This window comes from Levilactobacillus mulengensis (assembly GCF_003946045.1).
Taxonomy (GTDB): Bacteria; Bacillota; Bacilli; order Lactobacillales; family Lactobacillaceae; genus Levilactobacillus; species Levilactobacillus mulengensis.
In genome coordinates this window covers 1-57,671 of record NZ_RHNW01000008.1, presented here as the reverse complement: position 1 = coordinate 57,671, position 57,671 = coordinate 1, and the positions used below count along the sequence as shown (strand labels likewise).

53 protein-coding genes and 1 riboswitch (1 of these 54 running past the window's edge) are annotated in these 57,671 nt (G+C 52.1%); of the genes, 35 read left to right on the top strand and 18 right to left on the bottom strand.

The window, feature by feature from the left end:
* The 6 genes from EKM84_RS08705 to EKM84_RS08680 all read left to right on the top strand — a co-directional run.
* On the top strand, positions 1-342 hold the end of the coding sequence (locus EKM84_RS08705; protein ID WP_125765378.1) for an Nramp family divalent metal transporter. It extends 1,251 nt beyond the left edge of the window; only the last 342 of its 1,593 coding nucleotides appear in the window; its start codon lies beyond the left edge, outside the window; it ends in the stop codon at positions 340-342.
* 3 nt (positions 343-345) lie between these two features.
* Positions 346-777 (top strand): universal stress protein, encoded by a 432-nt coding sequence (locus EKM84_RS08700; protein WP_125765377.1) that lies wholly within the window; start codon positions 346-348, stop codon positions 775-777.
* Between the two features lie 462 nt (positions 778-1,239).
* Positions 1,240-2,802, top strand: a complete 1,563-nt coding sequence (locus tag EKM84_RS08695; RefSeq protein WP_125765376.1) for an Nramp family divalent metal transporter — start codon at positions 1,240-1,242, stop codon at positions 2,800-2,802.
* 12 nt (positions 2,803-2,814) lie between these two features.
* On the top strand, positions 2,815-3,246 hold the full coding sequence (locus EKM84_RS08690; protein ID WP_125765375.1) for a universal stress protein: 432 nt from the start codon (positions 2,815-2,817) through the stop codon (positions 3,244-3,246).
* 161 nt (positions 3,247-3,407) lie between these two features.
* Complete coding sequence (locus tag EKM84_RS08685; RefSeq protein WP_164511364.1) at positions 3,408-4,109, top strand: B3/B4 domain-containing protein; 702 nt, start codon at positions 3,408-3,410, stop codon at positions 4,107-4,109.
* Positions 4,110-4,203: 94 nt separating this feature from the next.
* A complete protein-coding gene (locus EKM84_RS08680; protein WP_125765373.1) occupies positions 4,204-4,971 on the top strand; it encodes a CPBP family intramembrane glutamic endopeptidase in 768 nt (255 codons plus the stop codon).
* A gap of 63 nt (positions 4,972-5,034) precedes the next feature.
* On the opposite strand, the gene EKM84_RS08675 is transcribed toward EKM84_RS08680, so the two are convergent.
* Both EKM84_RS08675 and EKM84_RS08670 read right to left on the bottom strand, forming a co-directional pair.
* Positions 5,035-6,021 (bottom strand): GMP reductase, encoded by a 987-nt coding sequence (locus EKM84_RS08675; protein ID WP_125765372.1) that lies wholly within the window; start codon positions 6,019-6,021, stop codon positions 5,035-5,037.
* 25 nt (positions 6,022-6,046) lie between these two features.
* Positions 6,047-7,333: an adenylosuccinate synthase gene (locus tag EKM84_RS08670; RefSeq protein WP_125765371.1), complete on the bottom strand. Its 1,287-nt coding sequence runs from the start codon at positions 7,331-7,333 to the stop codon at positions 6,047-6,049.
* Positions 7,334-7,607: 274 nt separating this feature from the next.
* On the opposite strand from EKM84_RS08670, the gene purB reads away from it, so the two are divergent.
* From purB to EKM84_RS08650, 4 genes are all read left to right on the top strand, one after another.
* Positions 7,608-8,906 (top strand): adenylosuccinate lyase, encoded by a 1,299-nt coding sequence (purB, locus tag EKM84_RS08665; RefSeq protein ID WP_125765370.1) that lies wholly within the window; start codon positions 7,608-7,610, stop codon positions 8,904-8,906.
* Positions 8,907-8,954: 48 nt separating this feature from the next.
* Positions 8,955-9,185 carry a hypothetical protein gene (locus tag EKM84_RS08660; RefSeq protein WP_125765369.1) on the top strand — a complete coding sequence of 77 codons (231 nt, stop codon included), beginning with the start codon at positions 8,955-8,957 and terminating at the stop codon, positions 9,183-9,185.
* Positions 9,186-9,263: 78 nt separating this feature from the next.
* The gene (locus EKM84_RS08655) at positions 9,264-9,521 is read left to right on the top strand and encodes a type II toxin-antitoxin system Phd/YefM family antitoxin (protein WP_404819573.1); all 258 of its coding nucleotides are present in this window, start codon (positions 9,264-9,266) and stop codon (positions 9,519-9,521) included.
* A complete protein-coding gene (locus EKM84_RS08650) occupies positions 9,518-9,784 on the top strand; it encodes a Txe/YoeB family addiction module toxin (protein WP_125765368.1) in 267 nt (88 codons plus the stop codon). Before EKM84_RS08655 ends, EKM84_RS08650 begins: the two co-directional genes overlap by 4 nt.
* A 368-nt stretch (positions 9,785-10,152) precedes the next feature.
* Here EKM84_RS08650 and EKM84_RS08645 read toward each other — a convergent pair whose 3' ends face one another.
* Both EKM84_RS08645 and EKM84_RS08640 read right to left on the bottom strand, forming a co-directional pair.
* Positions 10,153-11,091, bottom strand: a complete 939-nt coding sequence (locus EKM84_RS08645; protein ID WP_125765367.1) for an alpha/beta hydrolase — start codon at positions 11,089-11,091, stop codon at positions 10,153-10,155.
* Between the two features lie 77 nt (positions 11,092-11,168).
* Positions 11,169-11,963 carry a tyrosine-protein phosphatase gene (locus EKM84_RS08640; RefSeq protein WP_125765366.1) on the bottom strand — a complete coding sequence of 265 codons (795 nt, stop codon included), beginning with the start codon at positions 11,961-11,963 and terminating at the stop codon, positions 11,169-11,171.
* Positions 11,964-12,131: 168 nt separating this feature from the next.
* On the opposite strand from EKM84_RS08640, the gene EKM84_RS08635 reads away from it, so the two are divergent.
* Both EKM84_RS08635 and EKM84_RS08630 read left to right on the top strand, forming a co-directional pair.
* Entirely contained in the window at positions 12,132-13,016 is an 885-nt protein-coding gene (locus tag EKM84_RS08635; RefSeq protein WP_125765427.1) for an alpha/beta hydrolase fold domain-containing protein, read from the top strand.
* 704 nt (positions 13,017-13,720) lie between these two features.
* A complete protein-coding gene (locus tag EKM84_RS08630; RefSeq protein ID WP_225418176.1) occupies positions 13,721-15,565 on the top strand; it encodes a S53 family peptidase in 1,845 nt (614 codons plus the stop codon).
* Between the two features lie 607 nt (positions 15,566-16,172).
* Here the strand turns inward: EKM84_RS08630 and EKM84_RS08625 are convergent.
* The 4 genes from EKM84_RS08625 to EKM84_RS08610 form a co-directional block, all read right to left on the bottom strand.
* Positions 16,173-17,837 (bottom strand): MucBP domain-containing protein, encoded by a 1,665-nt coding sequence (locus tag EKM84_RS08625; protein ID WP_125765364.1) that lies wholly within the window; start codon positions 17,835-17,837, stop codon positions 16,173-16,175.
* A gap of 260 nt (positions 17,838-18,097) precedes the next feature.
* Complete coding sequence (locus EKM84_RS08620) at positions 18,098-19,954, bottom strand: DUF5776 domain-containing protein (RefSeq protein WP_125765363.1); 1,857 nt, start codon at positions 19,952-19,954, stop codon at positions 18,098-18,100.
* A 402-nt stretch (positions 19,955-20,356) separates the two neighbouring features.
* Positions 20,357-21,013 carry a hypothetical protein gene (locus EKM84_RS08615; RefSeq protein WP_125765362.1) on the bottom strand — a complete coding sequence of 219 codons (657 nt, stop codon included), beginning with the start codon at positions 21,011-21,013 and terminating at the stop codon, positions 20,357-20,359.
* A gap of 81 nt (positions 21,014-21,094) precedes the next feature.
* The gene (locus EKM84_RS08610; RefSeq protein WP_125765361.1) at positions 21,095-21,820 is read right to left on the bottom strand and encodes a gamma-glutamyl-gamma-aminobutyrate hydrolase family protein; all 726 of its coding nucleotides are present in this window, start codon (positions 21,818-21,820) and stop codon (positions 21,095-21,097) included.
* Positions 21,821-22,537: 717 nt separating this feature from the next.
* Here EKM84_RS08610 and EKM84_RS08605 point away from each other — a divergent pair.
* From EKM84_RS08605 to glpK, 3 genes are all read left to right on the top strand, one after another.
* Positions 22,538-22,798, top strand: coding sequence for a hypothetical protein (locus tag EKM84_RS08605; protein ID WP_125765360.1), 261 nt, complete (start codon positions 22,538-22,540; stop codon positions 22,796-22,798).
* A gap of 460 nt (positions 22,799-23,258) precedes the next feature.
* Entirely contained in the window at positions 23,259-23,909 is a 651-nt protein-coding gene (locus tag EKM84_RS08600; RefSeq protein ID WP_125765359.1) for an endonuclease III domain-containing protein, read from the top strand.
* Positions 23,910-24,412: 503 nt separating this feature from the next.
* Positions 24,413-25,930, top strand: coding sequence for a glycerol kinase GlpK (gene glpK, locus EKM84_RS08595; protein WP_125765358.1), 1,518 nt, complete (start codon positions 24,413-24,415; stop codon positions 25,928-25,930).
* A gap of 51 nt (positions 25,931-25,981) precedes the next feature.
* On the opposite strand, the gene EKM84_RS08590 is transcribed toward glpK, so the two are convergent.
* From EKM84_RS08590 to EKM84_RS08580, 3 genes are all read right to left on the bottom strand, one after another.
* The gene (locus EKM84_RS08590) at positions 25,982-26,260 is read right to left on the bottom strand and encodes a helix-turn-helix transcriptional regulator (protein ID WP_125765357.1); all 279 of its coding nucleotides are present in this window, start codon (positions 26,258-26,260) and stop codon (positions 25,982-25,984) included.
* The gene (locus EKM84_RS08585) at positions 26,250-26,603 is read right to left on the bottom strand and encodes a type II toxin-antitoxin system RelE/ParE family toxin (protein ID WP_318531075.1); all 354 of its coding nucleotides are present in this window, start codon (positions 26,601-26,603) and stop codon (positions 26,250-26,252) included. Before EKM84_RS08585 ends, EKM84_RS08590 begins: the two co-directional genes overlap by 11 nt.
* Positions 26,604-26,788: 185 nt before the next feature.
* Positions 26,789-27,646, bottom strand: a complete 858-nt coding sequence (locus EKM84_RS08580; RefSeq protein WP_125765356.1) for a DUF368 domain-containing protein — start codon at positions 27,644-27,646, stop codon at positions 26,789-26,791.
* Positions 27,647-28,295: 649 nt separating this feature from the next.
* On the opposite strand from EKM84_RS08580, the gene EKM84_RS08575 reads away from it, so the two are divergent.
* The gene (locus EKM84_RS08575) at positions 28,296-29,039 is read left to right on the top strand and encodes an SDR family oxidoreductase (RefSeq protein ID WP_125765355.1); all 744 of its coding nucleotides are present in this window, start codon (positions 28,296-28,298) and stop codon (positions 29,037-29,039) included.
* Between the two features lie 862 nt (positions 29,040-29,901).
* On the opposite strand, the gene EKM84_RS08570 is transcribed toward EKM84_RS08575, so the two are convergent.
* Both EKM84_RS08570 and rlmD read right to left on the bottom strand, forming a co-directional pair.
* Positions 29,902-30,351 carry a hypothetical protein gene (locus EKM84_RS08570; RefSeq protein ID WP_125765354.1) on the bottom strand — a complete coding sequence of 150 codons (450 nt, stop codon included), beginning with the start codon at positions 30,349-30,351 and terminating at the stop codon, positions 29,902-29,904.
* A 519-nt stretch (positions 30,352-30,870) separates the two neighbouring features.
* Positions 30,871-32,427: a 23S rRNA (uracil(1939)-C(5))-methyltransferase RlmD gene (gene rlmD, locus EKM84_RS08565; protein WP_125765353.1), complete on the bottom strand. Its 1,557-nt coding sequence runs from the start codon at positions 32,425-32,427 to the stop codon at positions 30,871-30,873.
* Between the two features lie 237 nt (positions 32,428-32,664).
* Between rlmD and EKM84_RS08560 the strand changes: the two genes are divergently transcribed.
* The 10 genes from EKM84_RS08560 (at position 32,665) to EKM84_RS14435 (ending at position 41,999) form a co-directional block, all read left to right on the top strand.
* A complete protein-coding gene (locus EKM84_RS08560; protein ID WP_125765352.1) occupies positions 32,665-33,312 on the top strand; it encodes an ABC transporter ATP-binding protein in 648 nt (215 codons plus the stop codon).
* Complete coding sequence (locus EKM84_RS08555; RefSeq protein ID WP_125765351.1) at positions 33,313-34,071, top strand: ABC transporter permease; 759 nt, start codon at positions 33,313-33,315, stop codon at positions 34,069-34,071. It begins immediately after the preceding gene.
* A gap of 892 nt (positions 34,072-34,963) precedes the next feature.
* On the top strand, positions 34,964-35,794 hold the full coding sequence (locus EKM84_RS08550; RefSeq protein WP_125765350.1) for an oxidoreductase: 831 nt from the start codon (positions 34,964-34,966) through the stop codon (positions 35,792-35,794).
* A gap of 47 nt (positions 35,795-35,841) precedes the next feature.
* Positions 35,842-35,946, top strand: a riboswitch (TPP riboswitch).
* Positions 35,947-36,153: 207 nt separating this feature from the next.
* Positions 36,154-36,945 (top strand): hydroxyethylthiazole kinase, encoded by a 792-nt coding sequence (gene thiM / locus EKM84_RS08545; RefSeq protein WP_125765349.1) that lies wholly within the window; start codon positions 36,154-36,156, stop codon positions 36,943-36,945.
* A 339-nt stretch (positions 36,946-37,284) separates the two neighbouring features.
* Complete coding sequence (gene thiD / locus EKM84_RS08540; RefSeq protein ID WP_125765348.1) at positions 37,285-38,100, top strand: bifunctional hydroxymethylpyrimidine kinase/phosphomethylpyrimidine kinase; 816 nt, start codon at positions 37,285-37,287, stop codon at positions 38,098-38,100.
* Positions 38,100-38,747: a thiamine phosphate synthase gene (gene thiE / locus EKM84_RS08535; protein WP_125765347.1), complete on the top strand. Its 648-nt coding sequence runs from the start codon at positions 38,100-38,102 to the stop codon at positions 38,745-38,747. The genes thiD and thiE overlap by 1 nt, the downstream gene beginning before the upstream one ends.
* Positions 38,748-39,512: 765 nt before the next feature.
* Positions 39,513-40,811: a Y-family DNA polymerase gene (locus EKM84_RS08530; RefSeq protein WP_125765346.1), complete on the top strand. Its 1,299-nt coding sequence runs from the start codon at positions 39,513-39,515 to the stop codon at positions 40,809-40,811.
* Positions 40,804-41,112, top strand: coding sequence for a hypothetical protein (locus EKM84_RS08525; RefSeq protein ID WP_125765345.1), 309 nt, complete (start codon positions 40,804-40,806; stop codon positions 41,110-41,112). Before EKM84_RS08530 ends, EKM84_RS08525 begins: the two co-directional genes overlap by 8 nt.
* 12 nt (positions 41,113-41,124) lie before the next feature.
* Complete coding sequence (locus EKM84_RS08520) at positions 41,125-41,517, top strand: hypothetical protein (protein WP_125765344.1); 393 nt, start codon at positions 41,125-41,127, stop codon at positions 41,515-41,517.
* A gap of 353 nt (positions 41,518-41,870) precedes the next feature.
* Complete coding sequence (locus EKM84_RS14435; RefSeq protein WP_263853629.1) at positions 41,871-41,999, top strand: hypothetical protein; 129 nt, start codon at positions 41,871-41,873, stop codon at positions 41,997-41,999.
* Positions 42,000-42,818: 819 nt separating this feature from the next.
* Here EKM84_RS14435 and EKM84_RS08515 read toward each other — a convergent pair.
* On the bottom strand, positions 42,819-43,925 hold the full coding sequence (locus EKM84_RS08515; RefSeq protein ID WP_125765343.1) for a hypothetical protein: 1,107 nt from the start codon (positions 43,923-43,925) through the stop codon (positions 42,819-42,821).
* Positions 43,926-44,242: 317 nt separating this feature from the next.
* Between EKM84_RS08515 and EKM84_RS08510 the strand changes: the two genes are divergently transcribed.
* The 6 genes from EKM84_RS08510 (at position 44,243) to EKM84_RS14485 (ending at position 48,918) form a co-directional block, all read left to right on the top strand.
* The gene (locus EKM84_RS08510) at positions 44,243-44,806 is read left to right on the top strand and encodes a sigma-70 family RNA polymerase sigma factor (RefSeq protein WP_125765342.1); all 564 of its coding nucleotides are present in this window, start codon (positions 44,243-44,245) and stop codon (positions 44,804-44,806) included.
* A 91-nt stretch (positions 44,807-44,897) separates the two neighbouring features.
* A complete protein-coding gene (locus EKM84_RS08505) occupies positions 44,898-45,095 on the top strand; it encodes a hypothetical protein (protein WP_125765341.1) in 198 nt (65 codons plus the stop codon).
* 35 nt (positions 45,096-45,130) lie between these two features.
* The gene (locus EKM84_RS08500) at positions 45,131-45,376 is read left to right on the top strand and encodes a DUF2922 domain-containing protein (RefSeq protein ID WP_125765340.1); all 246 of its coding nucleotides are present in this window, start codon (positions 45,131-45,133) and stop codon (positions 45,374-45,376) included.
* Positions 45,377-45,867: 491 nt separating this feature from the next.
* Positions 45,868-46,161 (top strand): hypothetical protein, encoded by a 294-nt coding sequence (locus EKM84_RS08495; RefSeq protein ID WP_125765339.1) that lies wholly within the window; start codon positions 45,868-45,870, stop codon positions 46,159-46,161.
* Entirely contained in the window at positions 46,148-46,309 is a 162-nt protein-coding gene (locus tag EKM84_RS14200) for a hypothetical protein (protein ID WP_164511359.1), read from the top strand. Before EKM84_RS08495 ends, EKM84_RS14200 begins: the two co-directional genes overlap by 14 nt.
* Positions 46,310-46,578: 269 nt before the next feature.
* A complete protein-coding gene (locus tag EKM84_RS14485) occupies positions 46,579-48,918 on the top strand; it encodes a MucBP domain-containing protein (protein ID WP_125765338.1) in 2,340 nt (779 codons plus the stop codon).
* Positions 48,919-49,120: 202 nt separating this feature from the next.
* On the opposite strand, the gene EKM84_RS08485 is transcribed toward EKM84_RS14485, so the two are convergent.
* Positions 49,121-49,849, bottom strand: coding sequence for a hypothetical protein (locus EKM84_RS08485; RefSeq protein ID WP_125765337.1), 729 nt, complete (start codon positions 49,847-49,849; stop codon positions 49,121-49,123).
* A 287-nt stretch (positions 49,850-50,136) separates the two neighbouring features.
* Here EKM84_RS08485 and EKM84_RS08480 point away from each other — a divergent pair, with 287 nt between their 5' ends.
* Positions 50,137-51,378 carry an AAA family ATPase gene (locus EKM84_RS08480; protein ID WP_125765336.1) on the top strand — a complete coding sequence of 414 codons (1,242 nt, stop codon included), beginning with the start codon at positions 50,137-50,139 and terminating at the stop codon, positions 51,376-51,378.
* Between the two features lie 505 nt (positions 51,379-51,883).
* Here EKM84_RS08480 and EKM84_RS08475 read toward each other — a convergent pair.
* Positions 51,884-52,792 (bottom strand): LysR family transcriptional regulator, encoded by a 909-nt coding sequence (locus tag EKM84_RS08475; RefSeq protein WP_125765335.1) that lies wholly within the window; start codon positions 52,790-52,792, stop codon positions 51,884-51,886.
* A 1,020-nt stretch (positions 52,793-53,812) separates the two neighbouring features.
* Here EKM84_RS08475 and EKM84_RS08470 point away from each other — a divergent pair.
* Positions 53,813-55,027 carry an aminotransferase-like domain-containing protein gene (locus EKM84_RS08470; RefSeq protein WP_125765334.1) on the top strand — a complete coding sequence of 405 codons (1,215 nt, stop codon included), beginning with the start codon at positions 53,813-53,815 and terminating at the stop codon, positions 55,025-55,027.
* A gap of 70 nt (positions 55,028-55,097) precedes the next feature.
* Here EKM84_RS08470 and EKM84_RS14195 read toward each other — a convergent pair whose 3' ends face one another.
* Entirely contained in the window at positions 55,098-55,259 is a 162-nt protein-coding gene (locus tag EKM84_RS14195; RefSeq protein ID WP_164511358.1) for a hypothetical protein, read from the bottom strand.
* A gap of 185 nt (positions 55,260-55,444) precedes the next feature.
* On the opposite strand from EKM84_RS14195, the gene EKM84_RS08465 reads away from it, so the two are divergent.
* Positions 55,445-56,155, top strand: a complete 711-nt coding sequence (locus tag EKM84_RS08465; protein ID WP_125765333.1) for a hypothetical protein — start codon at positions 55,445-55,447, stop codon at positions 56,153-56,155.
* A gap of 135 nt (positions 56,156-56,290) precedes the next feature.
* On the opposite strand, the gene EKM84_RS08460 is transcribed toward EKM84_RS08465, so the two are convergent.
* The gene (locus tag EKM84_RS08460; protein ID WP_125765332.1) at positions 56,291-57,541 is read right to left on the bottom strand and encodes a DUF5776 domain-containing protein; all 1,251 of its coding nucleotides are present in this window, start codon (positions 57,539-57,541) and stop codon (positions 56,291-56,293) included.
* Positions 57,542-57,671: the final 130 nt, after the last annotated feature.

The window sequence follows — 57,671 nt, the reverse complement described above, 5'->3', positions numbered from 1 at the left end:
CCATTCTCCATGCTACCGTTGTTAATGATGACGGACAGTGCGGTTGAAATGGGCAAGCGGTTCAAGAACGCGATGTGGATCAAGGTGCTCGGCTGGATTTCTGTGCTGGCCCTGACCTACTTGAACCTGATTAACATGCCAGCTTCTATCCAAGGATTCTACGGCAACGCCATTACGGCGAGCCAAACATCCACGGCAAATGTGATTGCTTACGTTTTGGACGCGGCCATTATTATTCTGTTAGCTTGGATGATTCTAGAACTCCATAAGGGTAGCAAGCGGTTAATCGCAGAACTGGCAGCTGAAAAGGCTGAGAAGTCTTTAGGAAACGAGGAGGCATAGCTCATGGCAACGACGTTTAAACGAATTTTAGTGGGGGTCGATGACTCGGCAGACGCGTTATTAGCGTTTGACTACGCCATTCACCAAGCCAAACGAGATGCGGCCGAACTGATTATTGTGTCGGTCCTGGAACACGACGATATGAACGTCTACCAAGCCTTAGATAGCGACTACGTCCACGGGGAACGAGACGAGCTGCGGGCGCACATGCAAGCCTATCAAAAGCAGGCCCAAGATGCTGGTGTCGCAGACGTGAAAATGGTTATCGCGGAGGGCGAACCAGGGGAAACCATCGTCCGCGACGTGATTCCCCACGTCAAACCAGACTTATTAGTCATCGGCTCAATCGCCAAGAAGGGCGTCAGCCGTTACTTCGGGAGCCAAGCGGCCTACATGGCAAAGTATGCACCCATTTCTGTGATGGTCATTCGGTAGGGATTATGATGTTACAAGAACAATAGCTTCTTAAAATTATGTGAAAAGGCGTGATCAGTGTCAGTGACCAGAGGCAGGTCAAGCGGACCAGCTATGTCGGTGGTCTTAACTGAGTGATTTTCTCAGTTTAGAGCACGGGACGACCTGGGAGACTGGTGGTTTTCCAGGCTTTCAGGCGAGGCGGAAGACCGTTTCCCAGGCTGGAGCCGTTCCCCATAGCAGGGGAGCTTGAGCCTGCCGTCGGGAACGAAAGTGATCAGGCGATGCAACATCGATGTAAGATAGTAAAAGCGTACGAACTAAGCCGTTAGCCCACTAAAACGTGGTCTAGCGGCTTTTTTGATTCCTTAAAATTAACCGTCACCCCCCTAAATTTAACGACTCACCATTTAGCAGCGCCGGCAGCTGGGCATTGCCGTACACTAGCGTTGGTCAGAAAAGTTGACCAGGAGGAGTGAGAGCATGCCAGAAGAAAAGAAGCACAAGCTGATTGAATACGCGAACGGCCGCTCACTGGAGGAAATCAATGGGACGGTCAAGGTGCCCAAGGACATTGGTTTCTGGAAAACCTTGTTTGCGTACTCAGGGCCTGGTGCGTTGGTTGCCGTGGGGTACATGGATCCCGGGAACTGGTCGACGTCAATTACCGGTGGTCAAAATTTCCAGTACCTGCTGATGTCTGTCATCTTGATGTCAAGTTTGATTGCGATGCTGTTACAATACATGGCGGCTAAACTTGGTATCGTGAGTCAGATGGATCTGGCCCAAGCCATTCGCGCGCGGACCAGTAAATCGCTAGGGGTAGTTTTATGGTTATTAACCGAATTGGCCATTATGGCGACGGATATTGCGGAAGTTATTGGAGCAGCGATTGCGTTGTACCTGCTGTTCCACATTCCGTTGGTCATCGCCGTCTTCATCACGGTCTTTGATGTGCTGTTGCTATTATTGCTGACCAAGGTTGGTTTTCGAAAAATTGAAGCCATCGTGGTTTGCTTGATCATGGTGATTCTCTTCGTCTTCGTCTATCAGGTTGCTTTGTCCAATCCCGATTGGGGTGGCGTCTTCAAGGGCCTGATTCCGACTGGCGAAACGTTCTCGACGGCCCACGCGGTTGCCGGGATGACGCCATTAAACGGGGCGCTCGGCATCATCGGGGCCACCGTCATGCCCCACAATTTGTACCTGCACTCGGCTATTTCCCAGACGCGGTCGATCGACCACAACGATGAGGAAGATGTGGCACGGACGGTTAAATTTGCTGGACTAGATTCGAACATTCAACTGACCTTTGCCTTCTTCGTCAACGCGCTACTGCTGATCATGGGGGTCGCCGTCTTCAAGACCGGCGCCGTCAAGGATCCTTCCTTCTTCGGCCTGTTCCACGCGCTGTCAGATACGACGACCATGAGCAATGGCGTCCTGAGCAGTGTTGCACGGACCGGTGTTTTATCTACGCTGTTCGCCGTGGCCTTACTGGCTTCCGGGCAAAACTCCACGATTACCGGGACGCTATCCGGGCAAGTTATTATGGAGGGTTTCGTGCACATGCGGATGCCCCTGTGGCTACGGCGGCTGGTAACCCGGTTGCTGTCAGTGATTCCTGTCTTGATTTGTGTCATGTTGACCAGCGGCAAGAGTGCGATTGCGGAACACGAAGCACTGAATGATTTAATGAACAATTCGCAAGTCTTTCTGGCGTTTGCCCTGCCATTTTCCATGCTGCCCCTCTTGATGATGACCGATAGCAAATTGGAAATGGGCGAGCGTTTCAAGAACTCCTGGTGGCTCAAGATCTTAGGCTGGTTCTCCGTCATTGCCTTGACCGGGTTGAATCTGGAAGGCATGCCGGGGCAAGTTCAGGCCTTCTTCGGCAGTAACGTCACAGGTGGCACGTTAGCCCTGGCCAATGGCATTGCCTACGCGTTGATTGCGGCCGTGCTGGGCTTGTTGGCGTGGACCATTGTGGAATTACATTTTGGCAACAAGCGCCTGGCCGCATCAATCGCGGCCAAGGAAAAATAGGGGGATGAGTGCATGCCAACCACGTTTAAACGAATTTTAGTCGGTGTTGACGATTCGGCGGATGCCTTGTTAGCCTTTAGGTACGCGATTCATCAGGCAAAACGAGACGGAGCCGAGCTAGTGATCGCGTCGGTATTGGAAAAGGAAACTATGAACGTTTACCAAGCGCTGGATACGGATTTTATCCACGGGCAATATGACGATTTAAAACGGCACGTCCGTGAGTACCAGCAGCAGGCAGAGGACGCGGGCGTTGCCGCTGTCCGCATCATGATTGCGGAGGGCGAGCCGGGTGAGACCATCGTGAAGGAGATCATTCCCCAGGTTAAGCCGGACATTCTTATTGTTGGGTCGATTGCCAAGAAGGGGGTCAGCCGCCACTTTGGTAGCCAGGCCGCGTACATGGCTAAGTATGCGCCGGTCTCGGTGCTGGTGATTCGGTAAAGCACAATTAGAAAAAGATTTGCTAAAAAGCAAGAACGGCTCATCCGCAAAATAGGATGGGCCGTTTTTAACTATCGTTGCAAATTTTTGCCAGTAGCATATGATGAGAGAGTAAGAGATTTAACAAACGATTAACCGAAAGGATGAATAAAACAATGACGATGAAGGATGTCATGATTGACGATAGTTTTTGGCAAACGTATCCGGAGGCACAGATCAATTTGATGTGGCTGACGGGCTTTGATAACCATGATACGGATGATAATCTGGCCGAACGCCAAGAACTGTTGCGCACGGCGACGGCAGAATCCGACAAATTTACCAAGGTTGACCCCTTCCGGAATAACCCGGTGGTGGCCGAATGGCGGGAGGCGTACCAACAATTTCCCAAGCGTAAAGGGGCGCGTTCTTCGATTGAAGCCCTGTTGAAGCGGGCTAGTCAGGGCCACGAGTTCACGCCAATTGAGCCACTGGTTGACGTGTATAACAGTATTTCACTGCGTTATGGCGTGCCAGTCGGCATTGAGGACCGAGATAAAATTGCCGGTGACCTGCATTTAGGCACGGCGCAAGGCGGCGAATCCTTCTTCCCATTGGGTGCAGAAGAGGATGACCCGGCCCGAGCTGGCGAAATGATTTACTACGATGATGAGGGCGCCGTATGCCGGAGCCTGAACTGGCGGGAAGCCCAACGGACCATGTTGACGGACGACACTACCAACGGGATTGTCGTGATGGAATCGGTCAACGCCGACCAGGCCGCCCGGGCCAATGAGGCCATGGCAGCCTTAGCCGAATTGATTCCAACCTACTTCGGAATCAAGCCAGATAAGACGGCCGTTTTGACCGCAGAAACGAAGTAATTAGCTTAGTTGCCACTGGCACAGAAGTTTCGGGGAAACCTGTGTTAGGTAGCGATAGACTGAGTTTGTAGGGGCAAGAGAAGGGGAGAATTTTTTGGAATTAAATCAGGGAAGAAGACAGCCGGCATACCAGCTCATCCTAACGTGGGTACTGGTAATCGCCGTCATGAATATTGTCGGTTATCTGTTGAAAAAAGCCAGCTTGTCGACGATGTTAACATCGTTTTTGGAAGAAATTGTTGTCCTAGTAATCGTTTGCTTGGCTAACCGGTTTTGGTTAGGTGTGCCGATTCGGTTGAAGTCGGAGCTGCCATTTTGGCAACAGGTTAAGACCAATGGGGTCCCCGTATTTTTTATGGTTGTAAATGGGTCCATGCTGGTCACGGCCAAACGCTTTACGGAGCACTCAGCCCTGCTGGTGTTACTGGCGTTGCTGATTGCCATCTTTGAGGAGACGTTGTTTAGAGGCATCTTGCTCGGTGGCTTTCTTCGGCGATTTGCCAGCAATGTGCGATGGGGCGTGTGGTTAGCGGCAATCTTCAGTAGTTTATTGTTTGCTGCGAGCCATTTGATCAATTTGTCCCACCAAAGCCTGACCATGACTGTCGGGCAAGTCCTGATGGCCTTCGGGTTTGGCCTGCTGACGAGTGCCATGTATCTCCGGACGGGCAGCTTGTTGTGGACGATTGCCTGGCATTTCTTGGAGGATGCCCAGGTGTTGGTCAATACGGGATTGCTCCAGCAGGGCGTAAATTTACCTGCCTGGGCGGGTATCGGGCCACTGGTCGTCTATGGCGGCGTTGCCTGGTTCATGTTGCGGCGGTCTAAGTTGGCAGACATTCGGGCTCGCTTTTTGAACTAAATAATAAGCAAAAAGTCACGCGTCACTTTCCACACCGGAAAGGACGCGTGACTTTTAGTTTGGTTAGTAATTGTCGCCGTTCATGATGGAACTCTTCACGATAACGTAGTCCACGGTCCGAATGTCCAGCAGATTACGGCCACCTGCATAGGAAATTGACGACTGCAGGTCTTCTTGCATGGCGTTTAACGTGTTGGCGATATCGCCGCGGTAAGGGACCAGCATCTGCTTACCCTCAACGTTGCGGTAGGCGCCTTTTTGCTTTTCAGAGGCGGAACCCCAGTATTGCTTGAAGGTCCGGCCGTCGATGGTTAACAGACTACCAGGCGATTGTTCGTGACCGGCTAACATTGAGCCAATCATGACCATGCTGGCACCGAAACGAATCGACTTGGCGATATCGCCGTTGTAGCGAATCCCACCGTCAGCGATGATTGGCTTCCGAGCAGCCTTGGCGCAAAGCCGAACAGCTGCGAGTTGCCAACCACCGGTCCCGAAGCCCGTTTTGAGCTTGGTGATGCAGGCCTTACCAGGTCCGATACCGACCTTGGTGGCGTCGGCACCGGCGTTTTCCAATTCCCGAACGGCTTCCGGCGTGCCGACGTTTCCGGCAATCACAAAGCTATCGGGCAATTTGGTCTTGATCTGCTTGATCATCCGAATGACCGCGTCACTGTGACCGTGCGCGATATCAATCGTGATGTATTCGGGTACCAGGTCGGCTGCGGCAAGTTCGTCAATGAAGGCGTGCTCGTCGTCCTTGACCCCCACACTAATGGAAGCAAAGAGGGACTTGGCGTGCATCCGTTCAATGAAGCCACGGCGTTCTTCTGGGTGGAACCGGTGCATAACATAGAAATAATCATGTTGGGCGAGCCAAATGGCTAAGGGCTCATTGATGACCGTTTCCATGTTCGCGGGAACGACCGGAATTTTAAACCGGTGGGGACCGAACTCAATACTGGTATCGGTCTCGCTTCGACTGTCGATGATACATTTGTTAGGAATCAGTTGAATATCTTCGTAATCAAATACTTCAGCGGGATGCATGTGCAGTCACTCCTTGTTCGTGGGGTTAGGCGTTCCAGACGTCTTGTAAAATGTTGGTCTGTTCGCGGTCGGGACCGACGGAGAGCGTGGCGATATCCACACCCACCAGTTCGGCGAGGCGCTTGACGTAGTTTTGGGCGTTGACGGGAAGGTCTTCGACTGAGTGACAGCCGGTGATGTCTTCCGTCCAGCCAGGGAATTCTTCATAGATGGGTTGGCAGGCGTCCAGGTCGACCAGGCTAGCGGGGTAGTGGTAAATGGCCTCGCCGTTTAATTCGTAAGCTTTACAGATCTTAACAGTCTTGAGACCAGTCAGGACGTCGAGGCAGTTTAGAGACAGGCTCGTTAAACCAGAAACGCGTTTGGCGTGGCGGAGAACGACGCTGTCAAACCAACCGATTCGCCGAGGACGCTTCGTAACCGTCCCGTATTCGTGGCCAGTCTCACGGATGGTGTCCCCAATCTCATCAAAGAGTTCAGTCGGGAACGGGCCATCGCCGACCCGTGACGTGTAGGCCTTGCAGACGCCGACAACGTGGTCGATCTTGGTTGGGCCCACGCCGGCACCGATGGTTACCCCACCGGCAACGGGGTTCGAGGACGTGACGAATGGGTAAGTTCCGTGGTCGATATCTAACATCACCCCTTGAGCGCCTTCGAAGAGGACGTTCTTACCGGCGTCAATCGCATCGTTGATCACGACGGACGTGTCGGTGACGTGGCCCTTGATCTGTTGGCCCAGTGCATAGTATTCATCGAAAACATCATCAAAGTTAAGCGGTTCGACATCGTATAACTTGGTTAGAACATTATTCTTTTCAATTAAGTTTTGGCGTAATTTATCAGCGAAAATGTCGTGGTCCAACAGATCCGCGATTCGAATTCCGATTCGTTCGGCTTTATCCATGTAAGCCGGGCCGATACCCTTATTAGTGGTTCCAATCTTGTTTTCCTTCGCCTTTTCTTGCGCTTGGTCTAACAAGATGTGGTAGGGCAGAATCACGTGGGCCCGGTCGGAAATCCGTAAATTATCGGTAGAAATACCATTTTCATGGAGGTAAGTCAGTTCTTCAATCAGAGATTTCGGATTGACGACGACTCCATTACCAATCACGCTCAGCTTGTCGGCGTAGAAAATTCCAGAAGGAATCAGCCGCAACTTGAACGTTTGACCATTGAAAACAATGGTGTGGCCGGCATTGTCACCACCTTGGTAGCGGGCAATGACATCAGCCTTCTCACTCAGAAAATCCGTGATCTTTCCTTTACCTTCATCGCCCCATTGACTACCAACTACTACTGTTGATGACATTGCAAACACCTCATCGTTATTATTTGCCAGGCCGAACACCCAGCAAGAATAAGTGTATCAAGTTCGGAATTAAAAAGCAAGTGAAATGCGAACAATTTATTTAATAATGCAGTATAAAGTTCTTTTAATTATGGGTAGAAATTAATTAATAAGGGATATACCGCGTAAACTACTAGCTAAAGTGGGATGTTCTGTGATAAAATAGATATCAGAGAAAAGAACGAAAATTAAAATTAATGTTCGTGTTTTACCTATTTTCGAGGAGGAAATGTGCATGTTAGAACGCTATACCCGACCAGAGATGGGCCAGATTTGGTCCCTAGAAAACCAGTATCAGTCTTGGCTTGCCGTGGAAATTGCCATTGACGAGGCTTGGGCAAAGTTGGGCGAAGTCCCCGCTGAAGATGCACGTAAGATTCGTGAGAACGCGACCTTTGATGTCGACCGTATCGCCGAGATTGAAGCCGTTACCCACCATGATATGGTCGCCTTTACGCGGGATGTTTCGGAATCACTAGGCGCCGAACGCAAATGGATTCACTTTGGGGTCACCAGTACGGACGTGGTCGACACGGCTCAGGGTTACCGATTAAAGCAAGCCAATGCCGTGTTACGACAGGACTTGGTGACGTTGATTGCAAGACTTAAGGGCATGGCGCTTCATTATAAAGATACGGTCATGATTGGTCGCACCCATGGGGTTCAGGCAGAGCCCACCACGTTTGGCTTAAAGATTGCGCGCTTCTACGCGGAAATGGAACGGAACTTGGCTCGTTTTGACCAAGCCGCAACCGCCGTGGAGACGGGGAAAATCAGCGGGGCAGTCGGGACGTTTGCTAACGTGCCACCAGAAGTCGAAGCCTCAGTCTGTGAAGAGCTTGGAATCAGTGCGCAACCCATTGCCAGCCAAGTGCTGCCACGGGACCTGCATGCCGACTACATTTCAATGTTGGCCTTGATTGGGACGGGTGTCGAAAATATTGCCACGGAGATTCGGAGCCTACAACGCTCAGAAATCCATGAAGTGGAAGAACATTTTAGTGCCGGACAAAAGGGCTCCTCAGCCATGCCGCACAAGCGTAATCCCATCGGTTCCGAAAACGTGACCGGCCTGGCCCGTGTCTTACGGGGGACCATGGTCACGGCGTATGAGAACGTGAGTCTCTGGCACGAACGGGACATTTCCCATTCCTCAGCTGAACGCATGATTTTGCCTGAGAGCACGACACTGCTGGACTACATGCTGCACCGAATTAACGGCATCTTGACGAACCTGGATGTCTTCCCAGAAACCATGAAGGCCAATATGAACCGGACGTATGGGCTGATCTACAGTCAACGGCTATTGTTGAAGCTGATTGAAACGGGACTCAGTCGTGAGGCGGCCTATGATTTGGTCCAACCGCTGACCGCTCAAGCCTGGGACCAACAGACCCAGTTCCGGCCACTGGTGGAAGCCAATGCGGAAATTACGCACCGGTTAACGCCAACTCAGATTGATGATGCGTTCGACTATCATTATCACTTGCGCCGCGTGGACTTTATCTTTAACCGCTTAGGGTTAACCAGATAGATTTGACGACGTCGTTAGCTTGTCTGTGAACTATGGGAGGAATGGCCAATGGAAAAAGTGTATTCACCAATTGATGCGCAACAGCATTTGTTAGAGTTGTTACGTCAAGTTCATGCCGGAAAGGCCGTCAAGATTGCATCACCTCAGCAAACCGATGACGGGGCCATTTTGATGAGTGAAGCTCAGTGGGCAGCTATTCAAGCGCAACTAGTCCAGGCAACTCAGACGCACGAGACCCAGCACCGGCAAGATTTGTATAAGGCTTGGCGGTGGTTGTAGGTGAGTGATGTTTGACAATGCGTGAATAAGAAGGCATAATGAGTGAAATTTGTGAAATCGACTATAGGAGGGCTGATTTTGATGATGAAAAATCCGTATGTGCCAACTCATGACCAACGTGAACTAATTTCTTTGATGAAGCAGGCTAATTCAAATGCAGAAGCTGTTAAAATCGAACCAGCCGATGGTGGTAAAGGTGCCTTTGTAGTCGGAGAAGACGAGTGGAAGGCTATTCAAGAAACTCTGTTTTTAATCAGTCATGGTGTTGATAAGCAGATTCAAGATCGATCAGATGATAGTAATGAAGATTTTGACCGAGCTTGGCAATCCATTTGAGCTATACGATTGAGATTAAATCGCAGGTGAAAAAAGATTTACGACGGATTAAGGGTAGTGACTTAGAAAAGCGTTTCTTACAAGTCATTCAAACTCTAAAAAATAATCCTTTTTTGCAGACACAGTCATTTGAAAAACTGACACCTCCAGTAAAGGGATTCTATTCGCGGCGAATAAATCGACAACACCGGGTGGTTTACCAGGTGGACGTTAAAAACAAAAGAGTTATTATTTTTTCTGCGTATTCTCATTATGAAAGGTGAATTTCGTTTCCAGCCCAAAATAAAAGGTTCGTCGTACTCTCGGGGAAGAGTACGGCGAACCTTTTTTCATGAGGAGTGCATTTACATAGGGGGGTGTAAACGCAACTTAGAGGGGTGATTAGGTTTGAGGGAACCTAATCAGGAAGGATTCTCTTAGGGGGAGAGAATCTAAAAGGGATTGGATATAGAATTTGGTTAGTAATAGTTATTGGCTAATTACTATGATGTTTACTATACCCGCCGCTTGTGAAGAGAAAAGGGGTAAATTCATGATGACTTTTTGACAAATTACTAAAGAAAAACTAAAGTGTGAAGATTCTACGTTAATCGTAAGGAAGCTGTAAACGCCGTTAAGTTAGGCTTAAGCTTCAGTCCTCGTCGAAGTAAGTTTGGAGGAATTCCGTCACGTGTTGTTGGTAACGCGCTGGGTTGGTCCAGAAACTTTCCGCATGGGAGGCGTTTTTCACAATCCATAATTGCTTTGGGGCGTGCGTGGCCGCGTAGTTTTCGTAAGCCATGCCCACGGGCACGTAGACGTCCTTTTCACCGTGGATAAAGAGAATTGGCCGCTGATTTTTTCGCAGTTGTTCCGTGGCGGTCACGTCGCCCAGGTAGTAGCCCAACCGGCGCTTGGAAATGGTGCTGACGAGGGGCTCGATGGGGTACTTGGGCAAATGGAATTGTCGTTTCAACAGGTAGGTCAATTCCGCTTCGATGCTGGAATAGCCACAGTCGGCGATGATGGCCTTGACCTGCGTGGGGAGGCTTTCGCCGGAGAGCATCTCCATTGTGGCGCCGCCCATACTGACACCGAACAACAAAATTTTGACATCGCTGTTGGCCCGGTCGATGACCTGCTGGATCCATTGCAGGTAGTCCAACCGGTCTAGCCAACCAAAGCTGATGTATTTCCCGGCACTCTCACCGTGGCCCCGTTCGTCCGGCAACAAGACGTTAAAGCCCAGGCGATGATACATTTGGGCAAAGTTTGCCATAGTTTCACCATTGCCTTTGTAGCCGTGAGAAATGATCACGGTCTTGGCGCTCGGCGTTTCCGCGGGGATGTACTCCGCCACCATCCGGTTCTGCGGGTCGTGTTCGTGCAGGTACCATTTTTCCTTAGGAATCTTCTGGTACCAATCAACGTAGGCGTAATAGGCGTCGGCGTATTTTTGCTTGTCCGCGGAGGTTTCTGGGACGTAATTCACGCGTTTAAAGGCAAAGTTAAAGAGGTGCTCACTGGCGGCCAGTGAGGTCAGGGCGATTCCAGCAAGTGGAAGGGCCCAAGTCAACGTTTTCTTCTTCATTAGCAATCAGTTCCTTTCGTATAGGTGAGGTTAAAAAACCAGACTACCCGTTAAAACGGTTAGCCTGGCGTGGATGTTTAGTCCAAATAAAGTCGTTTCAAAGTGGTTAAGTCGCTGTGGGATAAGCCTAAAACGTCGTGTAGGTAATCCTGCGTGCCGCCGTACTGGGTGTTGATGACCTTCGTCGCCGCGGCCAAATAGTCGGGGTTGACCGTGGACAGTGCCCGGATGTTGGTCACAAAGGCTTCTGAATGGCCTTCTTCACGAGCCTTGTCACTTTGGCGGTCTACCAGTGGCATAACGTTTGGATTCGTTAATAGGTAGTCCTGATGAATGGTTTGGGGATCAACATTCAGGGCACTCAAGGCTAAGAACGCGCCCATCCCGGTCCGATCCTTACCAGCAGTACAGTGGAAGAGCACGGATTGATTGGCTTTTTCATTGCTGAGGAGCGTGCCGAAGAAATTGTGGTAGGCTTCCTGCGCCGTGGGCATCGTCACCATCTTTTGGTAAACGTCTAACATGTGGCGGTACCCGGCCTGGTCATCGCCGTTGAAGCGGGCTTCGAGTTCTTCCTGGGTGGCTGAAGCGTCAGTTTCGTCGCCAGCCGGAAAGACCGGGAGAAAATGATAGGTTACCCCAGCCGGAACCTTGTCCGGCGCCTGTTTCTTTTCATCGTTGGAGCGAAAATCAACGTCGGCAACGACGCCATAGTCCGTCAATAATTGTTGGTCATCCGGGGTGAGGCGCGCTAGCCCGTCTGTCCGCAATAACTTGTGCCACTTAACCGAGTGGCCGTCAACGGTGGTGTAGCCGCCCAGTTCTCGGAAGTTCCAGCCGCCCGTCACGTTTAATTTTCGGTTATTTGTCATTGGTTTCTTGCCACCCTTTCAAATTTACTGTTACGCCCTCTATTCTAACGGTTTTTCGGGAAATTACCTAGTAATTCAATCTGAGGGAAGCGTTTTTAGTGGAAACGCTGTATACTGGCAATATGAGTCGAGCAAAAAACGAAGTCAAAAAAGATAAGGGTGATAGTCGTGAGTTTGCGCGGGAAATGGTTACTCTTCAAGACCCAGCACAGTCAGCTCAAACAGCAGATTCAACAAGCATTTTTACAGCCTAGCCGGCAAAACCGGGCCGTGGTGCCAGAAAAGTTTCCGGCTACCATCGTGACCAAGGAACGCAAAGTCTTCGGCGGCCGCATCCTGACCGCTGCCTCGGGCGCGCCATTACCGCAACACGTGTTGTTATTTCACGGCGGTGCGTACACCATGCAGGGCATCGACAGCCATCGTGAATTGATGGAAACGTTGGTCCAACAGGCTAATTTGCGAATCTCCTACATTGATTACCCCCTGGTTCCAGAGGCAACGGTTGACGAGACGGTGATTTTTGCCATGAACGCCTACGATTACCTGCGGGCCCAGTATCCGGACGACCAGTTCTTCCTGATGGGGGACTCGGCCGGGGGCGGCTTGGCGCTGACTTTGTTACAACAATTGAAAATTCACCAAGAACCCTTGCCAGCTGGGACGGTGCTGATTTCGCCGTGGACCGACCTAAGCATGATGAATCCTGACCTCCAAACGGCGGCCAAGCACGATCCGTATCTCACACTGGCCACTCTGAAAAAAATCGGCTTCGATTACGCGGGAGACCACCCCGTGACCGATCCCCTCGTCAGTCCCATTTATGGCGACTTTGACGACTTGGGACCAATTCTCTTGTATTACGGGACTAATGAATTGCTGGCGGCAGATGACGAACGGCTGATTCAAAAGCTAAACGAAGCCAGCGGCACGCCAGCCAAGATTCACGAACTGAAGTCGATGCTCCACGACTACATCCTGTGGGGCAAGCTGCCTGAATCCAAGCGGACATTGAAGGAAGTTAAGCAGTTTATTTTGACTGGAAAGTTATAGAGTAAAGAGTGTGGAGCGAGCTGTTTAGGTCCTGAGCATTAACGTCGACTAAGTGATGACCCTGGGCTTGGGTCATTGCTTAGTCGGGGTTAAGCGCAGGGACCTGGCTCGCGTAGCACGTTTCGGAGGTTGCCAGGACCAGGATTGTTCCGTGTAGAATTAGTATAACGAACTGAGACAGTCTGAATGAGATGACTGGATATTTTCTTAGCCGGGTTAAGCGCAGGAGTCTGGCTCGCGGAGCACGTTTCAGAGGCCGCCAGGACCAGGATTGTTCCGTGTAGAACTAGCGTAACGAACCGAGACAGTTCGAACTGAACGACAAGTCCCGGTCCAAACAAGTCCTACCCGTACTGTGGTAAGTTTCAAACCAGTCCAAAACTAACCCTCAACAATCATTGCCCCCAAAACACAATCAGCCAAAACAACAGGTTTCCGCGACCAAAAAACAAGGCCACGGAACCTGTTTTTAGTTAACCCACCAAAAGTCCGTCAAAATCACGAAATTGCCCCGCCCTTAACCCACGAAACCATTTCAAGTGGTCACAAACGTAAGCGGTCAGACCACTACGGCCGGTAACGGCCACCCACCATTTAGCGGGACCTTGGTTCGACCATTTAATTATGTCATCATCAACTAGTGATTTGCGCCACCTTTTCGCGGAGTGGCGGGGTATAATAAAGCATAAATGGAGGGGATGCTCATGAGGATTCGTCTGATTGTGGCCGGCTTGATTGTGGGGCTGGGCAGTTTCGGTGGCGTCACAGCGACCGCGGCTAGCACCAGCACGCTGGCGACACCGTACCGTGAGAGTGAATTAACCAATTTAAAAAATGTGAAACCCGTTTCTGGCAGTAAAACCGTGACGTTGGACCTGGTCTTAAACACGCGGAATAGCGCGCAGCTGACCAAGACCGCCTATGCCGTGAATACGTCGGGAAATAAACAGTTCAAGTCTTATTTGACGCCCAAGCAGTTTCGGCAAAAATTTGGGCAGTCCACGACCACCACGAAGCGTTTGGCCAAGTATTTCAAGTCACGCAAGTTTAAGGTGACGACCTTTAACGATGGCCTGATCATGCAGATCAAGGGGAGCACGGCGGCGGTGAACAAGACCTTCGCGACGAACCTGAAGACGGCCACCTACCACGGCAAGAAGATTCAATTTTCTAAGAAGTCGCCCAAGTTGCCCAGCAACGTGGCTAAGCCTATCAAGGCGGTCGTCGGCATCACGAACCTGGCGAAGATGCGTAGTCTAGCGGATGCGTCCAGTACCAGTTCCGACGGGCCGACCAGTGATGGGGCGCCGCAGAATTTCTTGAGCCAATACAATGCGACGAGCCTGGCCAAGGGCAATGACGGCAAGGGCCAAACGATTGGCATCATTAGCTTTAGCAAGGTCAACAAGAATGATATCACTCATTTCTGGTCCGAGGAGGGCGTTGCGTCGTCCGCCAGCCGCATCAGTGTGAAGACTACTGGCGGCATGAATATCTGGGGCAACGTCGATCCGGGCAACGAAGAAACCTCGCTAGACGTTGAACAGGCCGGGGCCATCGCACCGAAAGCCAAGATTCGCGTCTACACGGCGTCGTTGAGTGACGTGGGTTGGCTCAATGCCTTTGCCACAGCCTTTGGTGAAAATCAAGCCAGTTCGTTATCGCTGAGCTGGGGTCTGTCCGAAGGCGTGCTCCAGAGTCTGAACCGGGAGCACCTGTTAACACCACTTTATGGCAGCATCATGAACACGTTGCTGGCGCAAGGCGCAATTCAAGGTATCTCGACCTTTGCGGCAAGCGGGGACTCCGGGGCCTATGGTGAAGAGCTCGATAGCCGGGGCAACACCAACGAAGGCATTTACGCCAACTTCCCTGCCAACAATCCGTGGGTCACGGCCACCGGTGGGACCACGTTGCCAGTCTCTGGCACGCTGGCCAACGGCATCAAGGTCGACATCCCCAAGGAACGGACCTGGGGCGGCGACGAACTCTTTGACGCCTACTTCCAAGATAAGGGCTTTTTCAAAAAGAATTCTGATTTGATGGACACGCTTCAGAGCGGCAGTGGTGGCGGCATTTCCGAACTGTACGCAACCCCGCAGTATCAGAAGGGCGTGTCCGGCGTGAACACCTATAATGCGCGGCAATACCTGACGGCGAGTGGGTTGCCCCGAGAGAATCCGAGCCTGATCACCGGGACGGCCAGTGGGCGGAACTTCCCAGACGTCGTGGCTAACGCTGATCCGTTGACGGGGTATGATGAGTACACCAGCGCGGATGGCTGGGAACTGACCGGTGGGACCAGCGTCGTGGCGCCTCAGTTTGCGGCGATGGCGGCCGTTATCAATAGCGGTCGCAGCAAGCGCATGGGGCTGTGGAACCCACAGCTTTACGCGTTGGCCCAGACCAGTCAGTCACCGTTTACCAAATTGGATTCGGCTACGAACAACGGGAACTTGTTCTACGTTGGGCAGCCGGGGAAGACTTATAACCAGGCGGCCGGCTTGGGGACGCTGGACTTTGACCAGTTAGCCAAGGTTTTCAAATAACTGGGTTAAACTAGTTTTTATCATCGCCTCCGGGTTGGTGAAAATGGGCCGTGACGCTGTGGGCGCACGTCTGAAGCCTGAGAAGCGGTCTTCAGACTTACTTTGAGCCGAAAGTCACGTCTCAAAGATAGCAGTTACCTAAGCGGGGAACCCGCTAAGGTAACTCCCACGGCTGAGCCCATTTTCACCAGCCCTGCGGCTGACACAGATTTAACCCGTAAGTTGGTGAGTGGTTGGCTAACTGGTTTATCTGGTTCGTTGGATAAATGTGTGGCCATGTTCTTCTCAATTAATTAATCATAAGCATCGTAATCTAAAAGCAGCAGCTCACCCAAGTGGTGGACTGCCGTTTTTGATTTACATGGAAAGTAGATAATCGACGTCACTACCGCAACAGATGTTGGTCAGGTGGTTAAACACATTGTTAGCCGTGAGGGCGGTGAAAATAGCCTCAGCCGTGGGATTTCCTGTGTTCTTCAGGAAATGGTGACTTTGAGACGCGGTGTTGGCGGCTCAAAGCAAGTGGGAAGACCGAATCTCAGGCTTCCCGCGTCCTTCCCACCGCGTTCCGGGCTATTTTCACCACCCGGCAAGGCGAATCAAACGACTATTTAACCGTCTGAACCAGCTTCTTGTTGGCGGTGACGTAGGTGCCATTAGTGAGGACGAACCGGGTCGTCAGATTGTGGGTCACGATTTTCTTCACCTTGAGGACCTGGCCTTGACGATAGTGGTGGCGTTTGCCCGTTAGAGACTTTTTACTGTAGGCGTTAACGCCAGCTTGGTTGATCACGGTGATCTTAGGCTGCTTCTTGGCATAGTAAACACGGGCGGTGTAGCGACTATTGGCCGTGATATACCCGGTCTTGCCAGCCGTCTTACTGTGGTGGTTGACGTCCTTGACGCGGTACCGTTTGACGCCGTTCTTGGACTTGGCGTAGCCGGTGACGACAAACATCGGCCGGTTTTGCCGGGACTTTTTCGCGTACCACTGTTTACGGGCCTTTTTCGTGAAGGTGGCTGACCGATACAGGCCAATCTTCTTCATCGCGTAAACCACTGTGCCTTTGGGAGCCACGACTGCGGCGCCAGCACCACTCGTCAGGATAGCCTGGTACACGTAGGTGACGGTCTGCGCCTGGCTGGTAAATTTACCGGTGGCGTTGGTTGGCGTCGTCTTTAAGGTGTAGTTGGCAATTTTCAGCGCGGTACTCTGGTAGCTCGTTCCCAGGTCACCCGTCAGCGTTTTGACTGGGGCGATTGCCTTGCCAGCGGTATCGACGTAACGGACTGTCACGGGTTGGCTGGTTACGGGGTCTGGGTCAGGCGTTGGCTGCGGATTGGGGTTCGGCTCTGGTGTCGTGGTTGGTGGCAACAGGGTGTTGTCGGAACTAAAGATTTTGATTTCCATCGTCATCAGCAGGCCGCTGAGCTGGTAGGTGTCATTTTCCTGTGGCAATAGGAAGTCCGTCATCGGTTGGTTCAAGGCCCGTTCTGTTTCTGCCGCAGAAGTTTCTGGATTCAACTGGGCCAGTTGTTCGTTGGTGTATTGGCCTAGATAGTTCGCCTTGACGAGACCGGGGAATAGCTGCGTATAGAGCATTTTCTGAATATTTGGTTCTTCAAAGTTTTCCTTTGTAGCGAACATGTTGTCATATTGGCTAATAATGTTCTCGTCCGCGCCGGTAGTAATCAGATAGTCACGCAAGAAACTATGATAGTCCGACTGCATCTGTGCGTAATTACTTTGGTCGATTTGATATTGTGCCAGGTTTTTCAACCACCAGGTGGTGATGAAAGTACTGAGACGGCTGCTTTCGACATAGTCGGCGGCGCTGGAAAAGTCGTCGGTATTCAGATCGTACAAAAATTCACCGACAGTCGTGTCTTGGGCAATGGTTGGATTAGCAAAGAGTCCTTGATAAATATAAGGTAAGCTGGCGGCCATGTCGTCATTATTGTTGTATTTGACGAAACTGCCCATGTAGGTGGTATTTTCCAATTGACCTACAGTGAGGGCATGAGGCCCACCATCAGTATCACCGGTCATATCCTTTTGGAACCAGTAGTCCTTGGTCACTTGCTGGTTCATGATCAGTTTCGTGTAGGGCAGTTCGACGGAGCTAATGGTATAGGTTTGTTTGGCAGTGGGTGTCGTAGCGGTCGAGACGGCGGTGGCGGCTTCAGCGTGAATGACGCTGGGACTGAGAATCCCGCCAAATAAAATCATGGCGAGACTCACGGTCACGAGTTGTCTAAAGCCCCTAGTCATTTTTGAACACTCCTTTTACTTTTTGTCCTATTATCTAGTAGAAGTATACCATGAATATACGGCTTAAAGCTACAACTATCGCCCATATGAAGGCGATTATAGCTAGTCTGACAAATGATTTTGAAGGTCGTTAATCAGTTGAATTAACATTGCACATATTTTATAAAAAGGGATAACGTGAGAAAGTTCAGATCACGTAAAAATCCGCAAAAAAAGAAGCTCAGACCAGTGTGGTCCGAACTTCATTTCAAGGAGCCTCGTTAACGAATGGTTTTCACCAGGTGCTGGTTAGCGGTGATGTACCCGCCAGCCACGTGGTACCGCAGCGTGTCGTGCTTACTGAAATTGTTGGTATTTGAGTAAGCCCAGCCGCGGACGGCTAATTTGGTGCCCTTCTTGAGGTGTCTATTCTGCTTGGTGAGTTTAACGTTGCTGTAACGGTTGATGGCGTGGGTCGTCTTGATCTGCCGTGGCATCGTGACTTTGCCCGCCTGAACCAGTTTCTTGTTAGCGGTCAGGTAACGGCCATTCTTGAGAACGAAACGGGTCGTTAACTTGTTGGTAACCACTTTTTTAACGGTCAGCGTCTGTCCTTGACGGTAGTGGGTCTTTTTGCCAGTTAACGTCTTCTTGGCGTAACTGTTGACCCCAGTTGGATTGATCACCGTCACGGTCTTGTGCTTAGTCGCGTAGTAAACGGTAGTGGTGTAGGCGTTGTTGGTCGTGAGGTAACCGGTCTTGCCAGCCGTCTTGCTGTGATGGTTGACATCCTTGACACGGTACCGTTTGACGCCGTTCTTAGAGGTCGCGTAGCCGGTGACCACAAACATCGGCCGGTTCGTCCGAGACTTCTTCACGTACCAACGCTTCAGGTTCTTCTTGGAGAAGGTGGCCGTCTTGTAGAGGCCGACCTTCTTGGTGGCATAAACGACGGCGCCCTTAGGAGCCAACGTGGTGGTCTCGATGGTGTCGGCCGCCGAACCGCTTTGCAGCGTGCCTTGCTTGGTGTATACGTAGGTCACGGTCTGCGTGTCGCTGGTAAATTTGCCAGTGGCGTTAGCGGGCGTCTTGCTCAGCTTGTAGCCGGCGATGTTCAGGGCGTCACTCTGGTAGGTGGCATCCAGGTCGCCGGTCAACGTCTTGCTGGGTGCTAGCGTCTTGCCTTGGTCATCGACGTAGGTCACCGTCACCGGTTGGCTCTTGGCTGGCGTTGGGGTCGGCGTTGGGTCGGGGATGACGGGGTCAGGTGTCCCAAAGTTTAGAAATTGGAAGTTACCTGTTATCAGTCCACTTAATTTGTATGAACCATCGGGAAGCTTAGTATAGTAATTAGAAATTGGAACTAACCAGAGTTTCATTTGTTCATTAATTGTTCCGGTCAGGTCAATCTTCATGAATTGCTCATCAGATAGTTTATTTAGAATTGGGGCTGATTTAACGTTGTCGTAATCCTGCTGATACATGAGTTTAAATTCTTCATTGAAATGCTTTTCACTCCATGAACCGGGATTGTAGGTCTGGACGATTTCCTGAGTTGCCCCTAACGCAATCAGTTCCGGTCCGACGTTTTTCTCGTAGTAGGCGATGAGATCGTCACGATTCATGACGCCATTTTCTAAATTAGCATAGGCGTAAGCATTCCACAGCGTCACATACGAAGGCAAAAGCATCATTTTAACATATTCATTTGCGGACATTGAGATATTTACAGAGTTTAACTGGTATTGCAGGAAAGATTCTTTAGGATTTACAGTGATGTCGTCTGCGGAATATTGAGTCATTACTCCCCGGTAATTGTCGACAGTGTCAGCGGAGTTTTCTGGATTTTCGGTCATCAGTTTTTGGATGTAGTCGTCATCTGTAAGCTGATCAGTTGTTAAAGTATCGGGCCAACCGGTGAGAATCGGAGTTTTTTCGATACCGCTAGTCGAAGAAATCAAGGCATAAGGTGTTTCAACGACACTTACGTGGTAGGTGACCTTATTGTCGTCAGCTTTAGTCGTAGCTGTGACAGTATCTGTCGAAGAATCCGCGTAAGCCACCGCTGGTGTGGCCACGCCCCCTAATAAAATCAGTGTGAAGGTGGCAGTCATTAATTTGCTAAGTCCCCTAGTCATTTAGCACACTCCCTTTACTTTTGTTCTATTTATTAAATGCAGTATACCATGAATTCGGTAATAATTGCTAGTTTAAATCGTATTGTGACGGCATTCATGAAGATTGAATAAAAGTTTAATGTGTAAATGTAACCGCTTAAATAAAATTGCACACAATTGATATAATGGCAAAAGGGCGGAACGGTTTTGGGCCAGAAAGTTCCGTGGGGATGGTAAGTTGAACCAAATAACACGTTCAAAACTGATGAGATCAGTCTTCTCGAACGACGATAGTTGTCTTTGAATTTATCGACCGATTAGTTGGCTAGAAAAACCAAGGCAATAAGAAAAGCGCCGTTCGGCTCCGAGGAGTCAAACGACGCTGTGGTCATTAAATGAGAAAATTGTTAGTAAATTTTGAGGTTACACATCCACGTGATGTTTTAATTGGGGGAAAACGTGGTAATCCGCCCAGCCCATGACGATACCCTGGGTGACCAGTGCCCAGACTGTCCCGAAGCCAATCGCGTGTAACTCGCCCGTGAAAATATAGGAGAGAATGATGATCAGCAGGGGTGGTGCGTAGCTGGCCCACTGGGCAATGATGGCCGATCCCCGCAGGTATTTGAACCGCAGGATGTAGGCCAAATCATCGTTGGGATGCATGATGATATTACACCGGTTATAAATGGAGACGGCAAAGGCCACGCCAAACAGGCCGATGATATCGACGATGACCCGCCCAGTTAACGGCAGGCGGCCAACGCCAATCCAGTTCCAGAAGTATCCGATCCACTCGACCAGGTAACTGAAGGGGATGATGTATAGCAGGTTGGAAATAAATCGCCTGCGGTCAAATTGCCCCAACAATAGTTGGTTCAACAGGGTAATCACGATGCCGTACATGAACAGGGTGGTTCCCAAGGGGACATTGATCCAGTTAGCCAAGTTGACGGAAGACCCCGTCCAGACGGCACTCCCGAGGTTGGTTGAGATGGTTAAAGCGTTAGCGGCTGAATTCAGGACGATAGAGAAACCCAAAAAGCGCATGCGTTGCCCAAAGTCCTTCATTTTTGCCACTGATGCTCGCCTCCAATTTTTTTGCTACAAGGTCTAGTGTATAGGAAGTGGCGGCCAATGAAAAGGCCCTTTACCACAATTTTACATGCGCGCTGCGGCCCGGTCGACGAAATTTTGGAAAATTTGTCGCGATTCGGCGTGGTGCTTGTACATGTTTTCCGGATGCCACTGCACACCTAAAATTTGGTCGCTATCCTTGGATTCCAGGGCTTCGATGACCTGGTCGTCGGCCGTCGCCGTGACGCGTAGACTTGGCGCGACAGCCTTGATGGCCTGGTGGTGGCGGGAATTCACGTAGGGCCGGTCGCCAGTCAGCGTGGCCAGCGTGCTGCCAGGAACGACAGTGACGTGATGGCTGGGTTGGTTGCCCATGGCGGCCTGACTGTGTTTGAGCTGGGCCGTGGGGTCCTCACTCAAGTCCTGGTAGAGCGTGCCGCCCAGGCCAACATTAATTAATTGGAGCCCGCGGCAAATACCGAGAATGGCCTTGTTGGCGGCAACCGCCTGCTTCAGCAGTTCAATTTCAAACAGGTCGCGCTTGCGGTAGGTCTTGCCCAACCGGACGTGCGGTTCCTCGCCAAAGAAGGTCGGGTCAACGTCGGCACCGCCCAAGAAGGCGACTCCGTCAAATAGGGATAGGTAATCGGCGACGTCTTCGGGGTCGATACTAGGCAAAATAATGGGTAGACCGCCAGTTTTGACAATGGCTTCAACGGCCGGTCGGGGCGCAAAGGCCGCATTTCTTTCATTAATAATGTTCGTTGCCTCGTCGAGTGTGTCGGCGGGCAAAGCAATACGTGGACGCATAGCGTCGCTTCCTCTCTTGTTTCGGTGTTGAACTGGTGTTGTCAGGGCCTTACCGGGCGGCCTAAACCGACCGGAACGCGGTAGGCGAACGCACGGAGCCAAAGAGCGGTCTCCGTACTCACTTTGAACCTCAAAGTGCGAGTTTCAAAGATGCCAGTGCGCTAAACGGCAAGGTTCACCGTTTAGCGCACTCCTACGGCTGAGTCGATTTGGGCCGCCCTCACGGCTAACACGAGTTTAACCCACACTATTCGTTTTTCTAATCTGCGTTGACGAATGGGTAAGATTTTGAGCTGAGGTTAACCGCGAGAATGGTAAAACTGAGCGGGCGAGGTCTGTGTTAGTGACCAGAGGCGGGCCAAGGTGTCCAGCTGTGTCGATGGTCTTGGCTGGAGTTCTTTTCCAGCCTAGTCCATGGGACGACCTTTGAGACCGATTTTTGGCTCAAAGTCGAGGTGGAAGCCTGACCTTAGGCTGGAACCGACCCCATAGCAGGACGCCTTGAGCCCGCCGCCGGGAACGGACAGCACAGCGTTCCGGCCCAGTTTTCACCATCCCGGAGGCGCTGACAAAGACTAGTTTAGACTTACTCCTATTCTAAGGACCCAAAGAACGTTTGTCACCCGAAACTTAGTGAAGGTGTAACAAAATAGTTAACAAACTTTGAAAAGAACCCTACAATAGAGAAGTAGACTAAATTTAAGCGAGGTAAACATGATGACAGAACGGCAGTTGATTCAAGAAATTTTGAATTCCGAAGCGGTTGAATACAGTTTCGAAAACGTCGATGAAGACTCAAAAGAATACACGCTTTTATTGAAACGGCAAGACCAAGATGTTCGCGCCGTAGAGACAATCAACGATGAAATCAAGAAGTACTTCCAGAGCGCCAACTTCGATTACAAAGAAGAGTTGAACCCAGAAGGTGTTGACGACGATATTCGCTTGGTCATCAAGCGCAATAGCGACGCCAAATAAACAAAAGAGTTAGCGGCCAACCACGTTTTTTGTGGTTGGCTTTTTTGATTTGGCGAGGAGGTTAGCAGGCGGCTAAGTCACGGATTGATGTCGGCAGTTGTATAATTGGAAGTCTAATGTTATTGGTTATCAATTAGTTTTTACATGATAAACTGCAGAACGCCGAAACGGCTGGCTGTCTGGTAGTTAAATAAGTAGTCAGTCCCAAGATTACGAAAATGAGTTGTACTAGCCGATGTTAGTGACCAGAGGTGGACCAAGCTGGCCGGCTGTGTCGGTGGTCTTGGCTGGTGTTATTCCAGCCTAGCCCACGGGTCGATCTTTGCGACCGGTTCTCAGGCGCAAAGTCGAGGTGGAAGACCGCTTCTCAGGCTGGAACCGACCCCATAGCAGGCCTGCTTGAGTCCACCGCCGGGAACGGACAGCGCCAGGACAACAAAAAGAATAGGGAGAGAATCGGATGACAATTGAAGAATTATACCGTGAAATGGCCAAGCAGATGGGTCCACAGCCCTGGTTAAAGCCGGGAACGCCCTGGGCCGAAACACCGATTGAAATCATGTTGGGCGCCATTCTGGTGCAAAACACCAATTGGCGCAATGTGGAACCATCCTTGATCAATCTAAAACGGGAGACGGGGTTCGTGCCCACTGAGTTGCGAGAATTAACGCCGGCGACGATCACACCGCTGATCAAGACTAGTGGCTTCTACAATCGCAAGGGACCCGCTATCCTGGCACTCGCCGATTGGTTGGGCCAAGCAGATGATAATCTGGACGTGTTGAAACGCCGTGACGGGGCTAGTCTACGCCAAGACCTGATGAGCATCACCGGTATCGGCAATGAAACGGCGGATTACATTTTAATGTACACGCTGGACCACGGCACCTTCATGGTCGACACCTACGCTCGCCGACTATTCACGTGGCTGGGCGCAACAATGCCCAAGACGTATCTAGCTTTTCAAAAGAAAGTTCTCAGCCAATTTCAACTGGAACTAGCGGACTACCAGGAATTTCACGCGCTAATTGACGAGTTCGGCAAGAAAATCAAGAATGATGCGGACTTTGAGAAGTCGTTTCTAGCGGGTCAAAAGCTAGTTGTGGACTAAATAGCTCAGCTTAATAGAACGTGTTTAAGGCGTTTAGTTAGCTAACCTTAGCTATTAAGTCGTTGTCAAATCAAACAGGTCCAGGAAGGGCAATGACAGTCAGAAGCTGACTTCAAGAACAATTGAAACACAATCAGGACCGCCACTTAACGGGTTGAACGGATGTTAGCCGCAGGCAGCCAGGGATGGAGCCAGCTGTGTCGGTGGTGTTAGACCGGGTGAACTTTCCCGGCCTTACAGCACGGGACGACTTTGGAGACTCGCGGGTCTTAGCGAGGCTTCAAAGCGAGGTGGCGGACCGCTTCTCAGGCCGGAACCGGGCCCCACAGCAGGTGGAATCCCTGGAGGCCGGAGGCGGGAAACAGCCGCTCAAACCTTAAGAAAGTTTCAAGGGCGGAGGAGGTTGGGGCAAACTCTAGCGTTTTTCACAAGCGGCGTGCTATGATAGACGCAGCGAATTTGGAACCGCTTACCACAGTGATATTTTGGAGGGAGTTTTACATATGGCACTTAAACAGCCGGAAAACTATATCTTAGCGATCGACCAAGGAACCAGTAGCACGCGGGCAATGATTTTCGATCATACTGGGCGCAAGGTCATCGAAGGCTACAAGGAGGTTCCCCAGTATTATCCACACAAGGGCTGGGTCGAATCCGATGCCAATGAGATTTGGAACAGTGTGTTGTCCGTGATTGCGAGCGCGCTGATCGATGCGTCGATTCACCCGGAAAATATCCAGGCCATCGGGATCAGTAGCCAACGGGAAACCACGATTGTGTGGGATAAGGTTACCGGCGAACCCATTTATCATGCCATTGGTTGGCAAAGTCAACAGACGGCGCCCCTGGCCAAGGAATTGGTCGCGGCGGGCCGGGCGGAAACGATTAAGGAAAAGACCGGTCTGGTGGTCGACGCGTACTTCAGTGCGACCAAGGTGCGCTGGATTTTAGACCACGTGCCGGGTGCTCAAGAACGTGCCGAAAATGGTGAGTTGCTCTTTGGGACCGTGGATAGTTGGCTGGCTTGGAAATTGTCTGGCGGAAATATTCACGTCACCGACTACAGTAACGCGAGTCGGACCATGCTCTTCAACATTCACACGTTGGAATGGGACCAGGATATTTTAAGCTGGCTCAACATCCCGGCGGCCATGTTGCCGGAGGTTAAATCGAGTTCGGAAGTCTACGGCGTCACCCAGAATTTCCAATTTTACGGGGTGGAAGTGCCCATCGCAGGAATCGTCGGGGACCAGTCGGCGGCCTTGCTGGGCCAGCTGGCCGTGGAACCCGGGACCGTCAAGAACACTTATGGCGACGGGGCTTTCGTCATGATGAACACCGGGAAAGAACCGCAACTGTCGAAGCACAACCTATTGACGACGATTGCTTATGAAATGAACGGCGAGGTGACCTACGCGCTCGAAGGGTCCATTTTGGTGGCCGGGACCGCGCTGGCTTGGCTGCACGAAAGCATGCAGATCATCAGTAGCGTGCCCGAATCCCGGCAAGCGGCCATGGCCTCGACCGACGAGGATGAAGTCTACGTTGTGCCCGCCTTTAACGGACTGGGTGCGCCGTACTGGGATCCGGACGCCAAAGGAGCTGTCTTCGGTCTGACCCGCGGGACCGACCGGAACGACTTCGTGAAGGCGACTCTGCAGTCGATTGCGTACCAGACACGCGATGTTCTGTTGACGATGAAGCAGGATACCGGAATCAAGGTGCCCGAATTGATGGCCGATGGTGGGGCCTCGCGGAACCGCTACCTGATGCAGTTCCAGGCGGATATTTTAAATATTCCCGTTCAACGAGCCGCCGATGAGGAAACCACGGCGATGGGAGCGGCTATCGTGGCCGGCCTGGCCGTGGGCTTCTGGCAGAGCATTGATGAGATCAAGGAAATCAGAAATGCTAGCCGGACCTTCACGCCAAACATGGACGATGACCAACGGCACCGCCTCTATGCAGGCTGGCAACAGGCCGTTGCGGCAACGCGGGCGTTTAAACCTAATCAAGATTAAGCGTAAATAAAAACAGCTAATCCACTTTACGGCGGGTTAGCTGTTTTGGCGTTAAATAAATTGGATGGATAGTTCTTTGTTGACGGCAATGGCAATTTCCTTGAGCAACAGGACCGAGACGTTCATCTTACCCTCTTCAATGCGGGCGATGGTTGATTGGGGTTTACCCACTAACCGGGCGAATTCGCGCTGGCTCATTTTTTGTTCTGCCCGCAGGCGAGTGACGGCAACGGCGACGTCAAGGTTTAGACTTTGTTGCTTTGCAGCTTTGGCGAAAGTTGGGTCCTCAGCACTTCGTTTGGCAATATAGGCATCAATTTTAGTTGTCATGAGGGTGATCCTTTCTGGTTAGATAGATAATTCTTCGTTGACGTCCCTTGCTGATTTCCTTCAGAGGGGTCTTCTGTGTTTTCTTGGTAAAACCATGTGTGATAATATACTGGTCATTTTCGATGTGAAAATAGATAATTCGTTGAATATTGTGTGCACGTTGCGTTCTAATTTCGAATAGGTTACGGGCCAATTTCTTGACCCAACCCTGTTGTTTGGCAATCTGCATGCCGTACTTCTGAATCTTTGAGATGGTTGATGCGAGTTCAATTTCATCTTTTTGTGGCAATGACGACAAAAATTTTTGAAATTCAGACCAACTATAGTAATCAAATTCAATCAAATTGCACCTCCTATGATAGCCAATCTGCTATCAAAAAGCAAAGAATCCCTCCGAATAGGGACCTGAATTTTGGCTTCCATAGGTTAACTGCGTAAAAAGAACGTGGATTTTTTTAGCAAGATAGATTTATTTTCACGCGCATTAAAAAACCATCCAACTAGGCTGCCAGTTGGATGGTCCATCATTTACTTATATTTTTCCTCGAGCTGACTCATCCAATAGCCTAGGGCAATCCCTGCGACCAGCGCCAGGGCGCTCCACACTAGCGTTAGCCAGGTCGCACCGGCATACGAAATGCTCTCGGCGGCGTGACTGTTGGGGACGAGAATCAAAATGGTGCTGGCGGTCACGATACCCAGAATGAAGTGGTAGACTCGCGAATGAAAATGGTGAATCAGGTAGTCCATGCTCTTAGAGAAGAGCGCCATGGCTAGGATGCCACCCAGCGCAATCGGCAGGTAGACGCCCAGAATGTCGAAATTTTTAAAGCCAGTCAACATGGGCGTGAATAGTCCCAGAATCAACAGGAGGTTCGACGGACTCAGCCCGGGGACCAGGACACCCAGTGCAATCAGGGCGCCGGCCACCACGAAGCCCCAGAAATTAGCGGGCAGGGTGCCAAAAAGGTCACTCATGAAATACAGGAGGCCGCCGCTGATCAACAGCGTGCCCCAGAACCAGAGGTGGTCGATGCCGTCCCGGGGTGTTTGGGAGCTGGCGGTTTGAGTCAATGCCGGTAGGGTGCCGACAATGGCGCCGGCAAAGCCCCAGAGGACAATGACCTGCCAGTGGTCTAGCAAGTATTCCAGCGGGGCGGATAACAGGGCGATGCTCACGATGCCACCCAGGCCAACCGGCACAAAGTACCAGAAGTCCCGTTTGAAATTTTGGCGGAAATGGGCCATGAAACCCAGGAGTCGTTCGTAAATTCCGAGGATGGCGGCCAATACCCCGCCAGAAACACCGGGGAGGATGAAGCCCAGGGCGATGATGATGCCTTTAAAGAAGCGTTTCACCGGGCTGTCGGGTCGAGTCGTTTGCATAAGCGTCTTCTCCTTAGTTCGTCGGTTCGCGTTTTCCCCTAAGATACCAGAATTGGTGGGCGGAGGCAATCACTCCCCCACAATCACAGGATAACTTAACATTTGCGGGTTGGTCGTTGTCATTGCCTCCGGGCTGGTGAAAATGAGCCGCGTCACGGTGAGCAAGCAAGTCGTTCCCGCCGGCAGACTCAAGATACCCTGCTGTGGGGAACGACTCCAGCCTGAGGAGCGGTCTTCCGTCTCGCCTTGGAGCCTGAAATTCACAGTCTCCAAGGTCGTCCCATGGTCTAAACTGAGAAAATCGCTCAGTCAAGACCATCGACACAGCTGCGAATCTTGGCCTGCCTCTGGTCACTGATACTTACCCAGTTGGCTCATTTTCACCATCCCTGCGGCTGAGACTGGCCTAACCCGCAGTTAGTGATCCGGACTGTGTAGCGAGGTGTTTTGTATTGTTGGGATTAAAGTTATTTTGGCCTGGCAAGTTGGGCGTTAACCGTTGCCGTTCCAGCCTGTCAGTACGGCACAATAAGGCGTTGCCCGTATCCCTGTCGTCAGTCAAAAATTAATTTCAACCGGACGCTTGACTTCGAGTCGCTCGAACCTCATATACTAAATGCATCAATTACGAGATAGGAGCGATTTATTTATGACTGTTGCAAATAAAGTTGTTGTGATTACCGGGGCATCCTCAGGGATTGGGGCTGCGACCGCGAAATTGTTGGCTAGTAATGGCGCCAAAGTGGTTCTGGGCGCGCGGCGTGAAGACCGGTTACAGAGTCTGGTCCAAGAAATTACCGCTGCTGGCGGGCAGGCTGCTTACCAGGTGACCGATGTGCGGGATGCCGCTGAAGTTCGGGGATTGGTTGACCTGGCTAAGTCTCAATTTGGCGGAATCGACGTCATCTTCAACAATGCCGGCATTATGCCGACTTCACCCATCAGTGCGCTGAAGACGCAGGAATGGAACGACATGATCGACATTAATTTGAAAGGGGTGCTCAACGGGGTCGCCGCTGTGATGCCTGACTTCACCGCGCAAAAGCATGGCCAAATCGTCACGACCTCTTCTGTTGCCGGCATCAAGAGTTTCCCTGGCGCTGGGGTTTACGGTGCCACGAAGTTTGCGGTGCGGAATTTAATGGAAGTTATCCGGACTGAAAGTGCTCAGGAAGGGACCAACATCCGGACGGCCACGCTGTATCCAGCCGCCATCAATACGGAATTATTGCACACGATTACGGATGCTACGGCCAAACAGGGCATGGACCAATTGTACGATGCAGTTGGAATCACCCCAGATGCCATCGCGCGCGTGGTCAACTTCGCTATCGACCAACCGGCCGAGGTCAATGTTAACGAGTTTACAATCTACCCAACCAAGCAGGCTTAGTGACTGAATGGTATTTACGAGATAAAAACTTTGTGAATTTTGAGTGCTACATGGTATACTCAGTGCAACAAAGGCGAAGGTGTTGGACCACCCCCGCCGATGGTAGAGTCGTTGTTTACAATCAACAGTTTTTATAACAGACAATGAATCGTTCTAAACCGCCGAAAATTTAGAGGACGATTTTAGTTTGTCAGGATGTTTAAAGTCATGCCACGTCTTTTGTAACTTAGTGATAGATTTAAATGGTGGGAATCAGTTAACTCTCATGGTATACTAAACGCAACAAAGGCGAAGGTGTTAGAGCACCCCCGCCAATGGCAGAGTCGTTATTCACGACCGACAGTTATAAACCGAACAAAAATCGTCCTAGACTGTGGAAGTTCAGAGGGCGATTTTTATTTGTCCGGGTGTTTAAATTGGCGCCACGTCTTTTGAAACTTAACGATAGCCTTAACGAGGCTCGTCAATCGGTGTACCAACAAAGTACAGAGCGATATCAAAACAACGCCAAAAGCGACTAGGTCAAGTAACGTGACAGCTATCCAAGACAAGGCAACCTCCTTTCGCTTGGTATGGTGAAACGCTCTTACAACTCACGTCATAAGCCCCAGTCCCTTACAATTAGATTTGCCGGTCGTCATTAACTTCTCTACAAAATTCAGTGTACCAGAGTTAGGACGAATAACCGCCTAAAAGCCCTCCATATCAGCATTTAAATGGTTTGATATAACGGATTTTGTATTCTCGCGTTTAACGTCTAAAACAGAAAATCATCTGCACCAAAAAAGGATTGATCCAGCCATCAAAGCTGAGTCAATCCTTTTCGTTTAGGTAAAATTTAGTAACCGAATCCCTAAGCCACTTACTCTTTAGGTTGGGACCAGTAATGGGTCCGCGTTAAGAGGTCGCGTGACCGCTCATCTGCTGGGCGGAAACCGCGGTTGAATAGATGCTTGAAGTACATCAAGTTGTAGAGCGACCCCCATACCAGCCCGAAGAACAGGGTGAAGGAGGAGTTGATGATTACGGCAAACTGGCTGGCAGTCGTGGTCATCGACAGGAGCATGAACGCGCCCAACTCAACGCCGACAATACATAGGAAGTTATACCAGTCCGCCCGAAAAATGCTGGGGAGGGGACTGAAGAAGAACATCGTCCACGAGAAACCAACCTTGGCGATCCGCATATTCCCCGTCTCAGGGTTAACGACGGTCGCATAGTTTGGGGGTAACGGCAGTCCTTGAGGGCCGTTACCATTTTGATTGTTTTGATCATCGTCATCGTCGTTAAAGCCCTTGAAAGGATCTTGCATGTCATTTGCCAACTTTCTAAAAATTCGATAGGTATTATTGATTGGGTGTTTGTCCAAACATCGGGTGGTACTAGTAATCCAATTAATCCGTTAAGTGACTAATAGATTGCTGGTTAACTCAAACCATAAGGTAGTCACGTACAGGCACACGTGGAAAATAATCCAGTGGATCATCAGCTAACGTGAGCCACACGGGTAATGAAGCCATCGTAATCCATGTGAGTGACCAGAGGCGGGTCAACCTGACCAGCTGTGTCGGTGGTCTTGGCTGAGGTTCTTACTCAGCCTAGAGCACGGGACGACCTTGGAAACTTGCGATTTTCAGCGAGGTTTCAAGGCGAGGCCCCAGACCGCTCCACAGGCTGGAGCCGGCCCCCACAGCAGGGCTGGTTGAACCCGCCGCCGGGAACGCGTCAGGTCGCGACTTGTTTTCACTACCCAGTAAGGCGAACTAGTTCCTAACCCACAACCAATGTTTAACTAAAAGTCTAACACGAAAAGTGCATGCTGCCTATTAATCTATTGACGGCGACTTAGTTTGACGACCGCTTCGCACCGGGCCGTTTGGGGCATCATGTCCACGGATTGGATATAATCGACCTGGTAATCGCTGGTTAATTTGACCAGGTCCTTGGCCAAGGTCGAGGGGTTGCAGGAAATGTAGACGAACTTCTCGGGGCGCACGCCGAGGATGGTATCGATCAGCGTGTCGTCCAGACCAGTACGGGGTGGATCGACCACGATTGAGTCCGGCCGGAAGCCCGCCATCAGCCATTTCGGCAACAGCTCTTCGGCGGTCCCAACTTCGTAATGGGCGTTGGTAATGCCGTTAGCGGCCGCGTTGGCGTTGGCATCGTCGACGGCTTCGGGGATGACATCCATCCCGCGAACCTCTTCGGCCACGTCGGCTAAGGACAGGCCAATCGTTCCGATACCGGAGTAGGCATCGACCACGGTCTCGCCCGGTTGGAGGTCCAGGGCCTTCTTGGCCTCACCGTAGAGGACTTCCATCTGGCTCGGGTTCAATTGTAGAAACGCACGAGCGGATAGTTTGAAAGATAAGCCGTCTAATTTTTCAGTGATCGCGTCGTTGCCGGCCAAATGCTTGGTCTCGTCGCCCCAGACCAGTGAGGTCTTCCCGGGGTTGACGTTTTGCATGACGGAGGTCACTTGGGGCAGCTCTGCGGCGATGCGGTCCAGCAATTCGTGCTTGCGGGGCAGCTTCTGGGAGTTGGTGATGATGGTCAGTTGGACGTCGTCGGTGTGCGCGGCGGCCCGAACGACCAGTGTTTTCACGATACCGGAGCCGGCTTCTTCATCGTAGATGGGCATGTCCAGGTCTTGGAGCATAGCCACGACGGCGCGCATGACGGTCATGGTTGCCGGCATTTGTACGGAGCAGGTCGTCAGGTCGACTAAATCATGGCTGCGTTCGGCGTACAGTCCAGCTTCAATTTTACCGTCGGCGTTGCGCCGAACCTGAAATTGGGCCTTGTTGCGGTAGCCGTAAGGGTCGGTCATGCCGAGCGTTGGCCGGAGATCGTAACTGCGGAAGCCTTGGGGTTGGTAGCGCTCCAGGGATTGGGCCACGATGTCGCGTTTGAAGGCCAATTGTTCGGGATAAGCTAAATGTTCCAGTTCGAAGCCACCGACCTCATCGGCATAGCTGTCGCGGGGCTCAACGCGGTGCGGACTGGCGAGGCGAATCCGGTGGACCTTGCCGCGTAAGTAGCGGGTCGCCACGTTGGTGACCTCGACGACGGCCTCTTCACCGGTCAGGGCGCCGGGCACGAAGACGGTCATCCGCTTGTAGTAGCCGATTCCTTCGCCGTTGATGCCCATGCGCTTGATGGTCAGTGGGAAACGTTGGCCAACTTCGACCTCGACACTGGGGGCTTCCCGTTCCTGCCGGCGCCGGTCGTTGTAGCCGCGGTCGTGGCGGTTGTCTCCGCGTTGGTCGCGGTAACTGTGCCGGTCATTGCGGTTACGGTCGTTGCCGCGCCGGTCTTGCCGGTCATTATGGTCGTGGCGGTTATAATGGTTGCCACGGTGATTATTGGATTCAAAGTTTGGCATATTTTCTCCTATATAAAACTTCAGTCATAAAGTGTCAGACACTTACCGATTAACACGGTCCTAAACATTATACCAAACTTTAGCGGTCGCCGGGCCGTGGCTGGTTCGGAAATTAGTGATGGCGGGAACCCACTAAGTCCCTGGTGACGATTCGAAAAATTGTGGAGTCGTTTCCATAGTGAAAGGGCCGGCGTTTGGGTACAATTAGTGAGAATATTAAATGAGGAGTGATGGCTCGTGAGTTTGATTGAATTGCAACATGTGGGCTACCAGGTAGACGATACGCTCATCCTACAAGATATTAACCTGTCCATCGATGCCCAGGAGTGGGTGACGCTGTCGGGACCGTCCGGTGGGGGCAAGTCCACACTAGTGCGGCTGATTGCGTCGTTGCTGAGTCCGACCAGCGGGACGCTATTATTTGACGGCAAATCGGTGGAAGATTACGACCCCATCGCGTATCGGCGGCGGGTCTCGTACAGCTTTCAACAACCGACTCTGTTTGGGCAAACGGTGCGTGACAACCTGAGCTTTCCGTATCAAATTCGCCAGTTGCCGTTTGATGAGGCGCGGGCCGTTCGTGGGTTGGCATACGTGGGCCTGAGTGCCAGCGACCTGGACAAAGGCGTCAACGACCTGTCCGGTGGGCAACGACAACGGGTCGCGCTGTTACGTAACGTGATGATCTACCCGGAAGTCCTGATTTTAGACGAGGTGACGGCCGGGTTGGATGCCGAGAACAGGGCGTTTGTCTGGTCTTTGGTCGAGCATTTTAACCAGGATGACAAGCTGACCATCATTGCCATCACGCATGACCAAGCGGAAATCGACGCGGCCAAACGGCTGATAACCATTGAAAATGGCCGCATCGTGGGAGGTGCTTAAATGAATTTAGCAGTGAATAATCAATCCTTGATGTTGGCGTTGGGGCTGGTTGTGATTGCCCTGGCAATCGGCTGGAAGGAAAAACTCGGCATCGACCGCGACATGATTATCGGGGTCGTGCGCGCCGTGATCCAACTGTTTGTGGTCGGCTACTTATTAAAATACGTGTTTCGCCTCAACAATATTTGGTTAACGGCAATTTTGATTTTGATTATTATTTTCAATGCGGGGTACAACGCCAAACAGCGAAGTAATGGGATTCCCAACGCCCTACCGATTTCAATTGGCGCCATCCTCATCAGTACCAGCGTGACCCTGGGCGTGTTGATGCTGGCCGGTGCCATCAAGTTTATCCCGAGCCAGATGATTCCCATCTCGGGGATGATTGCCTCCAACTCGATGGTCGCGATTGGCCTGTGTTACCGCAACCTCAACGCCCAGTTCAGACAGGAGCGCCAGGCCGTGCTGGAAAAATTGGCATTGGGCGCGGACTTGAAGGATGCCTCCAAGGAAATCCTCCGCGATAGCATCAAGACGGGCATGCAGCCGACGATTGATTCCGCCAAGACCGTGGGTATCGTGAGCTTGCCGGGGATGATGTCCGGTCTGATCTTCGCGGGCGTCGACCCGGTCCGGGCGATTAAATACCAAATCATGGTGACGTTCATGCTGATGTCGGCGACTAGTATTGGGTCGGTGCTGGCGTGCTACTGGGCCTACCGCGGCTTCTACAATGACCGTAAGCAGTTAACGGTTTAGGCTGGTCGTTGGTGGTCGCCTTACCGGGCGGTAAAAATGGGCCGGAACGCTGGGGGCAGGACGGCGAAAGCCTGAGGGGCGGTCCTTCACCTCGCTTTGAGCCGAAAGGCGCGTCTCAAAGTCGCCATTTTCTGAGGGGAACACTCAGAAAATCCCCCGGCTGAGCCCATTTTTACCGCCCTCACGGCTTACATGGTGAGTGTCGTAACTGCTTGCGGTTATGGCTTCATTGGGTTGGTGTGTGGTGGATTTGGTGGTGTGGTTGTGTTTTATTGAAACGAGAACAAACTAGTCGTTGGTGAAACAAGAGTGAATTTGGCTCAAGAAAGGTTTTTTCTCCGGGGTAACGGCTGTTTTGTCATAACGATTAGAGAAATCGGGCCGAGATTTAGAACGATTCACCTGGTGTTTCGAGGGATACTTCCTAAGTAACGGGTAATCGATTTGTTCGACCCAATCTATTTTCCCAATAATCCCTCAAAACATGTCAGATTAATTGCAATCGCTTACTTAAACTGGCTATTCTAAAGATAAGTAGCTAGAGTAATGGATCATCACCTAATTGCGATGGTCGTTCGAGTTAGTCCAAATGAGACTGACACACAATAGAAGAACGAAGAAAAACAAACTAACGAGGCGTGGTTCTGGGGTTGGGACTGGAACCGGAGGCGTGGTGGGTACAGAGACCTGTGACAGTGGTGTTAGTCGGCGGTTTTGCCGGCTTACAGCACGGGCCGACCTTGGAGACTCGCGAACTTTAGCGAGGCTTCAAGGCGAATCCGAAGACCGTACTTTGGCTTCGGGTGTGCCCCACAGGCGGGAGTACCCACCACGCCTCCGGTGGAAGTTCCAACCCCAGAACCCAGAACCGAACCCAGAGGAGGGTTATTTTATGAGAAAAGTGGCTTTAGTGACTGGTGCCTCATCCGGCATCGGCAATGCGATTGCCCGCAGCCTGCACCGTAACGGCGTGATTGTTTACGCGGGTGCGCGGCGGGTCAACCGAATGAATGATTTAGACGATTTGGGCATCACCACGTTGGCGTTAGACGTGACGGACCCCATTAGCGTGGAAAACGTGGTCGACCGGATTGTGAGTGAAACCGGACGGGTCGATATTTTAGTGAACAACGCCGGTTACGGCCTGATGGGCGCGCTGGAAGACGTGCCCATGGACCAAGCCCGCGACCAATTTGACGTGAACTTGTTCGGGGCGGCGCGGCTGATTCAGTCCGTCCTGCCGATGATGCGCCAACAACACAGTGGTCGGATCATTAACATCACCTCGGTGGACGGCAAGGTGGCGCAACCACTGGCCAGTTGGTACGTGGCGTCCAAATTTGCGCTGGAAGGTCTTTCCGACGCGCTTCGGCTGGAACTGAAGCCGTTGGGCATTGACACGGTGGTCATCGAACCCGGGGCCATCCAATCCGAGTGGGCCGACATTGCGGCTAACCATCTCCGTGAGACCTCGGCGCAGGGGCCATACCAGGAAACGGCGGACCGGGCGGCAGCCATTTTAACCGCGGTCAAACGGTTCTCCAGCAAGCCCCAGGTGATTGCCAGACTAGTCGACCGGGCGGCGTTATCCCGGCGGCCCAAGACCCGGTACCATGCCGGCTCCGGCAGTCAAATTTTGCTAGCGCGGCGGTTCCTGTCGGACAAGACAATCGACCGGCTGTGGCGAGTCGTTGGTGAAGCGGCACAACGAATTACCCACTAATACGAGTGGCGTTGCCCTGTTACCGAAACCTGTTATACTTAAGATAACTAGAACACTAGGGGTGTCCACGATTGGGCTGAGATGCGGGTGACCGCGATCCCTTGGAACCTGTCAAGTTCAGACTTGCGGAGGGAATGTGTCGTGGTACCCAGACGGGCCACCAGTTCACCTCGATGTGAGCCGGTGACCCGTTTTTATTTGCCCAAACGGTTAGTTAACCACCTGACCGTTGCGGGTCGAGAAGCCATCACATGACTTGACTAACTGGTATTCTAGACCTAACTAGTGGCTGAAATATCAGTCCGGAGCACCAACCCGTCACAGGAAAAATCAGCGGCGTTAATCAAGGGAGGACAATCATGAAAGTTGCATTGTTAGATGAATTGCGAGCCAAGAACCCCATTGTTTTCAACGTTTCCAACTTCGTCACCGTCCAGGACGTGGCCAACGGCATCAACGCGATTGGCGCGTCGCCCATCATGTCTGAGGAAGTGGCGGAGGCCGACGAAATGGTCGGACTCGCTGGGGCTGTTTGTCTGAATTTGGGAGCGGTTACCTCTACGCAGATCACGCAGATTCGCGCGGTCGGGCAGTCCGCTAACCGGCAACACCGCCCACTGGTCATCGATCCGGTGGCAGTTGGCGCCGTGAAATACCGGATGCAGATGGCGACTGGCCTTCTAAATGATTTTCACCCAGATGTGATTCGCGGCAATGCCGGGGAAATCGCGGCGCTGGCCGGTGTCGACTGGCAGGCCAAGGGCATCGACGCGGGTGAGGGCGCTGGGGACGTCGAGGCCATCGCCAAGGCCTGCGCGCAGAAATTAAGTTGCGTGGTCATCCTGTCTGGCCCCACTGACGTCATTACCGACGGCACCCAAGCGGTCAAGGTCAAGAATGGCACGTCATTGTTCCAGGTCCATGTGGGCTCCGGCGACATGCTATCGAGCATCGTGGCGGCCTTCTGCGCGGTCACGGACGACTATTATGAAGCTGCCCAAACGGCCTGCCTGGTCTTCGCGGCCATGGGCCAACTGGTCCACGACGCCACGCCAAACCTTGGAGCGGGCACGTTCATCATGAAACTCCTAGACGCCCTACAAATGACCACGGTCGCAGATATTGAAGGTATTGCCGACTTCGAGGCATAAAGACTCAAGGATTCATAAGTACAATGGAAAAAGAATTGATTGGCTAAAGCCATGAGGGTGGCAAAGCTCAAAAAGTAAAACCAAGTAAGCAAAAGCAAAGACTGGCTGTTCGGGCTCAACTAGTGTCAGCCGGAGGGATAATGAAAATGGGCTCAGCCGTGGGATTTCCTGATTTTATCAGGAAATGGCGTCTTTGAAACGCGGGTTTGGCGGTTCAAAGCGAGTTAGAAGACCGCTTCACAGGCTTCTGACGTCCTGCCCACCGTGTTCCGGCCCAATTTTCATTATCCCGGAGGCGACTGCGAGCTGAACCCGAATAGATGAAGGGATGAAGGTAGTATGGCAAATGAATTTCCACAAACCTTGACGATTGCGGGGACTGACAGCGGCGGTGGTGCCGGTGTCATGGCGGATTTAAAAACGATGCAGGAGCGCAACGTTTTCGCCACGGCCGTGATTGTTGCGGTGACCGCGCAAAACACGTTGGGTGTGCAGGACTTTATGGCGCTGCCGCAGAAATTGATTGATGAACAATTTGCGTCCTTGGCGGCGGACCTGAGGATTCGGGCCTGCAAGACGGGGATGTTAGCGGATGCCGAGCACGTGCACGGGGTCGTTGAAAATTTGAAAAAGTACAATTTTGGCCCCTTAACGGTTGATCCCGTCATGATTGCCAAGGGCGGCGCGGCCCTGTTGGCAGACGACGCGGTGGCCACGGTGCGCGATGAACTCATTCCACTGGCGGACGTGCTGACACCAAACCTACCAGAGGCCGAACGCCTGACCGGCACGACCATCACCGACGGCCAGGGGATGGAACGCGCGGCGGTGGCCCTACAGGACCTCGGCGCCAAGAACGTCATCATTAAAGGCGGTCACGAGGCCACGCCAGACCAGGCGAGCGATTTTGTTTTGTTAGAAGACGGTCGGTCATTTTGGCTGACGGCGCCACGGGTGGATACGGTCCGGACGCACGGGACGGGCGATACGCTGTCGTCGTGCATCACCGCCGAACTCGCTAAGGGCAAGGATTTTGAAACAGCCATTCGTATCGGTAAAGATTACGTGACGGCGGCCATCGCGAATCCCATCGCGGTCGGCAACGGTCACGGCCCACTGAATCATTGGGCATACAATCAAGGAGGCGCTGAGTAATGTCAGTAACGTTTGAACCAGGCCTATTGCGGGCCTACTTTGTGGCGGGGAGCCAGGACGTTCCCGGTCAAGATTTACGTCAGGTATTGGCAACCATGCTAAAGGCCGGCATCACGGCTTTTCAGTTTCGGGACAAGGGCAACAGCCAGCTGACCGATGAACAACGGTTGGCGCTGGGCAGCGACTTGCGGGTCCAGTGTCACGACGCCAACATTCCCTTTATCGTGGACGACGATGTGGAACTGGCGCTGCTGCTAAACGCGGACGGTATCCACGTGGGGCAGAGTGACCAGAAGATTCAGAGTGTGATCAAGGAAGTGGCCGACCGGGACATGTTTATCGGCCTGTCCTGCAACACGGCCAAGCAGGTCGCGGCGGCAAATAAGTTACGTGGCATCGACTATATCGGTAGCGGCCCCATCTACCCAACGGTATCAAAGGACGACGCCGACCCGGTCATGGGTGTCGATGGGCTGCAGAAATTGGTCGAGCAAGCCAACGTGCCGATTGTGGCCATTGGTGGCGTGACGGTCGCCTCACTGCCAGCCATCGCCAAGAGTGGGGCTGCCGGCGTGGCGGTCATCACCTTGTTGACGCGCAGTGCTGACCCGGTGGTGGACGTGCAAGCCATGCGCCAAGCCTTTTAAATAGAAGCAAACGAAGCACCACGGAACGTCCTAAAGGACCGCCGTGGTGCTTTTTCACGCAACTAATCGCTTGTGGGTGAAAAGGTTCAAATTGGTAAGCGCATGCAGTTAGCCAGAACCGACTAGTTGTAACAGACAAATTAATCGTTAAAATCACGAAAAAAACAGGATCGATTTCACCGTGTTTAAGTGCGGCAAACCAATCCTGTTTTAAAAGTTGAGGAAGCTAGTTGACTAGGGCTAACTTCACAAGTACATTCTAACACGACTCGCAAATAAAAGCTATCAAAAATGAATGAAATAACAGAATGTTGGTTAAGTAAATGAATGATGGTTAAAAGATGGTGAGCCGCTTGCGTAGTTTACGGAGTACAAGATAATCTTGGGGAATTGGTCACTACTCACAACCGCTAATCATGGGATAAGTGAAATGACCTGACAACCGATCGGACTGCCAGTCGACTAATCGTAAAAAATTGACCAGGATGAGGCAATTTCCCCTTGCAAATCAGAACAAGTGTTCGTATAATGAGAACAGCAAGTTGTTAAGCACTTGTTTGCGTTGGCTGGATTGGGATGGACCTAGTCAGATAGATTGAGCTTACTATGGTAGACGTTTAAGGCTCGTGTTTGTCGCAGGAGGCGTGAAAATGGTGTCAGCCGTGGGACTGGCCTTTGGCTCCAGACGTGCGCCCACAGCGTTCCGCACCATTTTCACGCCTCCGGAGACCGGACAACGAGCCTAAACCAAGGGAGGCATGCGCCATGGATTACTCGCAGGAACCGCACGGATTATTTTTCATGATTGATAATAAGTCCTTTTACGCCAGCGTCGAGAGCGTTGAGCGGGGACTGAATCCGCTGAAATCGGTCATCATTGTGATGTCGGAAGCGGACAACACGGGGAGTGGTCTGGTGTTGGCGGCCTCGCCCATGGCGAAGAAATTGTTTGGCATCAGCAATGTGTCGCGGCAATACGAGGTCCCACACGATGAACGGATTTTGGTGGTGCCGCCACGAATGAATCTGTACATTCAAAAGAATTTGGCCATCAATAAAATTTTCCGCGAGTACGTGGCAGACACCGATCTCTTTCCCTACTCAATCGACGAATCCATTCTGGACATGACCAAGTCGTGGCGGTTATTTGGCCGCACGCCGGAAGAGGTGGCGCGTAAGATTCAGCTACGCATCCGCAACGAGCTGGGGCTGTACACCACCGTGGGCATTGGCGAGAACCCCGTGCAGGCCAAGCTGGCCCTCGACCTGCAGGCGAAGCACGACCACGAATTGATTGGCCGCCTGACCTACGAGACTTTTCCCAAGTACATTTGGCCCATCACCAATTTGGAAAAGGTCTGGAGCATCGGCCACCGCACGGCCGCCCACCTTCAGCGCTTGGGCATCCACAGCATGGGCGACCTGGCCCACGTCAATCCGTACGAACTCCGCCATGAAATGGGGATGATTGGCGCGCAACTCTTCGCCCTGGCCTGGGGCATCGACCGCAGCCATTTCCAACAGGTCCGCCCGCCCAAGGAGAAGAGCTGGAGCAACTCACAGGTCTTGCCCCGCGACTACCGTGTTCAACGAGAAATTGAATTGGTCCTACGTGAAATCGTCCAGCAGACGACCTCGCGCATGCGCCATCACCACCAGCAGGCTGGCTGTATCAGTCTTTTCGTGGGCTTTGCTTGGGATGGCAAAGCCAGCGACGGCCGCAGTGGCATGAGTCACAGCCGCCGTATCGACCCGACCGACAACGCCCAGACGATTATCCGGGAATTTGTGACGTTGTTTCGGGAAAATTGGGAGGGCCAACCCGTCCGTAATTTGGGTGTGGGCCTCTCACGACTGAGCCACAGTGGCAAGTTGCAGCTGGACCTGTTTCAAGACCCGGAGCGGCAAATTAAGGATGACCGGTTCGACCGGGTCCTCGATGAGCTCCGGGATAAATTTGGCAAGACGGCCGTGATTCCGGCCAGCAGTCTGATGCCTGGCGGGACCATGTTAAGCCGGGCCGCACTGGTCGGTGGGCATAATGGGGGGAATAGTTTTGATTGATGAAACCAAGGAGTCGGCGCTGATTCTAGCGCGCCTGCAGCCCCTCTTTACTGCGCAGTGGCATTGCCAGTACCGCATCGACGTGGTCAATAACCAGTATGGCCACGTATTCAATTTCTTCTTAGACATTCGCCGGCCGAAACACCGGGAGCGGTCGATTCCGTTGCATTCGCTGCGGACGACCGATTTGGAAGTGTTGGAGCGCGTCATCAGTCAGGTGCGGCGGGGAACTGCGCTGACGTTAAATTTTGTTGACTTCGGTCACGTGCGCTGGCCGTTGAGTCAACGCTGGATTCGCTAGGAAGTGAGCGCCATGTACCTGAAAAAATCGTCAGATGATCAGCTCGCGCAAGACTTTTTTCGGCGCGACTATCAGGACCGCGGCATGCTGAAGTGGGGCGGGTTCTACCTGTCCGACCATACCAGTGCCTTGGCTAAAATGCACGCGGCGGAGCAGGTGGAACAGCCATTGCCGGAACAGACTGCGGCGGACGTCAGTGAGCGTCTCGCCGCAGCCTGGCAAAACCATCGCCCGGTCCATCTCCAGCTGAATGTGTTCGATGATAACCAGGCCATCACCGTCATCGACGGCGTGGTCGTGGGCGAATTTGACGACCAAATCGTCGTCCAACTGGCTTCCGGAGAATTCCGGCGGCTCCAGCTGGCAGCGATTCGGTGCGTGGCGCCAACTAAAGAAGCACCCTGACCAAGTTGAATTGGTGAGGGTGCTTCTTTTAGTGGTTCTATGATATTTGGTGTTGATGGGGAAATCCATCAACACTATTTTTGCATTAAAAAAGAGGCATACCACCTCTGTGCTACAATCAAGTCGACGAAAACCAATTGAAAGCGAGAAGAATGATATGTCCCAGAACCAGTTTACAAGAGATTTACTATAAATTAAAGACCAAAGCATTATTAATTTTGGTTAAGTAGAAAGTCTTTTGGTCCGGCGACTAACAACCAGTTGACTGGATAACCCTGTTGGTACGATTATTGTGGCTATTTACCTGGTAAACAAGTAACGTTAGGAGTGAATTTAAGAGAGGTGTCTAGCAATTGAAATTACTGGAAACGCGTCACGTTAAGGTTAGTTTACGGCGCACGACTCACCAAGAAATGCGGGAGGAGTTGTTTGCCTTGATCATCGTCTTTGCTATTGGGTGGATCTGGTCCGTTTGGTCGTAAAGTAGTTGATGAGTGTACGGGTTATGACCCAAAATTACTTAGAGAGTTAGCAAAGGGACCATTAATGCCGACCGCGACGTTAGTGTTCCCTTTGTTGGAGATTGAGTTATGGTGTGTTTCACAGATGGGTCAAGCCCACCTCGGGGCCAGTATAACATTGTCCCCACCATTTGTTCAGTCCTTGATCACTGGTCTTTGTTTTTCGCCTTACCGGGCAGTCTAAATAGGGCGGAACGCTGTGGGCAGGACGCCCAGAGCCAAGAGTCGGTCTCTGGGCTTGCTTTGAGCCGAACCCCACGTCTCAAAGTCACCATTTACTGCGCTCCGCTCCGTAAATCCCACGGCTGATCCTATTTCGACCGCCCTTACGGCTAACGCAGATGTGACCAGCATGGTGGTGGCAGGGGATGGTTGGCCACAATGTGGTGGATTAGATTTAGTAATCCAGTGTAGTTTTGCCGCCACAACATTTCGTTGGCCACACGTACATAGAAGCTGAGCGATGGTCCAACACAATCTAAACGTAATACGCCAAAAGCACCAGCGCAATCCAACGTAACAACGCCGCCAGACCCGTACCACGGCTGCCAGAGAGCACCACTCCCACCCAAACCATTGGTTATCTTCGACCCAGTATGAGCAGGCGGCAAGTCAGCCACCACACTGTCTCTACACGCTCTTGACCCTAATCCCTTAATCTCCAAACGGATATATCCCCAAACAAATACATAACCAAAAACAAACAAAACCAAAAGAAGCAAACCAAAAAGAGCAGTAGCTGCGGACCACTCGCAGTTACTGCTCCATTTCAATTATAAGCTAAAAGTTGTTACTAGTCGTCTTCATCAACTCGGCGGCCTTGTTGGTCATCAGGTAACCGGCACCGTTCTTGGTGAATTGGAGACTTTCGAATTCACGCTTGCCGTTGAGGTTCGTGGCTTCGACCTGGCTAGCCTTCAAATGGCCCAGCTTGGAAACGGGCACGGATGAAATACTGCTGTCAGAGAGGAAGTACAGGCGGTTGCGCTTAACGTTGTAGTCCATGGATTGAGGCTTGGTACCTGGACGGTAACGCAGACCCTGCATGACTAAGTGGAACTTAACGGACTTCTTGTTGATCTTACCCTTGTAGATCTTGACGGCGCCCTTAGGAGCCCAGCCACCATTAGAGTAAGTGAAGAAGTAGGCATTACCCTTCTTATCAAACGTCAGGTTAGAGCCCATGGTAACGGTGCTCTTCAACATGAAGTTGATCTTCTTGGTTGGCTTCAGCGTGCTGGTCGAAACCTGTTGCACGTTGGAGTGAACCTTGACGGGGGCGCCGATGAACCAGAGTTGGCCGTTCTTAGGGTTCATGGCCAGTGATTGACCATGGCCGGTATTAAACTTAGGCCCGATCTTGATGTACTTCATGATGGCCTTGTCGGTGCTGGTCATTTGCTTGACGGAGTGGTCGTAAGAAGCGCGACGCAGGGCGTCCATGTGGGTGGTGCTGATGCCAAATTTACTCCGCAAAGCACCCAAGTTGTAACGAACAATCCAGCCACGCGTACTCTGTGAGCTGGTGGTGATCAGTTCGTACATCGTGTTGCCATCCTTAGACAGCACTTCACTTTGTGGGTTGCCCCAGTCAGCGGACCGGTTGTAAGTGACGGGCAGGAACACGTTGGACTTGAATGCAACCTTCTTGCCCTTGATGCTGGAGATGCTGGTTGGCTTTGTTTGGAAAATGTCCGAGTAACTTTGCTTGAACGTGTAACGCTTTACGAACATGTTCTTGTTCTTAACCGTCTTGTACTTGTTGACGTTGTAGTTGGCCAGCGCATTACCGTGTTGGGTATACGTCTTGGCGTGCGCTAAGGTCGTGGTACCGCCAAATAAGAGCGCGGCAGCGGCCACAGCCGTTAACAATGCTGCTTTTTTCATAACTAAAAATCTCCTCTGGATATATGTAGGTAAACCGATTACATAACTATTTATACCACTAATTGGGGTGATGTGGACAAAAAATTAAAAATTTTAAGGCTTAAATCGACAAATAACTGAATTTTTCGCTAATTTCACTATTTTAACGAATCCCGTCAGGCTGCCCACGGTGGCAATTTGTGGGGTAAACCAGTTGGATATTTGACAAATATTAGGGTCATTGTGGCAAATATTCGCTGTTCGGCAAAAAAAGGTCGCTCGGGTAAAGTGGGACTCATCCATGGCCATGGATCATCATGTTTGAGAGGATGATTCAAATGAAGGAGTCACCACACGCCGCTGCTTACCGGTTTCTGTACGACGGGGACCACGAGATTATTTTATTTGCCGCGCTGAAACGGCTACACATGAACCGCAGTCACGCCGATTACGAGGATTACTTGCAGGAGGCCCGGCTGTTATTTCCAGAAATTTACGCCGCTTTTCCCGAGAATCCCGAGACCAAGCCACACCAATTCTTGGCGTATGCCCAGCAGAAGATCTATTGGACGCTGTTGGATAAGCTGCGCCGCGACCGCAAACAGCTGGAACGCCAGGAGCCCGGCAATCAAGACGAGTTGATCACGGCGGTTGCCAGTGACGACGACATTTTAGATGCCATCGGCCAGGCCGACTTTCGCCAGTATCTATTGAAGGTGATTGGCGGCGCCGGCACGACCGGGGAGTGGCGCTACCTGGTGGGCACGCTGCTCGACCAGCTGACGGCCGAGGAGATTGCGGCCCGCCACAGCGTCAGTCGCAATACCGTTTATAAATGGCGGCGCTCGCTGATTCGCCGATTGGTCCGCAATTTAACGCCACCGGAAAACTTTTCGAATTAGGGGGTTACAAATCACCGCCGGATTTCGTTAGTAGGAGTGTAAGGGTTGGCCAATCACTTACCAAAATCAGCGTCACGAAGGGAGTACCACCATGCATAACAACTGGAATAAGACCACCATCATCTTTAGCTTAGGCGCCGACTCGGCCCACCCCGTGAAAGTCACCTTTCAAAACGCGGTGCCCGCACCGGATACTAAGCAAATTGAAAACTTTGGCGGCATTCTGGCACAATTGACCGGGTTACCTTTCCAATCCGCGACCGTTGCCACGCAAGACATCGTCGCCTAACGTCCGTCACTCAGTCATCGAAAGGGAGTTATTAAATGAAGTCATTAGAATTGAGCTTTAAAGGGACCGACCTGCGGATCAAGCATTTGCGGTTGAAGTACGTCAACACCAACCTGACCGGCGAAGAAGTGGCGAGTCTCATGAAACAAATCGCCGACGCCAAGCTGTTTGTCAAGGATGACCAGCCACTCTATGCCACCCCAGTGCGCGCCGACATCGTGGAAACAACGAAGACGGCCTTGATGGGCGGCACCGCGGCGGAACCAACGCCCGCTGCGTAGTCACGTAACCGAATAAAACGTCACACAACCTGAGAACGGCCGGCCTCCCACACGGAGTCCGGCCGTTTTTGGCTTGGTTTGGTCTGAGCTGGCTTCCGCCTCCGCCAGTTTCAGGTTGACCACCTATGGGGCCCACTCGAAGCCAAAGGGCGGTCTTCGAGTTCATGTTAGAACCTCGAAGATCACGAGTTTCTAACATGGCCCGTGCTGTAAGCCGGAAGGACACCGGCTAACACCACTGTCACAGGTGGCCAACCTGAACTGGCTCCGGCTCCAGCCAACTCAGACCAAACAGATGGTGGGACTGCAGATGTGATTGCGGTGGATGGGGTAGCTTAAGCTAAGGTGAGGATGGCGGCAATATTTCACGCAATCTTTTGTTCTTCACATTATTTGAATTCCGATGTGAAGTTGCGCCCCACGGTTTTTCAGTTCAACCATGGTATACTTGGCGCGACGCTTGTCTGGGAGTACGTGAGAGGAAGCAGCTAATGGCCTATCAATTTTTGCGGAATGTTCAAATAAAAAAGATTTGGGTGGCGTTCCATCTGTCTATGCAGGAATATGCGTTAGTTCTCGGAATGGACTGGCGGTGTTTGCGTCACATCGAGGAAGGTTTAGTGCTACAGTCACATGCTCAGGAAAGCCTGTTCCGTTTGTCGCAGGATGCAAGTGCTTTTAAAGCGTTACTTGTTGCGAAGAAATTAGTTCTGCCGTCAAAGACTTATAGCCGACTGCTTAAAAGATTAGCCATGGATTCGGGGGATGGATATGGTAGAAGATAATCGGTCCTTTGAAGTCCGTGCCCATGATCCGGTAGAAGTTGAGAAGAATAAGGCCAAGGTGCGTCAGCTACTAAAAGATATTGGTGAAGATAAGCCAACCCTGGCTGAACGGCTAGAAAGAGCTTGGGAAGCCTTTTGGCGAAACTGAATAACTAGTAACGAGCGGCTAGGACACCACGTCTAGCCGCTTTTTTGATGTCTAACTTGGTTATGCAAGATTGAAAGGCTTATCCTGCCATCAGTGAAAAGGCGTTGCAAGGTCAGCGGATAAAGAAATCGGTTTATTTTGTTAATAATCCACCACAAGTTTTAAAATACCAGATATACTGATTTTTGTTCGAGGCACTTAGAAAGACCGGTGGCCTCAATCTTAAGTAGCATTAGCGAACTAGACCAATATTTCGGGGGAGAAAACGAATGAGAATTGAACAGACTGAGAAGAGACACTATAAGATGTATAAAAAGGGTAAGCTGTGGGTTACGGCCGGAATTATTAGTGGGGCCGTCTTGTTGGGAGCGGGGACGACCGCCCAAGCTAACGTGGCACCGAGTGTGCCGACTGTGACGGCTTTTGCGGAAAGGCCCGTTGGGGATGAGGCAGCGCCGGCTGATTCTGCGGTGACGGATGCAGAAACTGTTACAGCAGAAACATCCGTCGACGAATCTGCTAGTGGAAAAACGACTACCGAAACACCTGCGACAGAGGGTAATGAGACTGAACAGACGGTTAGTGATAACGATGCAAATGAGAACGCTACCACAAATAACCAGCCGGTGGTTGGGGCAGAAATTCCTGAGACTGAAACACCAACGCAAGCGCCAGTTGGCAATACGCGCCCAGTCACCGATTTAGCTGAAAGTGTGGTCCCAGCGACTGAGAGCGAACTGGCTACGGCCACCACGCCAGCCACAAGCGAACCGGTAGTCGCGCAACCCGCAACCGCGGTCACACCGGCGACTGCCGTGACGCCAGTGAGCGTTACCGTGCCCGAGACCCGCCCGGCCGAGGTGACGCCTGTTTCAGCGGCTGCCATGGTCGACGCGCTGGAAGCTGATTTAGTCACCGCGGCCGTGCCGTTGGTTCAGGTCGAGTTAGGCAAGACCACGACGATGAAATTGACCCACACCAAGGAGACAGCGACGATTGACTTGTGGATGCCGAATAAGCAGCTGCAACAGGTGGTCCTTCAGGCATTGCAGGAGTTGACCGATACCGACAAAACCTGGAGTAGCGTGGCTGACATTACGCAGGAAGATATGGCGTTGATCAAAAGTTTGAGCAAACACAGTCACAGCACCTACATCGACGGCAAGACCGCTTACTCGCTGGAAGGCTTGCAGTACGCGGTGAACTTGGAAAGCGCGAACTTTGGTGGTTCCTTTCAAGAGCATCCCGGCGCGGCTTATGGGGACATTGTCGATGTCACGCCACTGGCCAATCTGCAACACTTGACGGAGCTTGACCTCCAGTACAACCGGATTAAAGATATCACGCCGCTGGCGACTTTGCCGAATATTGAGGCGGTACTGTTGTTTCATAATAATATTCAGGATTTTTCACCACTTAAAGGAAAAGTCGATCCAACTAATCCCTTTGCGTTTAATAGCATCGGCCAGCTGATTACGTTGGACCCGGTTGTCATCAGTGATAAAGATCGTGAAGGGCACCTGCAAATTGCCTGCACGACAATCGATGGTGAGGTGGTGCAACTGGTAGGCAAGGACGTGCTGACGCCACTAGCCTTTTATAACAGTGACGATGGCTTCACGTATCAGGCCTATTTTGCGGGCGGGACCGCGGTTTCAGATGGTCAAGGCGGTTTGTACTACACTGGGTTGCAGGACCAAAAGCCCGGAGCTACTGCCATTCCGGGTCATGCGGACGTGAACGTGGACGTCCAGCCCTACTACCATTACATGATTGGGGTATCCGATGTCAATACGGGCGCTGCCACATTCATAGTCGTCCAACCCTACACCATCGCCCAATCCGCGGCCAGCGTGACGGTCCACTACGTCGATGAGGCGGGTAAAGACGTCGCCCCAGCCCAGACGTTGAAGCCGGGCCTGGTCGGGGAAGCCTACACGACGACCCCAGCGGAGATTCCGGGATACGTGCTCCAAGCGACACCGGAAAACGCGACCGGGACGTACGGTGAGACCGCCGTTGACGTGACTTACGTTTACGTGGAAGAGGAGGCGGACGCTGAAGGAAACAAGCCGGGCGGCAACGGCAACCAGGGAAATGGGAATGGGAACCAAGGTAGCGGCAACACGAACGGTGGCGGCACGACCACCACGCCTGATGGTCCCGGAGCTGGGGCGGAAACGCCAGACAGTGGCCAGGACGGGGATGCCGGCACGCCGGGCAACGAGACCGGTAACGGCCACCACCCGGGCGGCCCAACGGTTACGGGTGATCCGGTGGGCGACGGGGATGTTGTGGTCCCGGGAACGCCGGGTGGACTCCCAACTGGTGGCGCTAATGGCACTGGCACGGGCGTCAGCGTGGGTGGTCAAGCCAGTCAGCTGAGTACTGGTAGTTACGGCCATCAGCATCAATACCAGGGCCAATCGGGGGACACCACGACGGCCAATCTGACCGAAAGCGAAGAGACGGGCGACCAAGTCCTCTCGAACAGCGTTGGCAGTATGACGTTGCCCCAGACCAACAACAGTCGCGGATCTATCGCGTGGGGCGTGGCGTTGTTGGTGAGTTTGCTGAGTTTATGCAGTTTCAAACGGAAGACCAAATAAGATATGTACCATCTCTGCGGTCAATACTGGTTTGGTCCATTTAGCTAGTCGGATTGGGTTTACCAGTAGTTATATCTTTTCTGGAATCAGAACATGTTGTACTCAAATAAGATCAAACTGACTAAAAACACCTGAGAAGGCGGCGCAACCCATGCGCGTTCTTCTCAGGTGTTTTATTTGGTTATTTTAGTGGAAATAAGTGTTAACGGAGACTTGAAACAGCGTCTTGCAAGGCATCAACGAGAGTTTGAGCAGCTTCGTCGATATCGTAATCGTCGCTTGTATTGGAAGCAATCGTATCAGCTAATTGATCGCTGAAAGCAGCTAATTTAGCATTAGTAGTAGAGCTGAAACGTCCTTTGAAGCTGGCGTTTACTTGGAGTGCAGCCTGCCCATCTTTAATCGATTCACCGTGGATTTGGTCGATAGCGTAGGGGAGTTGGGAATCGTCGTAGGTGTTGCTAGTAGTGACATATTTCATAGAATCTAATGCCCAGCCTTGGTCGTCAGTACTCATCGAACGAATAGCAGCTAACACATGCTTGATGTCAGCTCTTCGTTGAGCTAAAGCCTTGGTATTAACCTTCTTCAGGTTACCCTTCCAGATATACCCCTTGACGTTGCCCTTGCTGTTCTTGATGTAGTAGTAAGTGGCAGTCTTACCATTAGTTTTCTTGACCGTCACTGACTTGGTCGCGTAGAAAGTCGTCTTCAGGTAGTTGAATGCCTTGTGGGACTTCTTGGTCAGCTTGGCGCTGGAGTAGATGTAGCCGCCGTTAGCGTGATAAGCGGTCTTCTTCATCTTCTTGGAACGGATAACCTTAGCAGACTTTTTCTTAGCGCTAGCTGACAAAGTAGTGCTAGGTACGATCACAGCGCCCAGGCTAAATGTCAGGGCAGTGATTGCAGAAACTTTAAGTAACTTGTTCATGGTGGTGCCTCCAATTTATGTATAGTCGAAATTACTTCGCCATTATAGCACGATAAGCATGGTGGATACTAGTTGTGTTAAGCAATTCTTTTTGCGTTGAATAGTGCATTGCTTTAAACAAATAGTGGGGTAGCGAAAAATTCAGGTTGGTTTGTTATGGCGATTTATTTCTAGATTTATAACGAAATTCTTTTATCAATCAGTAATTTCTATATATTTGAGAAAATATCGTAATTACTTGCTAATAACTGTTACAACAGGTATCTTTAACCCAAGAGGTGAGGATGATGTTGCATCAGTTTACATTTAAAAACTTTAAATCGTTTCGCCAGGAAGTCACGCTGGACCTGACTGCTTCAGCATTGAAGGAACTCCCAACGGATGTAGTGACTGACGTTTTGCACGAACGGGTGTTAAAGCTGGCTGCCCTATACGGCGCCAACGCGTCTGGCAAGAGCAACGTCATTCACGCGCTAAGTGTCATGACGGATGTGGTGCTGACCTCGTTTGCGGATGAGGATGCATTGAAGAAGGTTACGCCTTACTGGTTTGAGGACCCCAGCGTTCCGACGGAGTTCAGCGTTTTATTTTCCACGCGGACGAACATCTATCAGTATGGATTTAGTACCACCAAGCAAGCCGTGACAGAAGAATACTTGTATCAGCGGGATAAAAGTAAAGTGGGCGAGCAGTATCTGGAAATCTTTGACCGCACTGACACGGGAATCGTGGGTAGCCTGACGGAACAGGCGGAGGTTCAGACGCTGGCCAAACTGATCACGAAGAAGTCGTTACTGCTGTCCGCACTGTCTCGGTTAGAAATCCCTATCATTCGGGAGGTCGCCGATTGGTTCCGAGCTTTACGAATCGTAGACTACGGGAATCCGCAGAATGAGGTGACCAAGACCGCGCGCTTTCGTTCACGGCAATCACTGAGTCCAATGATTGCGCTGCTGACTGATCCGCAAGAGAAACAGAAATTTGAACAGTTTGTCCAAGCGGTCGATGTGGGAATCGCCCAGTTAGGTGTCGTGCAAGATGACTTCGCCGATGAAAATGAAGCCCGACAACGTGTCGTCAGCTATCACCGCAATCCCACGACGGGGGAACTTCTCCAGACGCCAATCAGCGCGGAATCCAGTGGGACGCGCAAAATGTTGTGGCTGTACGTTGATTTGAAACAAACGTTGGATGAGGGCGGCACGGTCATCGTGGATGAGCTGGATGCCAAGCTCCACCCGTTACTGTTGCGCTACATCTTAATCCTATTTCATGACGCGCAAATCAACCCGCGTGGCGCCCAATTAATTTTCACCACCCAGGAACTCTTCACGTTAGATAAAACCAATTTTCGCCGAGACGAGGTCTGGTTCGTGGATAAGAATCCGGCGGGGATGTCGGACCTGTATTCACTGGATTCAGTCAAGGTCAACGGCAATCAGAAGGTACGGAACGATGCGAGTTATGGGAAGGACTATATCTTGGGGAGGTATGGGGCCGTCCCTCATTTAACGGACAAGCACTTCTAAATGCTGATGAAGTTAAGATGAAGGTTACTCATAGATGAAATGAAATTTTAAAATAGACGACAAGAAAAATACCGCGGAAGTCCAGCCAAACAAATGGCCAAGGACTTCCGCGGTATTTGGTTTAATCAGAGTTAAGTTGGAACAGAACAAGCAATTGACACGCACCATAGGGCTAAACCAGTGTCAGCCGCAGGGAGTGTGAAAATGACCGTTTCGCAGTGGAAAGTGACCGTGTTTGTGTCAGTGACCAGAGGTGGGGCAAGGTGCCCAGCTGTGTCGGTGGTGTTAGACCGAGCGATTTTTCTCGGCCTTACAGCACGGGACAACCTTTGAGACCTGCATGATCCTGGCAGGGCCCAAAGTTGAGGTGGGAGCCTGTACCTCAGGCGGGAACCGGCCCCACAGCAGGGCACCTTGAACCCACCGCCGGGAACGGCCAGCACAACACCGTCTTGCCCACCATGCTCCGGTCTCATTTTCACGTTTCCGGAGGCAAAAGCGAAGTTTACCCCACGTGTGGGTGTTGCAGGACCTTGTCTGGGTATTTGTGGGCGACGTAAGCCGTGATTGCCGCAATCATCTTGGCCGTCGACGGTGCCTTGGCCTGCTCAGAGTTGACCACCAAGCAAATCGTCCGGTAGAACCGCTGGTCAAATGGGTAGACGTTCACGTTGCCACTGACCCGTTCCAGCGCCAGCTCGGGCAAAATGCCCATGCCCATGCCGGCCTCGACCATCGCCAGGATGGACTGGTCGTCGATGGAGAACCGCAACGCGTTCGGCCGAATTTGGTAGTGGTCCAGCGCGGCCTTGGTGTCCTTGTCGTAGTCGCCCCGCTGCAAAATGAAGTTCTGGTCGACCAGGTCGGCGGCCGTGACCGTCGTGCGGTTGGCGGGGATGAAATCGTTGGGCGTGATGCAGTAGATTTCGTCCTTGACCAGCGGCAGGACGGTTAATTTTTCCGCGACCGGCAAGGCGGACAGGCCTAAATCCAAGCGCCCGGTTTTGACGGCGGCCGCGATGTCACTGAAGCCGGCCTGTTCTAAATTGATGTCGATTTGGGGGAAATCCTGTTTGAACTGCCGAATGATCGGTGGCAGCCAGGAAATGCAGACGGAGGAGAAGGCCCCCAGCCGCACGGATCCGGCGTTCATGCCGTTAATGTTGGCGGCGGCCTGTTGGAGCCGGTCCTCGGCGTTGATGACGCCCTGAATCAGTGGCAGCACGCTTTCGCCATCCGGGGTGAGCTCCACGCCGGTTCGATTACGGATGAAGAGCGGAAAGCCCAGCTCCTTTTCCAGCTGGTTAACGGAGTGGCTGATGGCTGAAGGCGTCACGTTCAGCGTTTGCGCCGCTCGGTAGAAAGTTTGTTCTTGAACAATAGCTTGAAAGACGCGATAGGCAAACGGTAACATCGACGACACCTCCTGAGATTGGTAAAGATGAATTACATTCACGTTATTTCTGGATAGTTGAAATGGTTTTTCTGTCACCAGTATCTTATCATAAACGCGTGGTCAGAGGAAACCACCCCCAGCAGGTTCGGCCGGTGACTTCTTAAAATGCAGGTTGGCGGAAACCAGGCGCCTTATCGTTGCTGGCAACTGTAGCGGTAGCTGGGCCTTACCGGGCGGTAAAAATGGGCCGGAACGCGGTGGGGAGGACGCCGGAAGCCTGGGAAGCGGTCTTCCGACTTGCTTTGAGCCTCATAGGACGAGTCTCAAAGTCACCATTTACACCGCTAGCGCGCTGTAAATCCTACGGCTGAGCCCATTTTTACCGCCCTCTCGGCAGGCTAGCCGCTGTTGGCAGCAAAGACGCCAGGCTTCCTGACCGGCATTTGGCGGTGGTCAGCGGCTGAACTGGGGGAGTGGTTTCACTGCCCGAATGAATCTGTGAATTCCACGGTTAAGCCAATTTTCACTGTCCGACGTTGTGTGGTGGGGGGCGTAACCGAGCCAGGACTAGAAGTATTAGCTAATAGGTTAGGCTCCACAGTCGCCGCCCACCAAGCCAACAGAGTCAGCTTAACCGGACCGCCACACTGACGGCCAACGACTTTGGATGCCGGTTCGCCACCACCGTTGCCTTTGACCGGGCACTAAGCCGCGGTCAAAGGCAACGCACAACCAGAGCCGGAGGAAGCCAGGTACGGAGACGGCTGTGTCGGTGGTGTTAGACCGAGCGATTTTTCTCGGCCTTACAGCACGGGACAACCTTTGAGACCTGCATGATCCTAGCAGGGCTCAAAGTTGAGGTGGGAGCCCGCACCTCAGGCGGAAACCGGCCCCACAGCAGGCGTAGTACCTGGAAGCCGCAGGCGGCCAGCTGTCCATTGTTTTTGACCCAAAGGTCTTAGGGTTTAAGGTTTCAAACAAGAACCAAATCAAAGAAGAACCGGCAGCCAAAGCAGCTGCCAGAAAGGTGTGACTGTCATGTTAAATGATCTGTTAGCAACCCGGGTGAACCCGGATGTCCCTTCCGCCCTAAGCGGCCTGTTCGTCAACGACCCAGATCCCCGCGCCATCTCGTTTGCGGCCGGGAGTCCCAACGAAAGCCTGTTCCCGGTGGCGGCGGTCAAGGAAGCCTTTAACACCGCCATTGACACGCAGGGCGCGCACCTTTTTCAGTATCAGTCGACCCAGGGGAACCCGGACTTGCGGGCGAAGCTGGCGGCGCGAATTGGCAAATGGGGGCGGGTCACGACCACTGCGGACCACGTGATTTTGACGGTCGGCGGCCAGCAGGCCATTGAGCTAGTGGCGAAGGCGCTCCTGAACCCCGGCGACGAGGTGGCGGTCGAGGTGCCGACCTACGTGGGCGCACTGGCGGCCTTAGACCTCTACCAGCCGACGTATTACGGCGTGGGCTTACAAGCAGATGGCCTGGACCTAGACGCGCTAGAAACTACCTTAAAACGCCATCCGGGCATCAAGCTGTTATACACCGTGCCGGACTTTCACAACCCGACCGGCATCACCATGAGCGTGGCCAAGCGTCAACAGCTGGTTGCGCTGGCGAACCGCTATGACTTCATCATTTTAGAGGACTCGCCGTACCGGGACCTGGGCTACGACCAACTGCCACTGCCGGCCATCAAGAGTTTTGACACCGAGGGCCGGGTGATCTTCGTGTCGAGCCTGTCGAAAATTCTGATGCCAGCGCTGCGGACGGGGTGGTTGGTGGCCGACGGGGACCTGTTGGCGGCCATTTTAAAAGTGCGGCTGGCCAGTGACCTGGAGGCGACCGGCGTGACCCACGCGGCCATCAACGCCTACCTGGACGTCAACGACTTGGACGCCCACGTGACGGTCTTGAAGGACCACTACCGCGAGCAGTGTGCGGCGATGGTGGCGGCGCTGCGGGCCTACTTCCCGGACGAGGCGACGTTTACCACGCCAGCCGGGGGCTTCTTCGACTGGGTGACCTTGCCAGCGGACATCGACGTCGACCAGTTGCTGCGGTCGCAGGTCATGCCAAACGCCCACGTGAGTTACGTGCCGAGCACCAATTTCTACCCGGCCCGCGACGTGCACAACGGCATGCGCCTGTGCTTCAGCGGCCTGACGCCGGACGTGATTGACGCAGGCATGCACCGGCTGGGCGACCAGATGAAGGCCGCCGTGCGTGGGGTGAAACCAGTCTTTTAACAGAAAAATAAGTGAAAAAGGTCCAGTAACACGTTCAACCATCGGGGTTGTGCGGTTACTGGACCTTTACTTAGTTCTCGTTCTTTTTGTCAGGTTCGTCATCGTCTTGTTCCAAAGCGGCCCACAATTCTTCAAGCGAGTCGTAGGTCTTGACCTTGTCAGAGGCAATCATCTGGCGGAACTCTTCTGGGGTGCGGGCGTTAGCGAATGGTTCGGATTCTGGTTTGGGCATGGTGTCACCTACTTTCTCAATCGCTGTTAGGATGAGCGACAAGTAGCCAATCACCTAAATTTTAGCTCACCGCCAATTGAACCGCAGAACTATCCACCCACCAATCCGTTGCCAACCAAAATAACTGGCCCGCCAGCCCCCAATCTGTGCTAAGCTAGGACCACTAATCTCCGGGGGCAAACGACTTGAAAAAAATTATCATCGGCCATTCGAATGGTCACGACTACACCGATTACCAGACCTCACCCGCCGTGTACCAGGGCTATTTTCGCTACCGGCGGGAACAGTTTCCCCTGGAAGTAGAGGGCTTGGACGACTTCGAAGACTACTGGCGCATCTTGGCGGAGCGCGACACCCAGCGCTTTGCCGCGGACTACCAGCGGTATTACTGGGAGGACCAGGGCGAACACGACCAGGCCAGCTACTTCACCGACAGCGACACGCACAAGCTGAACTTAAACGTGTTCTGCGAGGCGGGCGAGTCGCTCACGGCCTTTGAACAAATGTTGACGCGGATTCGCCTGAAGCAGTTGACCATCTGGGACTACTGGCTGGACGGGCAGGACCCGGCTGCGCAAAATTGGCGCGACGCCGAGCGCAATCTGGCGGCCGACTGGTCACTGGACTTCGCGTCCCAACAGGCCGAGGAAAATGTTTACTTCCTATATTGGGGCATCGACCGCCTGAATTGGCCGACGGCGTATCAACCGGACGTGTATGATCCCAAGGACCTGCCGCGGCAAAATGTGATCTTCATGCTGCTGTCGGCCTGGGGCTATAACTACCGCCGCAATAGCCCGGCCAAGTTCGCCGCATTCATGACCAAACAGAAGGCCCAGTTCTCACAGAATCTCGGCGATTACTTCAAGCACGTTGCTGATGGTTATTTGGGGTAAACTGGTTCTTCGCCTCTGGACTAGTGAAACTGGTTTAGCCCAGGTAATCGCGCGTAACGTTAATCCACAATTCCATAAAATTAAACCAAATAAAGACGTCACAATCAAATCGACTGTGGCGTCTTTGCGTTGCATCTATTTCGCAATCACGAAAGTCTTGTTCCCGGTAATGTAGCGCCCGTTAGTGAGTACCAACCGCGTAGTCAGGCCATGCGTCTTAATGGCTTTAACGGTCAAAACAGATCCACGCTTATAGTGCCGAATCTTCTGACCGTTCAGCGCCACGTTTCCATAGGCGTTCAGGCCCTTAGCACTGATGACTTTGACCTGAGCCGGCTTGTGCTGGTAGTAGGTGTTCGTCACGTAGGCTGAACGCGCTGTGATATAACCGGTCGTCCCATCAGCTGTCCGCACCTTGTAACGCAGGTTGCCCGCCTTGGACCGGGCGTAGCCGATGACGGTGAACGTCGGCCGGTTGGGCCGTGTCTGCTTGGTAAACCAACGCGTGCGGCTCTGCTTAGTAAATGTCGGCTGACTGTACAGGCCAATCTTCTTCACGGCGTAAACAGCCTTGCGTTGGACCGGTGCCTTGGTCGTGGTAACTTGACTGGCGGTACTACTAGAACTGTCAGTGGTTGGCATAGTGGCCGTGCCACTGGTGCCGGCGATGCCGCTGGTGTTCGTGCCAGTATTGGTGTTATTACCGGTATTGGTATTGCCGCCAGTGGCGGTGTCCTTGGTGTAATGGTAAGTGTAAGTAGTTGGTTGACTATCGGTAGCCGGTGTAACGGTTAGGGGATTGTCGGCGGCAAGCGAGTAGCCGGGAAAGTCTCGACTTGCAGTTTGGAGAGCTGCTGCTAAATTGGTGAGTGGGTCGCTTCCGTTCTGAGCCTCGCGATAGGCAAAGCTGATATTTTCAGATTTGTCTAGTTCAGTATTGTCCTGATCGACAAATTTAACGGTAAAGGCTGCAGTTGCATTAGTAGTAGTTGAACCGAGATCCAAGGCTAGTTCCGTTTGTGAATTTGCTGGATACCAGAGCGGAGGCAGAGTTTTGTCAGTTGAAGACACTTGGTAGTATAAGATTCCCTTGTTTAGGTTGATGGCTGCCATAAATTGGGGATAATGAATTGGACTTAGAACATTAAAGCCTGATGATTTGCCAATGAGAGTTGTGACAGATGCGGGGTTATTATCTAGGTCGTAAACGTCGACAGTGCCAGAAGAACCACTGTACCTGAAGCCATCAAATGGAGCGATAGAAAATTCGGCAACGTACGACGGTACAGTATCAGTACCCGCCGCCCGGGCACGACCCGACCACCCAACCAAAGCCAGCAAGCCAACAACTAACAACAATGAACCCTTAATCCATCTATTCCTCATCCAAAACATCTCCCCATGATAATCAAAATGAATTCATAATCATACTGTGATTGGTAAGCACCAAATAACTGACCGTCTATGATTGGCGGCAAATCCACGATATGATAACCTCATCAAATAAATTGGTGAG

Bases quoted from the DNA above. Each gene is read 5' to 3' on its own strand.
- thiD (WP_125765348.1), top strand. From the start codon at position 37,285: ATGGCAAATGAATTTCCACAAACCTTGACGATTGCGGGGACTGACAGC.
- EKM84_RS08685 (WP_164511364.1), top strand. From the start codon at position 3,408: ATGAAGGATGTCATGATTGACGATAGTTTTTGGCAAACGTATCCGGAG.
- EKM84_RS08580 (WP_125765356.1), bottom strand. From the start codon at position 27,646: ATGCAAACGACTCGACCCGACAGCCCGGTGAAACGCTTCTTTAAAGGC.
- EKM84_RS08645 (WP_125765367.1), bottom strand. From the start codon at position 11,091: ATGAAGAAGAAAACGTTGACTTGGGCCCTTCCACTTGCTGGAATCGCC.
- rlmD (WP_125765353.1), bottom strand. From the start codon at position 32,427: ATGCCAAACTTTGAATCCAATAATCACCGTGGCAACCATTATAACCGC.
- EKM84_RS14200 (WP_164511359.1), top strand. From the start codon at position 46,148: ATGGTAGAAGATAATCGGTCCTTTGAAGTCCGTGCCCATGATCCGGTA.
- EKM84_RS08505 (WP_125765341.1), top strand. From the start codon at position 44,898: ATGCATAACAACTGGAATAAGACCACCATCATCTTTAGCTTAGGCGCC.
- EKM84_RS08600 (WP_125765359.1), top strand. From the start codon at position 23,259: ATGACAATTGAAGAATTATACCGTGAAATGGCCAAGCAGATGGGTCCA.
- EKM84_RS08695 (WP_125765376.1), top strand. From the start codon at position 1,240: ATGCCAGAAGAAAAGAAGCACAAGCTGATTGAATACGCGAACGGCCGC.
- EKM84_RS08660 (WP_125765369.1), top strand. From the start codon at position 8,955: ATGGAAAAAGTGTATTCACCAATTGATGCGCAACAGCATTTGTTAGAG.
- EKM84_RS08590 (WP_125765357.1), bottom strand. From the start codon at position 26,260: ATGACAACTAAAATTGATGCCTATATTGCCAAACGAAGTGCTGAGGAC.
- EKM84_RS08520 (WP_125765344.1), top strand. From the start codon at position 41,125: ATGTACCTGAAAAAATCGTCAGATGATCAGCTCGCGCAAGACTTTTTT.
- EKM84_RS08675 (WP_125765372.1), bottom strand. From the start codon at position 6,021: ATGCATCCCGCTGAAGTATTTGATTACGAAGATATTCAACTGATTCCT.
- EKM84_RS08555 (WP_125765351.1), top strand. From the start codon at position 33,313: ATGAATTTAGCAGTGAATAATCAATCCTTGATGTTGGCGTTGGGGCTG.
- EKM84_RS08500 (WP_125765340.1), top strand. From the start codon at position 45,131: ATGAAGTCATTAGAATTGAGCTTTAAAGGGACCGACCTGCGGATCAAG.
- EKM84_RS08480 (WP_125765336.1), top strand. From the start codon at position 50,137: ATGTTGCATCAGTTTACATTTAAAAACTTTAAATCGTTTCGCCAGGAA.
- thiE (WP_125765347.1), top strand. From the start codon at position 38,100: ATGTCAGTAACGTTTGAACCAGGCCTATTGCGGGCCTACTTTGTGGCG.
- glpK (WP_125765358.1), top strand. From the start codon at position 24,413: ATGGCACTTAAACAGCCGGAAAACTATATCTTAGCGATCGACCAAGGA.
- EKM84_RS14485 (WP_125765338.1), top strand. From the start codon at position 46,579: ATGAGAATTGAACAGACTGAGAAGAGACACTATAAGATGTATAAAAAG.
- EKM84_RS08670 (WP_125765371.1), bottom strand. From the start codon at position 7,333: ATGTCATCAACAGTAGTAGTTGGTAGTCAATGGGGCGATGAAGGTAAA.
- EKM84_RS08610 (WP_125765361.1), bottom strand. From the start codon at position 21,820: ATGCGTCCACGTATTGCTTTGCCCGCCGACACACTCGACGAGGCAACG.
- EKM84_RS08575 (WP_125765355.1), top strand. From the start codon at position 28,296: ATGACTGTTGCAAATAAAGTTGTTGTGATTACCGGGGCATCCTCAGGG.
- EKM84_RS08475 (WP_125765335.1), bottom strand. From the start codon at position 52,792: ATGTTACCGTTTGCCTATCGCGTCTTTCAAGCTATTGTTCAAGAACAA.
- EKM84_RS08630 (WP_225418176.1), top strand. From the start codon at position 13,721: ATGAGGATTCGTCTGATTGTGGCCGGCTTGATTGTGGGGCTGGGCAGT.
- EKM84_RS08570 (WP_125765354.1), bottom strand. From the start codon at position 30,351: ATGCAAGATCCTTTCAAGGGCTTTAACGACGATGACGATGATCAAAAC.
- EKM84_RS08690 (WP_125765375.1), top strand. From the start codon at position 2,815: ATGCCAACCACGTTTAAACGAATTTTAGTCGGTGTTGACGATTCGGCG.
- EKM84_RS08605 (WP_125765360.1), top strand. From the start codon at position 22,538: ATGACAGAACGGCAGTTGATTCAAGAAATTTTGAATTCCGAAGCGGTT.
- EKM84_RS08495 (WP_125765339.1), top strand. From the start codon at position 45,868: ATGGCCTATCAATTTTTGCGGAATGTTCAAATAAAAAAGATTTGGGTG.
- EKM84_RS08530 (WP_125765346.1), top strand. From the start codon at position 39,513: ATGGATTACTCGCAGGAACCGCACGGATTATTTTTCATGATTGATAAT.
- EKM84_RS08700 (WP_125765377.1), top strand. From the start codon at position 346: ATGGCAACGACGTTTAAACGAATTTTAGTGGGGGTCGATGACTCGGCA.
- EKM84_RS08515 (WP_125765343.1), bottom strand. From the start codon at position 43,925: ATGAAAAAAGCAGCATTGTTAACGGCTGTGGCCGCTGCCGCGCTCTTA.
- EKM84_RS08550 (WP_125765350.1), top strand. From the start codon at position 34,964: ATGAGAAAAGTGGCTTTAGTGACTGGTGCCTCATCCGGCATCGGCAAT.
- EKM84_RS08620 (WP_125765363.1), bottom strand. From the start codon at position 19,954: ATGACTAGGGGACTTAGCAAATTAATGACTGCCACCTTCACACTGATT.
- thiM (WP_125765349.1), top strand. From the start codon at position 36,154: ATGAAAGTTGCATTGTTAGATGAATTGCGAGCCAAGAACCCCATTGTT.
- purB (WP_125765370.1), top strand. From the start codon at position 7,608: ATGTTAGAACGCTATACCCGACCAGAGATGGGCCAGATTTGGTCCCTA.
- EKM84_RS08460 (WP_125765332.1), bottom strand. From the start codon at position 57,541: ATGAGGAATAGATGGATTAAGGGTTCATTGTTGTTAGTTGTTGGCTTG.
- EKM84_RS08485 (WP_125765337.1), bottom strand. From the start codon at position 49,849: ATGAACAAGTTACTTAAAGTTTCTGCAATCACTGCCCTGACATTTAGC.
- EKM84_RS14195 (WP_164511358.1), bottom strand. From the start codon at position 55,259: ATGCCCAAACCAGAATCCGAACCATTCGCTAACGCCCGCACCCCAGAA.
- EKM84_RS08510 (WP_125765342.1), top strand. From the start codon at position 44,243: ATGAAGGAGTCACCACACGCCGCTGCTTACCGGTTTCTGTACGACGGG.
- EKM84_RS08470 (WP_125765334.1), top strand. From the start codon at position 53,813: ATGTTAAATGATCTGTTAGCAACCCGGGTGAACCCGGATGTCCCTTCC.
- EKM84_RS08625 (WP_125765364.1), bottom strand. From the start codon at position 17,837: ATGACTAGGGGCTTTAGACAACTCGTGACCGTGAGTCTCGCCATGATT.
- EKM84_RS08640 (WP_125765366.1), bottom strand. From the start codon at position 11,963: ATGACAAATAACCGAAAATTAAACGTGACGGGCGGCTGGAACTTCCGA.